Origin of the sequence: Pseudomonas sp. QL9, assembly GCF_041409665.1 — a bacterium.
GTDB classification, from domain to species: Bacteria; Pseudomonadota; Gammaproteobacteria; order Pseudomonadales; family Pseudomonadaceae; genus Pseudomonas; species Pseudomonas knackmussii.
In genome coordinates, this window is the sequence record NZ_CP166971.1 from 5,772,416 (window position 1) to 5,829,353 (window position 56,938).

Genomic DNA, 56,938 nt, shown 5'->3' on the forward strand with positions numbered 1-56,938 from the left:
GTCGGGGGTGTCGTTGTCGCCGATCGGCTGGCGGGCGCCGAAGCCCTGCACGGCGAAGCAGCTGTCGGGGATGTCGCCCATCGCCTGCATCCAGTCGCGCACGGCCGCTGCGCGATCGCGGGACAGCTTCAGGTTGCGCCCGTCGTCGCCGGTGGAGTCGGTGTGCCCGGCGATGACGATCAGCCAGCCCGGCTGGGCCTTGATGTCCACCAGCGCATTGATCAGCACCTTTTCCGAGCCCGGTTTGAGCTGGGCGCTGCCGCTGGCGAACAGGGACAGGCTGTCCAGGCGCACCGGATCGGGAATCTTAGGTTCCGGAGGCAAAGGCGGCTGGCGGTAGCTGGCGATAGTGCTCAGCAGTGGCGTACGCAGGCGCTCGCCGCGATACAGGCCGAGCCCCAGTCGCAGCGGTTCACCCAAGCGGTAGTACTGGTCGAGGCGCGCTGCGTCGGTGCGCAGTACCGCCATCGCCAACTCCTGCTGCTGATACTCGGGCTGCCCCCGGTGTTCGGCCTGCGGGATGGCATGGAACCGGCGCAGGTCGTCGCTGACCTGGCGCAGCAGCAACAGGTTCTGCCAAGCGGAGCTGGCCAATGCGATGGCCGTGGCAAGGGCGAACAGCCAAAGGGCCGCTACCCCGGCTCGACGTCCCGGGATGTGCTCTGTCTGTTTCGGCAGCAGATGCAGCAGCGCATCGGGGAACGGCAGGGAGCCCTGCGCGTATTCAGCAGGCTCGTTGGCCTGCGTATGGAGCCCGGTGCGCTCGCGCAGCCATTGCAGCCAAAGGTTGCCAGGCTGGGCCGCGGGTATCGCTGGGACCATGGCAATGGCATATCCAGCGCTTGCGCATGGTGGATCGCGTTGGTCCTTCGATTGCAGGTGCGGCAGCACGTCACGAGCCAGCCAGGACGCCGCGCTGCTCAGTTGAATGCAGGCTTGCGCGCGGTTCACTCTGCCTGCGAAGTCATGGGCGCCCTTTTGCCAGAGGGCCAGGTCGAGCGGCGTCCCCGACTCGCGAGCGGCGAGACATTTTTGACCGGGTTCCCAGGAGAACCAGGTGCCAGCTGCCGCCGGTGTTGGCAGGTAGCTGACCAGCAGCAAAGGCAGGCGCACGCCACGCCGACGCACCACGGCAAGCTGATGGCGAAAGCTGCGCAGGCGGCCGGCGAGCACGGCGTTATCGCTCTCTTCGCTGGCGTTGACGACATGCAGCACACTGAGCTGCTGCAGCCAGTGCTCCCGGTGCGCCAACAACGCATCGACGAATGCGGGCAGTTGCTCAACGGCTGGCACTCGCAGGTAGCAGCCCTGTTCGGTCTTACGCACATCGCCGTTGGCGCCGAACAACGCCGACAAACCATCGCCACAAACCAGCAGCACCGGCTGGCGATAGCTCGATTCCGGCAATGCCTGGTCGGCGAGCAGGCCCAGCGATTGTTGCTGGCGAGCGGCCTTGCGCCCGGTCAGCACCCAGGCACCGGCCACCAGCAGGACGACCAGCCCGGCGGTCAGGAAGCGAAGGCGAGACTCCAGCGGCAGGAACAAGCAGACCAGAACCAGGGCCAGCGCGCCGGCCCAAATGCACAGACCACGGGTCAGTTTCAGCACCATGCGTCCACTCCTACACGCCCGCCAGCAGGAGCATGCCGATGGTGCTGGTCAGCAGGTGCTCGAGCCCCCACCACAAGCCCGCCACCAGTGAGCCGGCGGCTAGCAGATGCAGCCAGGGCGAATACATCAAGCGCAGCGCGCCAGACTGTTCTTCGCGCAGCAGTACCGGGACATCAGCGGCTGGCGCAAAGGGTGCGACCCGCTCCTCCAATGCCGCCAGCAGTTGCTCTCGGGCAGCGGAACGCTCGCCTTGGTAGCAGCCCTGGAAACCCAGCAGCAGCACGCGGTGATAGCAGGTCAACAGGAGTCGATCGCACGCCGGATCGCCAAGCGCTTCGCGCAGGTCTTCATAGAGCTGAATACCGGCCTCGTGGCGATTGAAGAAGTGCGCTTGCAAGGGCTTGGCCGCCCACGCCGCATGAATGTCGTCCTGGGCGCGGCCAAGGACGGTTTCATCCAGCAGGGCGCATTGCGCATAGCAGATCTGGTCGATGACGCGGTCGCTCACCCCGGCCTCGGCTAGACCACGGCGCGTGCGCTCGACCTGTTCGGTGCAATGCGCCCACAGGTCGAGGTTGTCCTGCAGGGTGCCTTGCTGGCGCAGGGTCACGACCAGCAGGTAGCTGTCCTGCAGCAACGCGTCGATATCCAGGGCGGCGGTCTTGCCGGATGGGTAGGTCATGTTCTGAGCACCGCGAAGAGGTCCAGTTGCACGTCGGCCAGGGTGCCGGGGACATACAGGGCGCACGTGCCGGAGGCCAACATGGCCGTGGCCCTGGCGTGGTCGAGGTCGAGGGCGAAGTACTGGTTACCCAGGCGCAGCGGGATGGCCGCCGGCACCTGTGCGAGCGGCAGCAGCGGAACGCCGTCCAGGGCGGCGTTGACCAGTTGGTCGACGTCGTCAGGCGCCCCCACCTTGCACAGCCGCGGGAACTGGCTTTGCACTTGTGCTGCCGGCAGGCTGGAGCGCACCGAGAGGTAGAAGTCGACGCCGTCCTTGTCGCACAGGCGTGGGTCGTGCAGGGCGACCTGCCAGCGGTTGGCGCTGAGCGACTGCAGTTCCAGCGCAATGACCCGCGACGGCAGGCTGGCCTCCAGCAAGGTGGCGATGAGCCGGAACAGCGGCGGGAAGACCGTTTCCGGCTGCTCGTGGAGATACGCCGGGATCGCGCCTATGTCGTGCTCCAGGGAGAACGTAAGCAGGCTGCCGGCCAGTTTGCTCAGCTCCAGGTAGACCTGCTCCGGGTGCCGCGCCGGATGCGCCACCAGTTCGTTCAGTACCGGCTGGTAGCTGTTCAGCGCATTGAGCAACCAGAACAACGACACATCGGCCACGGCGAAGTCGGCCATGCGCTGGTTGCTTTCGCGGCGCATGCCCATCAGTCGCGCGCGCTTGGCGGAGAGCTGGGTCAGCAGGTTGTCCAGCTGCGCGAGCAGCCCCGAGTGGGCAGAGAAGTCGAGCAGCGGCGGCACGAACGCTTCGTCCAGGCTCCAGGCGCCCTGCCCGTCCCGCACCAGGCGGGCAATCGGGCAAGTCAGGTACTCGGCGTTGTCGTCGCTGTCCAGGCGCAAGGTCAGGACGTGCTGCATCACCGCCATCGACTGGCTGTCCTCGCCATACAGATCAGCGACGTCATGCCATTCCCGTTGGTAGCGAACGGGCCGGGATGGCTGGGACTCGCCGATCAGGCAGTTGCCACCGTTGGCCTGGAGCAACGGCAGGGCCAGCAGCAGGACGACCGAGCGCCCCTGCCCGGACGGCAGCTGGGCCAGGTCCAGCGCCGGCGGCAGCGGGTCGACCTGGCTGGTGTCGATCAGTGTGCCGTCGGGCAGGCGTACACGCAGTTGCGTGGCCTTGACCCGGTTCAGGCGCAAGGCCTCCTGGTCGAATGCCGCGACCTGCACGCCCCAGGGGTGAACCTGGGACAGGCGGGCGATGCATTCGTTGGTCCAGGCCTCCCAGCGTGCCTGCTGCTGGAACTGCTGGGGCGACAGCAGCGCCCCGGCGACCCACAAGGGGCGGTCGATCTTCATGACGACTTCCTTGCGTCGGTTCAGGCTTTCGCCTTGGGCATCTGCGAGACCAGCGAGAGGTTGACGTCCATGCCTTCCACCTGGAAATGCGGCACGGCGTACAGCTTCACGCGGAAGAAGCCGGGGTTGTCGTCGATGTCCTCGACTATCACCTTGGCGTCACGCAGCGGGTGCGAGGCTTGAAGGTCGTCGCTGGGGTCGGTCATTTCCGTGACCAGGCCGCGAATCCAGTTGTTCAGCTCCAGTTCGAGGACGCGGCGGTCCTTGGTGGTGCCTATGTTTTCGCGCTGGATCAGCTTGAGGTAATGGGCGATGCGCGAGAGCAGGAAGATGTACGGCAGGCGCGCGTTGATGCGGCTGTTGGCGGTGGCGTCCGCGGTGTCGTACAGCGCCGGCTTCTGCGCCGAGTTGGCGGAGAAGAAGCAGGCGTAGTCGCGGTTCTTGTAGTACGACAGCGGGATGAACCCCAGGTTGGCGAACTCGAATTCGCGGGTTTCCGGGATCATCACTTCCGACGGAATCTTCACCTGGTTACCGGTGCCCAGGTCGTACAGGTGGATCGGCAGGTCAGTCACCGCGCCGCCGGCCTGCGGGCCGCGAATCTGCACGCACCAACCGTTGTTGATGAAGCTCTTCACCATGTTCGCGGCGAAGGCGAAGGAGGCGTTGGTCCACAGGTACTTGTCGTGGTCTGGGCCCTTCACGCTTTCGACGTAGTTGAAGCTGCGCACCGGGATGGTATCCGGCCCGTACGGCAGGCGCCCCAGCACGCGCGGCATGGTCAGGCCGATGTAGCGCGAGTCGTCGGTGTCGCGGAAGGACTTCCACTTCAGGTATTCGGCGCGATCGAAGTAGTTGCCGATGTCCTTGATCGCCGCGACTTCCTCCATCGACTCCTTGCCGAAGAAGGCCGGGCCTACGGAACCGATGAAGGGCATGTGCGCCGCCGCGGCCACCTTGGAGATGCTGCGCAGCAGGGCGATGTCCTGCGGATTGCGGTCGAACTCGTAGTTGGAGATCGCCGCCGCGATGGGTTCGCCGCCGGGGGTGTCGTATTCCTGGGTGTAGGTGTGGACGTAGAGGCCGCTCTGGGCGATTTCCGGGGCGTCCTCGAAGTCCTGGATCAGGTGCTGCTTGCTGATGTCGAGCAACTCGATGCGTACATTGCGACGGAAGTCGGTCTGGTCGATCAGCGACTTCACGCCTCGCCAGGTGGACTCCACGTGCTGGAAATCCGCGTGGTGCATGACGGCATCCAGCTGGCGGCTGATCTGCCCGTCCAGCGCAGCGATGTGCTCGTCCAGCAAGGTCTTGTCCAGGCGCTCGATCTTCTGCGACGACTGTTTCAGCAGGTCGAGGAACACGCTGACCGCGGCGGTAACGCGCTCGTCAGCAGACGCCTCGGAGAGTGCATCGGTGTTCTGGAAGGCTTCGATATCGGCCAGGGACGACACCGGGCTGAGGTTGATCTTGTCGAACAGCGTTGCGTAGACACTCTGACCTTCGCGGACCTGCGCGCCGGCACCGCTGGTTTGTACGGAAGTTCCTTCTGCGGACATGAGCTTTCCCTCTTCGTATGCGGTTAGTGGTCTTGCGGTGCGAGTGCGGACAGTTCGGCGCGAAGCTCATCGCTCAGCGCGTCGTCACGGAGGATGCGTTCGAGCTCGCGGCGGAAGGTGGCGTTGTCCAGCAGGTTGGATTTGAGGTCGCGCAGCAGATTGCGCATGGCCAGCAGCGCGCGCAGCTGGGGAATCTGGCGCGCCACCCGCTCGGGCTCGAAGTCCTTCATGTGACGGAAGCTCAGCTCTACGCTGGTGTCCGAGCCGTCGTCGGCCAGGGTGTTGGGAACGGCCAGCTTCACCGCCGGCTGGAACTCGGCCAACACGCTGTTGAAGTTGTTCTTGTTGATGTCGACCTTGCCGCGCTCGGACAACGGACGCTGCTCGCGACCGTTGCTGTAGTCGCCCATGATCATCAACTTCAGCGGAAGTTCGACCTTCTTCTGTGCACCGCCTGTGTGCAGATCGAGTTTTATATTGATCCGCGCCTTGGGAACTTCATTCTGGAAACTATCGGAACTCATCAAAACTCCCTCTTGCCGTTTTATTCCATCTTTCAGGACAAGTAATGCCCCACCAATAAGACAGCGCTTAAATTCTCAGAAAGCGCTCCCTCGAACACTTTTAGTTTTCGCTGGCCAGCTGAAATCCTTCGCACTTTATGAAGCGTGAGAAAACGCTGGAAATTGCCTGCACTCAACTAGACCTGGCCGCCCCTTTAACCAGGCGCCATGAACCTCTGCTCGCTGGGGCAGCCCTTGAAGGGCTTCGCCTGCAAGCCCCTATGCTCCCGGGCTCTCCCGTGACCGTGTGAATAAGACCGGAATTAAAAGAGCAAATGCAGCCATCGGAATTTCGCCGCCAGGCCGAACTTCAGATGACATTTCTGACAGGCGAAGGCATTTAAGCGAAGGGCAATCGGAGGCGCCATGCTACATTTGGTCACACTAAAATATCCTTGCGAGAGTTAAGGATTATTCCTACATCCCTTGAAGAGAATTCGCCTTAAGGAGTTCAAATAAACCTTCAATTAACTTGCCAACAGAACACCTAAAGGCTCGACAGGGGCTGCGCGGTCACGCATTCAAGGCGGCATGAATCCTGGAAAAGCTGCACCCGCAGCGTTGTCAATGCGAAATTGACAATGAAAAATGGGCCGATTGGAGACATCGCCGGAAAGTTCTGACATTCAGCGAGGAACAGAGCGTCAACCGCCGTATCTCTTGAAGAAAGCGCCCCGCAACTCGGAGCGCGCCAAAGAACCAGCGGCAATAGTGGTTGTCGCCGTCTTCGCGCATCACGTCGCTGGCATCGCGCGCCCAGGCCTGGTGCTCGCCCCTGTAGGCGTACAGGCCGAGGCCGTGGAAGCGCCACAGGCGCTCCCGCTGGTCGTTCACTGACGCGCTACCGTTCGATTCACCGACTCCAGAAAAACGGATGCCCTCCGAAGAGGGCATCGTCGTCACCTGGAGAACTCAGGCAGCGGGCTGGCGGGCGTAGCGCGCGAGCACACTGTCCTGGCTCATGACCTCCAGGGTGTTCTTGTAGACCTGCTCGCCAGTGGCGTCCTTGCTGGCGAAGATCTGGCCGAAGTGCTGGTGAGTGACCTGGGCGAAATGCTCGCGGTCCTTGGCTTCGACGCCCAGCAGGGTGGCATAGGCGTCGAGCGACTCGCCCTTGCCCTTGGCCATGTCCTCGGCAATGTTGTCGAGCATGCCGTTCATGGCAAAGATCGAGCGGCCGCCGTAGCCGAGCACCACGTTGGAGTCGCAACCGTTGGTGCCGGAAGTCAGGCCGAAGGTGGCGTTACCCGAGGTGCCGTTGGTGGTGGTGGCGAGCAGGTGCGGGAACAGGCCGCGTTGCCCCTCGAACACCATGTTGCCCCAGCCGCAGCCGCCGCCACCGGCCTGGCCCGCTTGCGCCAACAGGCTGGCGGCGCTCAGCACGCCGAAGATCAATGCCTTGCCGATCAGTTTTTTAGCCATTTGCATCATCCCTTTGGTCATTGAAGGTCATGGGCGTGCGATAGCGAGTACGGCATGACTTCTCGGCACGCAGGCCACCTTAGGTTTAGGCAAGGCACCGGACACTTGCAAATCCCAGCCCCCGGGCAGGCGGCGCTAGCCGGCTGTCAACGAACTGAGCACAGCCCTCAGCTTGCCCGGCTTGACCGGCTTGTTCAGCAAGGGCAGGCGCAGCCGCCGCAGCGCGCGTTGGCATTCATCGCTGCGATCGGCAGTGATCATCACGGCGGGAATGTCCATGCCGAAGCGCGAGCGCAATGCGCCTATCACCTGGCAACCGGTCACTCCCTGGTCGAGGTGGTAGTCGGCCAGGATGATCGCCGGCGCCTGCCCGTCCAGCACCGCGATGGCGCTGTCCAGGTCCGTGGCCGTCAGCACTTCGCAGCCCCAATGGCCAAGCAGCGCGGCCATGCTGAAGAGAATTGCCTCTTCGTTGTCGATCACCAGCAGACGCCGTCCGGGCAGCGGGTCGCCGGTACTGGGGCGCGGCGCGGCGCTGACCGCCTCGGGTAGGTGCTGCGCGTCGGCCAGCGGTACTTCGACGGCGAACAGCGAGCCGCGCCCGAGCACCGAGCGCACTTGCACGGCGCAGCCGAGCAGGCCGGCGATGCGATCGACGATGGCCAGCCCGAGCCCCACGCCCTGGCGCTCGGCCGCGCGGCCGACATCGAGCTGGTTGAACTCGAGGAAGATCGCCTGCAGCTGGTCGGCCGGAATGCCGCGACCGGTGTCCCAGACTTCCAGGCGCACCCGGTCGCCGCGCCGTCGCGCCGCCAGCAGCACACCGCCGCGCTGCGTATAGCGGCAGGCATTGCTGAGGAAGTTGCGCAGGATGCGCGACATCAGGCGGACATCGGTGCGCACCCGCAGCTCCGGGATGCGCGCGCGCAGCTGCAGGCCGGAGGATCGCGCCACGCCGTCGAATTCCGAGGCCAACGGGCCGAGCAGTTCGTCAAGGGACAGCGATTCCAGGTCGGGCCGAATCGCGCTCTGATCCAGGCGGGAGATTTCGAGCAGGTCGCTCAGCAGGTTCTCGGCGCCATCCAGGGCCTGGTGGGTGCGTTCCACCAGTTGCCGCTCGGCGGCCGGCAGGGTTCGCTCGCGCAGCGTCGAAACCAGCAGGCGCGCGGCATTCAGCGGCTGCAGCAGGTCATGGCTGGCGGCGGCCAGGTACTTGTCCTTGCCAAGGTTGGCCGCCTCGGCGGCATCGCGCGCCTCGCGCAGTTGCTGGTTGAGCGTTTCCAGTTCGAGCGTGCGGGCGGCGACGCGCTGTTCCAGTTCCTGGTTAAGGACCTGCAGCCGTTGCTGGGCCTGGATGCGCTCGGTGATGTCGGCGACGAAGCCCTCTACCAGGCCCTCCTCGTCCGGCTTGAGCAGCAGGTTCATGAGCACGTCAACGTGGCTGCCGTCCTTGCGCAGCAGGCGCGTCTCATAGCCGAACAGGCCGCCGTGCTCCTGCAGCAGGTCGCGGATGCGCCGCATCTCCGCCTCGCCGCCAACGAACAGCTGGCTGGCCATGTCCTGCAGCGACCAGAGCACTTGTTGTGGATCGCTGTAGCCGAGCATCCGCGCCAGAGCCGGATTGGCCGCACGCAGGCCCTCGGCGAGGCTGGCCTGGAAGATTCCGTGCACGGCGTGCTCGAACAGCCACTTGTAGCGATTGCGCTCGGCTTCGAGCTCTTCCAGGCGCGCCAGCAGCTCCGGGTAGTGGCTCTTGCGGGTGGAATGGCTGCCCAGGCCGAGCAGTGCGGCCAGGGCATCCTGTCGAGGCTCAGAGGGCCTCGCCATAGACCACCTCGACATCGCGCTGGCTCGACTCGCGCGGGTTGGTGAGGATGCAGGGGTCCTGCATGGCGTGCTGCGACAGGAAGGGAATGTCGGAGCTGCCGACACCGTGCGGGCCGAGGGTTTCGTGGAAGCCTACGGCGTGCTTGAAGGCGATCAGGTGTTCGACCAGGCGCTGGCGGATCTGCGCGTGATTGAGGCCGCGGCAGTCGATGCCGAAGGTCTCGGCGATCACCTTGAAGCGCTCCGGCGCCGCGTTGTAGTTAAAGGCCACCACGTGCTCGACCAGCACCGCGTTGCACAGCCCGTGTGGCAGGTCGAGGTAGCCACCGAGGCTGTGCGACATGGCGTGCACCGCGCCGAGGATGGCGTTGGAGAAGGCCAGGCCGGCCTGCATGCTGCCGAGCATGATCTTCTCGCGCAGGGCGATGTCGTTGGGGTTGGCGATCATCTGCACCAGGTTGCCGTTGATCAGGCGCATGGCCTCCAGCGCGTGGCTGTCGGTGAGCGGGCCGTGGCCGGTAGAGACGAAGGCTTCGATGGCATGGACCAGTGCATCGATGCCGGTACACGCGGAAAGGAAGCCATCCATGCTCAGGGTGGTTTCCGGGTCGATCAGCGACACGTCCGGGACCACCGCCTTGCTCACCACCGAGAACTTCATGCGCTCGTCCTGGTTGGAGATGATGACGAACTGCGAGACGTCGGCCGAGGTGCCGGCGGTGGTGGGAATCAGGATCAGCGGCGGGCTGGGCACGCGCAGTTTGTCGACGCCCTCGAACTCGATGATGTTGCGGCCGTGGGCAGCGACGATGCCGATGCCCTTGGCGCAGTCCATGGGACTTCCGCCGCCGACCGCGACTATCACGTTGCAGCCTTCGCTGCGATAGACCTCGGCGCCACGCATCACTTCCTCGACGCGCGGGTTGGGCGAAACATCGGTGTACAGGCAGTAATCAATGCCCTGCTCGCTCAGGCTGGCCTCGACATCGGCGACCCAGCCGGCGGCGCGCACGCCAGGGTCGGACACCAGCAGGACCTTGCGAGCGCCGAAGGTCTTGGCGTAATTGGCGACAGTGTGCCGGCATCCGGCACCGAAAATGATCTCTGGCGAGACGAACTTGCGCAGCAGGCTGAGGTCGTGGCTCATCGTAGGACTTGTTCTTGTTATGAAATATTTCAAGCGAGCCTACTGCATCCGCCGCTGAATGCAATGCGACCTTGGGCAAGGCCTCAGGCGCCGAGCCGGGCGCGATAGAAGCGCCATTCGGCATCCAGCGCGTGGGCCAGGTTGGCGGGCTGGCGGAAGCCGTGGCGCTCGTCGGCGTAGCGATGGCATTCCACCGGCAAGCCGCGCCGGCGCAGGGTGCGGACCATGGCCTCGGTCTGCTCCGGAACCACCACCGCGTCCAGGTCGCCCTGGAAGAAGATCACCGGCGCCTCGATGCGCGCGGCGTGCAGCAGCGGCGTGCGGGCCTGGTAGATGCGCGCGTCGCGTATCGGATCGCCGATCAGCCAGTTCAGGTAGTCCGCCTCGAACTTGTGGGTGACCCGGCCCAGCGCCAGCGGGTCGCTGACGCCGTAGAGGCTGGCGCCGGCGCGGAAGCCGCCGACGAAGGCCAGGGCGCAGAGCGCGCTGTAGCCGCCGGCGCTGGCGCCACGGACGAACACCCGCTGGCGGTCGATCTGGCCCGTGGCCGCCAGATGCGCCACGGCCGCCCAGATGTCCTGCACCTCCACCCTGCCCCACTGGCCGCGCAGTTTGTCGCGATAGGCACGGCCGAAGTTCGCGCTGCCACGGTGGTTCAGGTCGGCGACGGCGAACCCGCGCTGGGTCCAGAACTGGATGCGCGGATCGAACACCGGGTAGCAGGCCGAAGTCGGCCCGCCGTGGAGGAACACCACCAACGGAGGGCGACGTCCCGCCTCGCCCCGGCACTGGGCGTTGCGCGGCGGGTAGAAGAAGCCATGGCCGCGGTCGCTGCCCGCTACCGGGTAGGTGAAGGCCTTGGGACGCGACAGCTCGGCATTTTCCAGCGGTTGCTCGCCGCCGCCGAGCACTTGTACGCGGCCATTGCAACGTTCGATGGCCAACAGCGCCGGCAAGCGGTCCTCGCCGGCGGCGACGCAGTAGAAGCGCTGGGCGTCGGCAGCCAGCGCACGGAACCGGGCGAAGCCACTTGCCAGCCGGCTTTCGCGGCCATTGCCCTGGCGCAGCGCGAGAACACCACGCCCGTCCTCGAAGCGGCTGAGCAGCCATTCACCCTCGGCCAGCGGCAGATAGGTACGCCCACCCAGTTGCCAGGGGGCAGGCGCATGATCGGCGCAAGCGAAGCCCTCGGCGGCGATGCCCTCGCCTTCGGGACGCCACCAGCCGCTGCGGTCGCTCAGCCAGCGCAGGCGGCCCAGGCCATCGAAACGCGGCTGCTGGATCGCCTCGTCGGCCCCCTCTCCTGCCACGCAACGGCGCCGGCCGCCTTGCAGCAGGCACAGGCGCGTGCGGGTCCAGGGCTGGTGCGGACGGTCCCACTCGACCCAGGAAATACACGTGGCGTCCGGTGAGGCCACCGGCGAGGCATAGAAGTCAGCGCCTTCAGCCAGTGCCAGCCGTGTGCCGTCCGCATCCAGGCGGACCAGACGATGGAGCACGCGGGCGTCTTCGTGGCTTTCTTCCACCGCCAGCAAGGCGTTCCAGGCGGCGACGTAATGCAGGTCGCCATAGCGGCAATGCGGACGAGCCGTCAGCACGCGCGGCGCCGCGCCGAAGCGCATCCAGCGCACCTGCTGGTCACCCTCCTCGACCCAGGCCACACCATCGCCGGTGGAACAGCAGGCACCGCCGCCGTATTCGTAGACGCGACTGCGCACCGATCCGTCCGCCGAGGTCAGTTCGCTGCGCTCGCCATCGCGCCAGAAATACAGGCGGCTACGCGCGCTGGCGGGATCGAATTCAACCCACAACAGTCCGCCATGGGCGGCGTGCAGCTCGGCGAAATCGCGTCCGGCAGCCACCGCGCGCTCGGCGCTCCAGCGGCTCGGCCAGTCGCCGTACGGCAGGCTGCGCATCTCAGGCCTTGCAGATCAGTTGCGAGGCGCGGACGTTACGCCAGGTGAGCTGATCCAGCCCCAGCGGGGCCTCCTCGGCCTGGCGGCGCGCGTCGAGGATCAGCCCGTGGTGGGCCGACTTGGCGCAGACCGGGTCGGTGGCATCGGCATCGCCGGTGAGCATGAACGCCTGGCAGCGGCAGCCACCATGATCGCGATCCTTCTCGTCGCAGGTGCGGCAAGGCTCTGGCATCCAGGCGTCGCCGCGATAGCGGTTGAAGCCGAAAGACTCGTACCAGATGTGCTGCAGGCTGTGCTCGCGCACGTTGGGGAATTTCACCGGCAGCTGGCGTGCGCTGTGGCACGGCAGCGCGGTACCGTCGGGCGTGACGTCGAGGAACACGCTGGCCCAGCCGCCCATGCAGGCCTTGGGGCGCTCCTCGTAGTAGTCGGGGGTGACGAAGATCAGCTTGCACGGGTTGCCGGCGGCGGCCAGGCGCTCGCGGTATTCGTTGGTGATGCGCTCGGCGCGCTCCAGCTGCGCGCGGGTCGGCAGGAGCCCGGCGCGGTTGAGCTCGGCCCAGCCGTAGAACTGGCAGGTGGCGAGTTCGACGAAGTCGGCCTCCAGCTCGATGCAGAGTTCGATGATGCGTTCGATGTTGTCGATGTTGTGCCGGTGGGTGACGAAGTTCAGCACCATCGGATAGCCGTGCGCCTTCACCGCGCGGGCCATCGCCAGCTTCTGGGCGAACGCCTTGCGTGAGCCGGCGAGCAGGTTGTTCACCTCCTCGTCGGCGGCCTGGAAGCTGATCTGGATATGGTCCAGCCCGGCGTCGGCGAACTGCGCCAGGCGCGCCTCGTCCAGGCCGATGCCGGAGGTGATCAGGTTGGTGTAGAAGCCCAGCCCGCGCGCCGCGCCTATCAGCTCGGCGAGGTCCTGGCGCAGCAAGGGTTCGCCACCGGAAAAGCCCAGCTGCGCGGCGCCAAGCTCACGCGCCTGGCGGAACACTTCGATCCACTCGGCGGTGGAAAGCTCGCCGCCCTGCCGCGCGAAGTCCAGCGGGTTGGAGCAGTACGGGCACTGCAGCGGGCAGCGGTAGGTCAGCTCCGCCAGCAGCCAGAGCGGCGGGCCGGCGGTGTCAGTGCAGCTCGATCCAGAATTGCGCATGGGCCACCTCGATGAACGCCAGGATGTCTTCGTCGATGCCCGGCACGCCGGGGAAGCTCGCGCGCAGCTCCTCGATGATCGAGGCCAGGTCGCGGCGGCCGTCGATGCGCTGGAGGATTTCCCCGGCGCTGTCATTGAGCTTGACCATGCCCTCCGGGTACAGCAGCACGTGGCAGCCCTGGGCGGGTTCGAACTGCAGGCGGAAGCCGCGACGAATCGACGGCACGCGGTCCAGCGATGTCTGGCTCATCACAGCAGCCCCCTGTGCCAGACGCGCTCGCGGGTCACCGTGTGGTACGGCGGGCGGTCCAGCTCGTAGGCCATGCTCATGGCGTCGAGCATGCTCCAGAGCACGTCGAGCTTGAATTGCAGGATTTCCAGCATGCGTTCCTGGGCCTCGCGGGTGCGGTAGTGCTCGAGGGTGATGCGCAGGCCGTGCTCGACATCGCGCCGGGCCTGGGACAGGCGGCTGCGGAAGTAGTCGTAGCCGGCCGCGTCGATCCACGGGTAGTGCTGCGGCCAGCTGTCCAGCCGCGACTGGTGGATCTGCGGGGCGAAGAGTTCGGTCAGCGAGCTGCTCGCCGCTTCCTGCCAGCTGGCGCGGCGGGCGAAGTTGACGTAGGCGTCCACGGCGAAGCGCACACCGGGCAGCACCAGCTCCTGCGACAGCACCTGCTCGCGGTCCAGGCCAACGGCTTCGGCCAGGCGCAGCCAGGCCTCGATGCCGCCGGGTTCGCCGGGGCGGCCGTCGTGGTCGAGGATGCGTTGTATCCACTCGCGGCGGGTCTCGCGGTCCGGGCAGTTGGCGAGGATGGCCGCATCCTTCAGCGGGATGTTCAGCTGGTAGTAGAAGCGGTTGGCCACCCAGCCCTGGATCTGCTCGCGGGTCGAGCGGCCTTCGTACATGGCCACATGGAACGGGTGGTGGATGTGGTAGCAGGCGCCCCTGGCGCGCAGCGCCTGCTCGAATTCGGCGGGGCTCATGGCGTCGCGGTTCATCGCGCAGTCCCTCTACAGGTGAATGGCCATGCCATCGAAGGCCACCTCGATGCCGCGCGTGTCCAATTCGGCGCGTTCGGGCGAGGTCGAGTCGAGGATGGGATTGGTGTTGTTGATGTGGATGAGCACCTTGCGCGGACCGGGCACCTGCTCGAATACCTCGAGCATGCCGCCCGGCCCGCTCTGGGCCAGGTGACCCATCTCGCTGCCGAGCTTGTCGCCCACTTCGCAGCGGCGCATCTCGTCGTCGTGCCACAGGGTGCCGTCCACCAGCAGGCAGTCGGCCCGGCGCATCCACTCGAGCAGGCCCTCGTCCACCTGGCCCAGGCCGGGGGCGTAGAAGAGCGCCCCGCCGCTGTGCAGGTCCTCGACGAACAGGCCGATGTTGTCGCCCGGATGCGGGTCGTTGCGGTGCGGCGAGTACGGCGGCGCGGCGCTGCGCAGCGGGATGGCGGTGAAGCGCAGGCGCGGGCAGGCGGGAATCTGGAAAGGCACGCAATCCAGTTCGATCAGCTGGTGGCGCAGGCCGCCGTTCCAGTGCTGCAGCATGTTGAACAGCGGGAAGCCGGTCGACAGGTCCTGGTGGACCATCTCCGTGCACCAGACCTCATGCGGGCAGCCTTCGCGCAGGCTCAGCAGCCCGGTGCAATGGTCGATCTGGCTGTCCAGCAGGAGGATCGCGCCGATGGCCGTATCGCGTGGCTTGCGGCCGGGTTGCAGGGATGGGAAGGCGGCGAGCTGCGCACGGATGTCCGGCGAGGCGTTGCAGAGAATCCAGCTTTCGCCGTCGTCGGACAGCGCGATGGACGACTGGGTGCGCGGTTGCGCCCTGATGCTGCCATTGCGCACGCCGCTGCAATTGCGGCAGTTGCAGTTCCACTGGGGGAAGCCGCCACCGGCGGCCGATCCGAGAATCCTGATGTGCATGGTCGTGCCCCGTGGGCTGGAGGCCCCGCTGGAACGGGGCCGGGTGGATCAGCGGTTGGCGAAGTACAGGGTGACTTCGAAGCCAAGGCGCAGGTCGGTGAAGCTAGGCTTGGTCCACATGGAGTTGTCCTCTTCTTGTGCGCCGGTGTATTCCGGCAATTCGAGTTAACCACCGGCGCCCAGGGGCCCGAATGATACTTTCGAAGGAGTTTTGCCCCTGATTTGGTAGGGGTCCGCTGGTGCCGGCGGAAAACAAAAAACGCGACCGGAGTCGCGTTCGACAGCCCCGCCGCGCCCGGAGGTGGGAGTGGCGCATGCGGGTCGCCCGATCGGGCGTCTCGAAAGAAAACGGCACAAGCGCCCGAGCGAAGGAACCGGCCCGCGGACAGATGGGGGATATCCGCCGGCCGCTTCGTTCGAGCAACGATGGAATGACGCGCGGGTGCCTACCCCCCGCGCCCTTCCCGCCTCAGCGCCGGCCTCAGAAGAAGCCCAGCGGATTGACGTCGTAGCTCACCAGCAGGTTCTTGGTCTGCTGGTAGTGGTCGAGCATCATCTTGTGGGTCTCGCGACCCACGCCGGACTTCTTGTAGCCACCGAAGGCGGCGTGCGCCGGGTACAGGTGGTAGCAGTTGGTCCATACGCGACCAGCCTTGATGCCGCGGCCCATGCGCCAGGCGCGGTTGATGTCGCGGGTCCAAACGCCGGCGCCCAGGCCGAACTCGGTGTCGTTGGCAATGGCCAGGGCCTCGGCTTCGTCCTTGAAGGTGGTGACGCCGACCACCGGGCCAAAGATTTCTTCCTGGAACACCCGCATGCCGTTGTGGCCCTTGAGCAGGGTCGGCTGGATGTAGTAACCGCTGGCGAGGTCGCCCTCCAGGCGCTCGACCTGGCCGCCTGCCAGCAGCTGCGCGCCCTCGTTCTGGGCGATATCGAGATAGGAGAGGATCTTCTCGAACTGCTGCTGCGACGCCTGGGCGCCGACCATGACATCGGTATCCAGCGGGTTGCCGCGCTTGATCTGGGCGATCTTCTTCATCACCTCGGCCATGAACGGCTCGAAGATCGATTCCTGCACCAGTGCACGGGATGGGCAGGTGCACACCTCGCCCTGGTTGAAGTACGCCAGCACCAGGCCTTCGGCGGCCTTCTCGATGAAGGCGGGCTCGGCCTTCATGATGTCTTCGAAGAAGATGTTCGGGCTCTTGCCGCCCAGCTCCACGGTGCTCGGGATGATGTTCTCGGCGGCGCAGTGGAGGATGTGCGAGCCCACCGGGGTCGAGCCGGTGAAGGCGATCTTGGCGATGCGCTTGCTGGTGGCCAGCGCCTGGCCGGCTTCGCGGCCGAAGCCCTGGACGATGTTGAGCACGCCCGGCGGCAGCAGGTCGCCGATGATCTCGGCCAGCAGCATGATCGACAGCGGGGTCTGCTCGGCCGGCTTGAGCACGATGCAGTTGCCGGCGGCCAGTGCCGGGGCGAGTTTCCAGGCGGCCATCAGCAGCGGGAAGTTCCACGGGATGATCTGCCCGACCACGCCCAGCGGCTCGTGGATGTGATAGGCGACGGTGGTGTCGTTGATCTCGGCGGCGCCGCCTTCCTGGGCGCGGATGCAGCCGGCGAAGTAGCGGAAGTGGTCGGCCGCCAGGGGCACGTCGGCGTTCAGCGTTTCGCGCACGGCCTTGCCGTTGTCCCAGGTTTCGGCCACGGCCAGTTGCTCGAGGTTCTGCTCGATGCGGTCGGCGATCTTCAGCAGGATGTTGGAGCGCTCCTGCACCGGGGTGCGGCCCCAGGCGTCGGCGGCGGCGTGCGCGGCATCGAGGGCGCGCTCGACGTCCTCGGCGGTGGAGCGCGGGAACTCGGCGATCGCCTGGCCATTCACCGGCGAGGTGTTGGTGAAGTACTGGCCGAGCACCGGCGCGACGAACTCGCCACCGATGAAGTTGCCGTAGCGCGGTTTGAGGGTGACGACGGAGCCAATGGTTCCTGGGGGGGCGTAGATCATCGCGAAACTCTCCTGTGGCATCCCGGCGCACCAAGGCCGGGCCATGCCGCGATCTTAGGCAGCGCCCTGCCCTGTCCGACATTCGCCCATGGGAGCGAGGGCCTACTCATTTGGTAGTAGATGCCGGGCCCCTACGAAGATAGAAAAGCAAAGGCCGGCACTCTGGCCGGCCTTTGCTTGGCTCACACGTCGATCAGCGCTTGGCCACCTGGTCCTTCGGCAGCTTGAAGGTCCAGATCATGCCGCCCTGGTCGAGGTCCTTGATGCGCTTGGCCACCTCGCCGCCCCACAGCGGCACCGCGCCGCCCCAGCCGGAGAGCACGCTGACGTACTGCTCGCCGTCCATCTCCCAGGTAATCGGCGAGCCGATCACGCCCGAGCCGGTGTTGAACTCGTAGAGTTTCTTGCCGGTCTTGGCGTCGAAGGCCATCAGGTAGCCCTCCGGGTTGCCGGTGAACACCAGGTTGCCGTGGGTCGCCAGCACGCCGCCCCACAGCGGCGCGTAGTTCTCGTAGCGCCAGACCTGCTTGCCGGTCTTCGGATCGATGGCGCGCAGCACGCCGATGTACTTCTCGTTCAGCGGCTTGATGGTGAAGCCGGCGCCCAGGTAGGCGGCGCCCTTCTTGTAGGTGACGTTCTCGTTCCACATGTCCATGCCCCACTCGTTGGACGGCACGTAGAACAGCCCGGTGTCCTGGCTGTAGGCCATGGGCATCCAGTTCTTGCCGCCGAGGAAGGACGGCGCGACGAACACCGAGGTGCCCTTGGCGTCGGCGCCCGGCGCGCCCGGACGGTGGGCGTCGTCGTAGATCGGCCGGCCGTCCTTGTCCAGGCCCTTGGCCCAGGTGACCTTGTCGACGAAGGGGAAGCCGCGCAGGAACTTGCCGTTGGTGCGGTCGAGCACGTAGAAGAAGCCGTTGCGGTCGGCGGTGGCCGCCGCCTTGATGGTCTTGCCGCCGTCCTTGTAGTCGAAGGACACCAGCTCGTTGACGCCGTCGAAGTCCCAGCCGTCGTGCGGGGTGGTCTGGAAGTGCCACTTGATCGAGCCGTCTTCCGGGTTCAGCGCCAGGCGCGAGGAAGAGAACAGGTTGTCGCCCGGACGCAGGTGCGAGTTCCACGGCGAGGGGTTGCCGGTGCCGATGAACAGCGAATCGGTGCTCGGATCGTAGTAGCCGCCCAGCCAGGGCGCGGCGCCGCCGGTCTTCCACAGGTCGCCCGGCCAGGTTTTGCCCGCCTCGCCGCCGGAGATGCCGTTCTCCACGGCCTTGCCGTCCTTGTAGACGTAGCCCATGTGGCCTTCGACGGTCGGACGCGACCAGAGCAGGTTGCCGTTGGTGGGGTCGTAGGCCTCGATCTTGCCGACCACGCCGAACTCGCCGCCGGCCACGCCGGTGATCAGCTTGCCCTTGGCGATCAGCGGCGCCGCGGAGATCGAGTAGCCTTCCTTGTAGTCGGCCACGGTCTTCTTCCACACCACCTTGCCGGTGTCCTTGTTCAGCGCCACCAGCTTGGCGTCGAGGGTGCCGAAGATCACCAGATCGCCGTACAGGGCCACGCCCCGGTTGATCACGTCACAGCAGGGCATGATCGCGTCGGGCAGGCGCGCGTCGTACTCCCAGAGCTTGCGGCCGGTGTGCGCGTCGGCGGCGAACACCCGCGAGTAGGAAGCGCTGACGTACATCACCCCGTCCTTGACCAGCGGCTGCGCCTGTTGGCCGCGCTGCTTCTCGCCGCCGAAGGACAGCGCCCACACCGGGCGCAGTTCCTTGACGTTTTCGCTGTTGAGCACCTTCAGCGGGCTGAAGCGCTGGCCCTGCTGGTTCATGCCGTTGACCACGACCTGGTCGGTGCGCTTGGCGCTGTCGGAAATGTCCTGGTCGGTGACCCCGGCGCGGGCCCCCAGGCTGGCCAGGGCCAGTGCGGCGAAGAGCGCGGTGCGCGCGAAGGATGGGGTGGGACCTGCTTGTCTCATGGCGGCGACCTCTGCGGGTTTGTTGTTGTACCCGGGACGTTTTCCCGGTCTGCCGCAAATTCTTCGCCGCCCCGCCGGGGCCGCCTATTGACCGCTTTATCGAATTCTCTAGTTCCTTGGTAGCAATACCGAGCTGCTCTCTTCCGTGATTCGCGGGCAGGCGGCGGATAACCCCCTTGGGGTTATTCGCCCTACAGGGCTTGGTAGCAACACTGTATGGATACCCGAGGGGGATTGATGAGATCGAATCGAGCGCTCGCCCCTCATCCGTCATCCCCGCGAACGCGGGGACCCAGGGATTTGGGGCGTCATTGCCCATCGATGCGCGGCAGCGCCTGCCGTTCGTAGCGCGGGTAGAGGTGACTGATGCTGCGGATCAGTTCATAGCGGGTCAGGCTGATACCGGCGAAGCGCTCGGGAATCGGGGTGCGCAGCAGGTCGTTCATGTCCGCGCCTTGGCGGGTGCCCCCGCGCATCACCGTGTCGAGCCAGCCCAGGTAGTCACGCATCTGGGCGAAGGGCGCGGCGTCGCTGGCAACCGGACCATGACCAGGCACGATGAGCTTCCACGGCAGCGCCTGCAGGGTGTCGAGATCGGCCAGCCATACGTCCAGGCCGGGACTGTTCGGTGTGGTCAGGGCGCGCTGGTAGAACACCAGGTCGCCGGCGAACAGCACGCCCGTGGTCTCGTCGAGGATCGCCAGGTCGGCGCCGGTATGGCCGCGCAGGCCAAGCAGACGCAGGCGGTGCGTGCCCAGCTGTAGGGTGCCCGGCTCCACCACCTGGTCCGGCAGCCGCACTTCGGTGCCGCGCATCCAGTCGCCGACCAGGCGGTACATGTTCTCCGCCATGGCGTTGCCCTGCTCCTTCAGCAGTTTGGCGGTGCCGGCCAGCGCGCCTATGGGCACGTCGGCGAAGGCCTGGTTGCCGAGTACGTGATCCGGGTGATGGTGGGTCAGCAGCACTCGCTTCACCGGCTTGCCGGTGGTTTGCGCGATCACCCGACGCAATGCTTCGCCGTAGCGTTTCGACGGGCCGGTATCGATCACCAGCACGCCGTCGCCGGTGTCGATGAAGGCGACGTTGACGATATTGCCGCCGTTTTCCTTGGCGAAGTTGCCGGTGGAGCCCTCCACCAGCCAGGTGTCGGCGGCGATGAGCCGGGGCTGCAGCCGGTATTCCAGGTCGGCGAATACCTGCGTGCAAAGCAGCAGGAGAAAGATCAGCAGGTAACGCATGGACACCTCGCCAGCGCAACGGCCGCGCTACAGCCCGGCCTCGAACTCATTGCCGTTGTTGTCGTGCAGGAACAACCGCGCGTGCGGATGGCCGCGCAGGAGGAAGCTGAAGCTGGGGTTCTCGCTGAGCGCCGGGAACAGTTCCAGGCGCGCCAGGACCTCGCCTTCTGGCGTACGCAGCTCGGCGTGGTCGAGGTAGAACGGCGGGATGCCGGCGACCAGGCCGTTGTCCATCGGGTGCTCGACGGTCAAGCGCAGCCGCGTATCCGGGCCACGGGAGAACTGCCCGCCGCGCACCTGGCCGAGGCGGTCTTCCCAGCCCGGTTGCGCGCGCACCACGCTGGGCGCCGTGCAGCCGCCGCCGGCGGCATCGACCCAGGCCGAACCGACGTGCCATACACCGTCTTCACCCCGCAGCGCGGCGCGGATCGGCGTGGCCTGCTCGATGCGGATGCGCACGGCCAGCCAGGCTTCCAGGTTCTGGCCCGGATAGAGGGTCAGCACATGGGGGATGGGATTGAGCTCGGCCCACAGCAGCAGGCGCTCGAACCGCCCCGGCAGCTGCCGCGCGTCCACCTCCACTGGCACCTGCCGCGAATCCTCGGCGAACGGCGGCACGCCCAGCTTCACCCGCTCGTCGAAGACGAAGGGCTCGCCGCCGAGCAGGCGCTTGTGGTGGTAATCCCACATCACCGAGGGCATCGGATCGCCCTCTGCCGCTACCGCCAGCAGCGGCAGGCCCCACAGGCCGAACAGCAGCGTTCGTCGGTGCATCGCGCCTCCCTGGGCTTCATTGCGTGTCCTGGTAGAACTCCGGCAGTTCGTAGCGCAAGCCGTAGCCGGCATAGAGCTTCTCCAACTCGCCGCTATGGACCAGGTCCTCCAACTCGCCGTCGATGGCGTTGGACAACTGGCGGTTGCTCTCGTGGACCGCCATGCCGATGTCCCAGGCCGGCTCGCCGAGGTTCGGATAGGTGTTCTCGGCGTTCTTCAACTGCTCGTCATGGGCCTGGGCGCGCATCCAGTCCAGCTCGCCGCGCAGGGCCATGACCGCGTCCACCTTGCCGGCGCGCATGGCGTCGAAGGCTTCCTGGGTACTGGGGAAGTGCACGGTCATGGCGCTGAGCTGCCCGCCCAGCACCGAGCCGAGGTAGAACGACGGCACGCTGTCCAGCTCGACGCCGATGCGGTGCTCGCGAAACGCCGCGATGCTGCTCACCTGCGGCAAGCGCCGGGCGTCATGGACCACCTGCCAGCGCTCGCACTGGTAAGGACCGAACATCACCACCTGAGCGTTCGCCAGCTCGCCGACGTCGTTGCGCTTATTGGAGTAGTTGCGGTCGTAAGGCACCCGCAGCATCAGGTCGGCGACCACACCCGGACGCAGGTAGTGCCCCTTCCAGATGAAGTTGCGCAGGTCGTCGTCCAGGCTTTCGCCGGGCACCATCCAGAGGAACTCGGCGCGCAGGCCGAGCCCCTCGGCCAGGCGCTTCGCCAGGTCGACGTCGACCCCGCGCGGCTGCCCGTCCTGCTGGAAGCTGTAGGGTGGGAACTTGTCGTACACGGCGACCCGGAGCACACCCGAGGCGACCATGTCGTCGTAGGGCCGGACCTTGGCCTGGGCCTGCCCCAGCCACAGGAGCGGCAGCAGGAGCAGGCAGCACAGCAGACGGGGCAGGCGCATGGCGGCATCACTCGTCGACGTGGACGCTTTCCAGGTAGCTGCGGATGGCCCACAGACCTTCCTGGCTGATGTAGTCGGCCATCTTCGGCATGTACACGGCGCCGTCGCGTACCGCGCCGTTGATCACCCGCTCCTTGAACCACTCGTCGCCATCGGCGCCCAGGTCCAGCTTGCGCAGGTCGGGGGCGATGCCGCCGGACTTGGCTTCCAGGCCGTGGCAGCGGGCGCAGTTCTGGGTGTAGGCCGAGGCGCCGATCTCCACCGCCAGCTTGTGGTTGGCGTAGGGCTCGCGGTAGGGGTTGGTGTCGCGCCATTGCGTGCCCAGCGGTTCGAGTCCCTTGGTGTCGACCGCTTGCGGGGTCACGTTGCCATGCGCCAGGACCAGCGCCGAGGCGCCCAGGCCAGCCAGGAGCATCAGACCGCGAAAGGAGTTCTTGTTGTTCATTACTTCATTCCTCTGAGGGGAAAGGACAAGGCACGCGCACTGCTCGGCGCTCGTCGACCATGTTAGGAACGGCGGCCCGGGCCTCGAATGCTGCTTTGGGTGTTGCCGCCTACTCCCTTGGTACTAGGGCGGCGGTAGCCCCGCGCGGAATACGCCCAGGCATGGCGAGCGCGGCGCGCCCGCCCGGGGCGCGACAAGGGAGGGATACGCAGGCGATGGACTCAGGGCGCGACGCGGCAGGGCTGGCCCGGGGCGCAGGCGACCGGCGGGTTTGCCCGGCCGTTCAATTCGTAGAAGAAATCGAAGCCGAGCAGGCTGAGGATCAGCAGCAGGGGAAGAGCCAGGGTGACGACGATACGCATGGCGGCGGTTCCTGTTTTCCTTGTTGTTGTGCCGCCATCCTAGGACGCGCGCTCGCCCGGCCAACTACTACCTTGGTAGCGCCTCAACGGTACTTTCTGCATATTTCCCGCGCCTTGGCGGCGTTCCTATGCTGGCGACACAAGAACAACGGAGTCGCCCATGCGCCAGTTCGCCCTGCACGGCGTGGCCTACCTGCTGGCCGTAGCCTGCGCCGCCCTGCTCAGCCTCGACGCCCGCGCCGACGACACCCCGGTGGCCCTCGAAGTGCGCGTCGGCTACCTCGGCTACACGCCCGACCCTGGCCCGCTGCTGTCGAACATCATCCCCGAGCCGAGCGACGCCGGCCTGCGCGGCGCAGAGCTTGCGATCGACGACAGCAACACCACCGGACGCTTCCTCAAGCACCACTACAGCCTGGTTTCGGCCGTCGCCAAGGACCCGCAGGCGCTGCTGGACGAAGCGCGCAAGCAGCACGACCAGGGCCTGCGCCTGTTCGTGGTCAACGCCCCGGCCGACAACCTGCGCCAGCTCGCCGCCGCGCTGCCGGACAGCCTGCTGTTCAATGCCGGCGCCGCCGACGACGAGCTGCGCGCCGACAAGTGCCCGCTCAACGTGCTGCAGACCCTGCCCAGCCGCCTGATGCTGACCGACGCCCTGACCCAGTTCCTGGTGCTGCGCAAGTGGACGCGCTGGCTGCTGGTGGTCGGCCAGCGCCCCGAAGACAAGGCTTACGCCGCCGCGCTGCGCCAGTCGGCCAAGCGTTTCGGCGCGAAGATCGTCGAGGAAAAGGCCTTCACCTTCGCCAACGACCAGCGCCGCAGCGCCCAGGCGGACATGCCGCTGTTCACCCAGAGCGGCGACGACTACGACGTCGTGCTGGTGGCCGACGAGCACGGTGACTTCGGCGAGTACGTGCCCTTCAACACCTGGCTCCCGCGCCCGGTGGCCGGCACCCAGGGGCTGGTCGCCACGGGCTGGCACAAGACCGTCGAGACCTTCGGCGCGGCACAGTTGCAGAAGCGCTTCGAGGAACACGCCAAGCGCTGGATGAACGACCGCGACTTCGCCGCCTGGGTCGCCGTGCGCAGCGTGGCCAGTGCGGTGACGCGCCTGCGCAACGCCGAGCCGATGGCGATCCGCGCCCTGGCGCTGTCGCCCGACCTGCCGCTGGACGGTTTCAAGGGCTATCGGCTCAGCTACCGCCCCTGGGACGGCCAGCTGCGCCAGCCCATCGAACTGGTGCAGCCGCGCGCGCTGGTCAGCACCTCGCCGCAGGAAGGCTTCCTGCACCCCGACAGCGAACTCGACAGCCTCGGACTGGATGCGCCGGAAAGCCAGTGCCACCTCGCCGACGCCAAGCCCTGACCGCCCATGAGGACCCCGCCCATGCTCCCTTCCGCCCTGCCCCGCCTGCTGGCTGTTTCCTTGCTTGGCGCCGCGCTCTGTCAGACACCGCCGGCGTTCGCTGCCAAGGCCTATGTGTCCAACGAGAAGGACAACAACCTCAGCGTCATCGACCTCGACAGCATGACCGTCACCGGCACCCTGCCCACCGGCAAGCGCCCGCGCGGCCTGGTGCAGTCCCATGACGGCAAGCTGCTGTACATCTGCGCCAGCGACTCCGACACCGTGCAGGTGATGGACCTGGCGAGCGGCAAGATCGTCAAGCAGTTGCCCTCCGGCGCCGACCCCGAGCAGTTCGCGCTGCACCCCAACGACCGCTGGCTGTACATCTCCAACGAAGACGACGCGCTGGTCACCGTGGTGGATACGCAGACCGCCAAGGTGCTCGGCCAGATCAACGTCGGCGTCGAGCCCGAAGGCATGGCAGTGAGCCCCGACGGCAAGTGGGCGGTGAACACCAGCGAGACCACCAACATGCTGCACTGGATCGACACCGCCACGCAGACGCTGGTGGACAGCACCCTGGTCGACCAGCGCCCGCGCCATGTCGAATTCAACAAGGACGGCAGCCAGGTCTGGGCCTCCGCGGAAATCGGCGGCACGGTGAGCGTGGTCGACGTGGCCAGCCGCAAGATCCTCAAGACCCTGCGCTTCGCCATCAAGGGCGTGCACCCGGACAAGATCCAGCCGGTCGGGGTCGCGCTGAGCCGCGACGGCAAGTACGCGTTCGTCGCGCTCGGCCCGGCCAACCACGTGGCGGTCGTGAATGCGAAGACCTTCGAGGTGCTCGACTACCTCCTGGTCGGCCGGCGCGTCTGGCACCTGGCGTTCACCCCGGATGAAAAGCAGCTGCTGGCCACCAACGGCGTGAGCGGTGACGTTTCGGTGATCGACGTCGACTCGCTGAAGGTCACCCGCTCGATCAAGGTCGGACGCTACCCCTGGGGCGTGGTGGTGACGCCATGAACGCGCTGAACGTAAGTGGCCTGGGATTCGCCTACGGCGCGCGGCAAGCGCTGGACGCCATCGACTTCAGCTTGCCGGCCGGGCGCTTCGCCGCCCTGCTCGGCCCCAACGGCGCCGGCAAGTCGACCCTGATCGCCCTGCTCACCCGCCTGTATGACCTGCAGCAGGGCGAGATCGAGGTCGGCGGCTGCAGCCTGCAGCGGCAGCCGCGCCTGGCGTTGCGCCAGCTCGGCGTGGTGTTCCAGCAGAGCACCCTGGACCTGGACCTGAGCATCGAGCAGAACCTGCGCTACCACGCCGCCCTGCACGGCATCCCGCGCAGCGTGGCGAACGAACGGATCGACAGCGAACTGGCGCGCCAGCACCTCCAGGAGCGCCGCCGCGACAAGGTGCGCACGCTCAACGGCGGGCATCGCCGGCGTGTCGAGATCGCACGCGCGTTGTTGCATCGTCCGCGCCTGCTGCTGCTCGACGAGGCCAGTGTCGGCCTCGACCCTGCGGCACGCATGGCGCTCAACGTACACGTGCGCCAGCTCTGCCGCGACGAAGGCCTGGCGGTGCTCTGGACCACCCACCTGCTCGACGAGGTGCACAGCGAGGACCAGTTGCTGGTGCTCGACCGTGGCCGCCTGGTCGCCCAGGGCGAAGCGGCGGCCATCAGCGCCCAGGACGGCGGCGACCTGCCCCGCGCCTTCGCCCGCCTGACCCGAATGGAGGCCTGCGCATGAACGCCAAGGCTCCCGCCTTCGGCCCCGGCGCCTACTGGCAATGCCTGCGCGGCATCGTGGTGCGCGAGTGGTTGCGCTTCGTGCTGCAGCGCTCGCGCTTCCTCAGTGCGCTGGTGCGCCCGCTGCTCTGGCTGCTGGTATTCGCCGCCGGTTTCCGCGCCGCGCTGGGCATCTCGATCATCGAGCCATACGACACTTACGTGACCTACGAGACCTACATAGTCCCCGGCCTGTGCTGCATGATCCTGCTGTTCAATGGCATGCAGGGCTCGCTGTCGATGGTCTACGACCGCGAGATGGGCAGCATGCGCGTGCTGCTGACCAGCCCGCTGCCGCGCGCCTACCTGCTTGCCAGCAAGTTGCTGGCGACCGCGCTGGTGTCGCTGCTGCAGGTCTACGCGTTCCTCGCCATCGCCTGGCTCTACGGCGTGCAGCCACCGCCCTGGGGCCTGCTCACGGCGTTGCCGGCGTTGCTGCTGGCGGCCCTGCTGCTCAGCGCCCTCGGCCTGTTGCTGTCCAACGGCATCCGCCAGCTGGAGAACTTCGCCGGGGTGATGAATTTCGTGATCTTCCCGCTGTTCTTCCTGTCCTCGGCGCTCTATCCGCTGTGGAAGATGCGCGAGGCGAGCCAGGGCCTGTACTGGCTGTGCGCGCTCAACCCGTTCAGCCACGCGGTGGAACTGGTCCGCTTCGCGCTATACGAGCGGTTGAACCCACTGGCCCTGGGCGTCTGCCTGGGCCTCACGCTGCTTTTCGCGAGCCTGGCGGTGGCCACTTTCAATCCGCAGCACGCCGCGCTACGCAAGGGGTGAAATCTCCTACTTTGGTACTGGTTCCCCCCTCTCAACGTCGAATTTCCAAAGCAGCGCGCCTGCCTTGTAATGGCAGCTACAAGAATAAATATCGAGATGCCACCATGCCTCGCCTTGCCACTGCCCTGCTATGCGCGCTGCTGGGCCTGTACCTGCTCGGCACCTCCGCCGCGCATGCCGACGACCCGCTGTTCTCCAGCGACGGCTACCGCCTGAGCCGTTACCGCAGCCCGACCCCGGCCAACGCCGACCACGCAACCACCCTCGACACCGCCGCCCTGCGCGCGCTGCTCGCGCGAGAACCACGCACCCGGCTGGTGGACGTCTACCGGCGCACCTGGCTCAACGGCCGCTTCGTCGCCAACGAGGAGCACCGCAACCTCCCCGGCAGCCTGTGGCTGTCGAACACCGGTGACGGACAGCTCAGCCCGCCCTGGCAGGCCTATTTCCGCGACAACCTGCAGCGCCTGACCGAAGACGACCCGACCCGTCCCCTGGTGTTCTACTGCCGCTCCGACTGCTGGGCGAGCTGGAACGCAGTTCGCCGTGCCCACGCGCTGGGCTATTCAAATCTCTACTGGTACCGTGACGGTATCGATGCCTGGGAACAGGCCGGACTACCCTTGCAGGAAGCCCAGCCGCACCCGTTCCCCTGACTCCCCCCCACGTGCCGCCCATAACGACAACAACGAGGTGAAGGCCATGTACAAGATCCTGATCGCCGACGATCACCCGCTGTTCCGCGAGGCGATCCACAACGTCATCTCCGACGGCTTCCCCGGCAGCGAAGTGATGGAGACTGCCGACCTCGACAGCGCCCTGGGCCTGACCCAGGAGCACGACGACCTCGACCTGATCCTGCTCGACCTGAACATGCCCGGCATGCACGGTCTGAGCGGCCTGATGAACCTGCGCAACGAGGCGCCGACCATTCCGGTGGTGATCGTTTCCGCCGAGCAGGACAAGCAAGTGGTGCTGCAAGCCATCACCTACGGCGCCGTCGGCTTCATCACCAAGTCTTCGCCGCGCGCGCAGATGACCGAGGCCATCGAGCAGATCCTCAACGGCAACGTCTACCTGCCCTCGGACATCATCCGCACGCAGAAGAGCTCGCCCCGCCGCAGCCAGCACGAAGAGCACGGCATCCCGCCGGAGCTGCTGCAGGCGCTGACGCGCAAGCAACTGCTGGTGCTGGAACGCATGACCAAGGGCGAGTCGAACAAACAGATCGCCTACAACCTCGAGATCGCCGAAACCACCGTGAAGGCCCACGTCTCGGCGATCCTGCGCAAACTCAATGTGCACAACCGCGTGCAGGCGATCCTGAGCGCGAGCGACATCGACTTCACCGCCTACCTGCGTCGCTGAGGAGCGCCCATGCCCGCCAAGCGGACCCTGTTGCTGACGGCGCTGGCGATGCTCGCCTTCGCCGGTAATTCGCTGCTCTGCCGCCTGGCCCTGAAGGCTACCCAGCTCGACGCGGTGAGTTTCACCGGCATCCGCATCCTCTCCGGCGCGCTCATGCTCGGCCTGCTGCTGCGCCTGCGCGGACATGCCGCCCAGGCTGGCGGCAATTGGCGCGCGGCGGCGGCGCTGTTCGTCTACGCCGCCGCTTTCTCGTATGCCTATGTGCAACTGGATGCCGGCACCGGCGCGTTGCTGCTGTTCGGTGCCGTGCAGGTGACCATGCTGGTGGTCGGCCTGCTGCGCGGCGAGCGCCTGGCCAACCAGGCCCTGCTCGGCTTTGGCCTGGCCCTGGGCGGCCTGCTGGTGCAGCTGCTGCCCAGTGCCGGTGCGCCGCCGTTGCTGGGCGCCCTGTTGATGCTGCTGGCGGGCGTCGCCTGGGGGTTCTATTCGCTGCTGGGGCGCAACGCGGGCGATCCACTGGCGGCCACCACCGGCAACTTCCTGCGGGCCATCGCCTTCGCCGCCCTGCTCGCCCTGATCTTCCATGACCGCCTGCAGGCCGACCTGCCGGGGCTGGCCTACGCGGTGCTTTCCGGCGCCGTCACCTCGGGCATCGGCTACGCCATCTGGTACGCCGCGTTGCCAGGGCTTTCAGCGATCCAGGCCGCCTCGGTGCAACTCAGCGTGCCTGTGCTGGCAGCGCTGTCCGGCGCCCTGCTGCTCGGCGAGCACATCAGCCTGCGCCTGCTGCTGGTATCGCTCGCCGTGCTCGGCGGCATCGCCTTGATCCTCCGCGCCAAGGTCCGCGCCCCCGCTCCCCAGCGCGCCTGATGGCGTAGGCCGCAAGCCGCGAACGGCCTACACCCTACCCTTCGGCGCGCTCCAGAAGATGACACAGCGCAGTCTTCAGCTTCATCGGCCGCACCGGCTTGTGCATCAGCGTGTGGCCCAGGTCGCGGACCTGTTGCTTGAGTTCGTTGCTGTAGTTGGCGGTGATCATCAGCGCCGGCAGCGGCGTACCGCGCCGGGCGTTGATCGAGGCCACTGCATCGACGCCGTTGCAGCCGTCGTCCAGGTGGTAGTCGACGATCAGCAGGTCGGACTCGGCGTGGAAGTTGTCCACCTGGCGCGCCAGGTCTTCCTCCGACCGCGCCGTCACCACCCGGCAGCCCCAGGCCTCCAGCAGCGTGCGCATGCCGGCGCAGATGGCCGCGTCATTGTCCAGCACCCACACCCGCGAGCCCTGCAGGCGCTCCACCAGGCGCTCGGCCTGCGGCACCGGCTCCGGTCGCGCGCGCGGCATCCTTCGCGCCAGCGGCACTTCGATGGCAAAGCGTGAGCCCTTGCCCGGCACCGACGCGACCTGGATGCGGTGGCCGAGCATGCGCGCGATCTTTTCGACGATGGCCAGGCCCAGCCCCAGCCCGCGGTCCTGGTGCGAACGCTGGCTGTCGCCGCGCTTGAACTCCTGGAAGATCTCGCCGAGCTTCTCGGCGGCGATCCCGGTGCCGGTGTCCCAGACTTCCAGGGACAGCGTATGGCGGCGCCGCCGGCAGCCCAGCAGGACGCGCCCCTCGGGGGTGTAGCGGATGGCGTTCGACAGCAGGTTGCGCAGTATCCGCGCGAGCAACTGCGGGTCGCTGCGCACCTGCGCGTCGCAAGCCACGAAGTCCAGGCGCAGGCCCTCGCTGGCGGCCACCTGGCGGTACTCGGCGGCGAGGTTGTCCAGCAGGTCGCTGATCGCGAAGGACGTGATGTCCGGCTTGATCACCCCGGCGTCGAGCTTGGAGATGTCCACCAGGGTGCCCAGCAGGTTCTCCACGTCTTCCAGCGAATGGCTGATATTGCGCACCAGCCCGCCACTGCCGATGGCGTCGCGTTCCTGCAGGGCGCTGGTGAACAGCCGCGCGGCGTTCAGCGGCTGCAGCAGGTCGTGGCTGACCGCGGCGAGGAACTTGGTCTTCGACAGGTTCGCCTGCTCGGCCTCGCGCTTGGCCTCGCGCAGGCGCGCCTCGACCTGGCTGCGCTCGTCGATCTCGCGCTTGAGCTGGTCGTTCAGGCTGGTCAGCTCGGCGGTGCGCTCGCGCACGCGCTGCTCGAGGTTCTGGTAGGCCTGGTGGAGCGCCTCGGCGGTACGCCGGCGCTCGGTGATGTCGCGGATCAGTACGAACAGACCCACGACCTGGCCGTCGGCCTGGCGATTGGGCACGTAGGAGCGCTGCATGTAGCGCTCCTGGCCGGACAGGTTGGTTTCGGCGATCTCGAAGGTGACGCTCTCGCCGGACAGCGCCCGCTCGAAGTACGGCTCCAGGCGCTGGCAGTGCTCGGCGCTGTGCACGTCGCGCAGATTGCGGCCGAGCATCGAGCCGCTGGGCCAGCGGTACCACTGTTCGTAGACCTTGTTGGTGAACTCGTAGACCAGTTCGGCGTTCAGGTAGGCGATCAGCGCCGGCACCTGGTCGGTGATCAGGCGGATCCAGCGCTCGCTCTCGCGCAACGCCTCGGCGTGGCGATAGCCCTCGGTGATGTCGGTGAAGGTGTTGACGAAGCCGCCGGTGGGCAGCGCGTGGGTGCGGATCTCCAGCATGCGGCCATCGAACAGGCGCTGCTCCAGGACACCCAGCGGCGCGCCATCGGCGCCACGGCTGCGCGGGGTGAGCAACGGCAGGCCGCTCTCGACCATCACGTCGGCGAAGGGCCGGTGCGCACCTATCGGCGCCAGTCCGCAGAGTTCCAGGAAACGCCGGTTCCACAGCTCCAGCGTACCCTCGGCGCCGACCATGGCCACGCCCTGGGACAGGTTGTCCACGGCGCGCTGCAGCAGGTGCGACTTCTGCGCCACCGCCTGCTCGCGGCGCGCGGTCTCGCTCTGCTTGATCTCGGTGATGTCGGTGTAGAGCACTACCAGGCCGCCATCGCGCGTCGGCCGTTCGCTCATGCGCAGCCAGCGCTCGTCGCGCAGGCGATAGAGCGTGTGCTGCTCGTCGGCGCTGTGCTGCTCCTCGACGAACAGCCCGCTGCTCTGCGCCAGGCGCCGCACCTCCGCCAGCCGGGTCCCCGAGCAAAGGCGCGCGCGGGTCGGCGCCCAGAGCGCGCGGAAGCGTTCGTTGAACAGCAGGATGCGTTGCTGCGGATCGAACAGCACGAAGGCGTCGGAAATGCTCTCGATGGCGTCGAGCAGGTGCTGGTGCGCGGTTTCCGCGCGTTGCCGAGCGTCGCTGAGCAACTGGTTGCTGGACTTCAGCTCGACCATCGCCTGGCTCAGCGCATCGGTACGCTCGCGTACCTGCTCGGCGAGCACCACCGAATGCTGAAAGAAGCCGTAGGCGCCATCGCCGCCGGAGGGGTTGGATTCGACTCGCTCGATCAGCGCGGCGTTGATGCGCTGCAGCTTGCGCTTGTCGCGCTCCAGCTCGTCGATGCGCGCCTGCAGCTCAGCGAGCGATTCCACCGTGGGGGCGTCCAATGGCGACCCCGGTAAAGGTCTGGTTGATGTGCATGCCATTGAATTGTTCCCCGTAGGTGTTGAAGCCGATGACCTGCTGGCTGCGAAGGAACTCGGAAGTCGCCGCGGTATCGCCGGCGACCTCGAGCTCCAGCCGACGCAGGAAGCAGTCGCAGCCTATGGTCAGCAAGGGCGGGCCCAGGCGTTCATGCAGGCGGCGGAACTGCGCCTGCAGATTCGGCAGCAGCGGTCCGGTGCTCATGGCAGTGAGGACGATTCCCGTCTCCACCGCGCAGTAGAAGGTCAGGCTGAGGTCGTCGTGGACCTGCTGGATCGAGCGCACGTAGTACTGGTCCTTGATGCGCACGGCCAGCGGATGCGCGGAGAACAGCTCGAAGCTCAGCTCCTGAGGCGGCACGCCGATCAACCGCGCGTACTCCAGCGCCGCGGGTTCGGCATTGAGCTCCAGCACGCGGCGGCTGGCGCTGTCGGCGTGGGTCACCACCAGCTTCTCGCCGCGCGGCACCACGTGGTGGGTGGTGAACACCTCGAAGTCGAGCCAGGTGTTGAACAGCAGCACCACCGCCGCGCCTGTATGGAACTGGCCCCGGTAATAGACGTGCGTGTGGGTCAGGTGGTTGTCGTCACCGGCCGACCCACCAAAATGCGGGATGGCGCCCAGAGCGGCGCCTAGCGCTGCGAGCACCACTTCCTCGCGGCTGGAGAGGCCGTCGAGCAGGGTCAGGGCGAAGCTGTGGTCCTTGATCGGCGCCAGTTCGGCGCTGCGGCAGCCGGCTACCAGCGACTCGACCATCTGTTGCGCGTCGATCAGGCTGAAGCGCTCCATCTCGTCGATCAGCGCGCTGGACACGACGAAACTGCGCACGTCGAAGCCCACGGCGCTGACACAGCCGCGCCCGTAGCCTTGCGGCGTGATCTCCCCGGCCGTGGTGCAGCCGACCAGTTCGATGCCGCCGAAATACTGTTCCAGGGCGGCCGCCAGCGCCGTCAGGTCGTATTCGGCCGAACAGAAGAACAGGACGAACCCCAGGTGCGGATGGATCAGCTGGCGCGCCAGGTCCTGGGCCACCGCCTCCGCCTCGCGGGCGCTGGACATGCCCCTGACGACACCTTCTCCCTGCCCTTGCTGCATAAACTTGCCCCGACCGCGGATTCGTCACGCCTGAATCATACGAAGGCGCCAGGCGTGGCCCCATGCTACTTGGGTCGTGCCGGGCTCCTCCGAAGGTAGGAGGTGCCGCGCCTGCGCCTCCCGGCCGCAGCACGGCCAAAAAAAACGGCGGGAGCCATGCAGGCCTTCCCGCCGAAAATGGAGCCAAAGGAGTCGGGAGTTACCAGTTGAGCACCGCGCCCAGGGCCAGGGTGTCGGTGTCCTCGCTCAGGGTCGAGCCGTCGCGGCCGTCGATCTGGTAGAGGTTGTACTCGGCGACCAGCTTGAGGTTGTCGTTGATGGTGCGGAAATAGGCGATGCCCTTGGTCGAGTAGTCGGCCGGCGTGCCCAGGCCATTGCCGTCGTCCTCGGTCTTGCCGGCGGACAGCGCCAGGCGGTTCTTGCCCCAGCTGTACGAGCCCTGCAGCAGCACGCCGCGGCTGTCGACATTGCGCAGCGCGGCTTCGCCGGCATTGTTGGTGAAGAACGGGTTGATGCCCTTGGCGGCGAACCCCGAACCGGTCAGCGAGAAACCGCCGAACTTCGCCTGCACCCCATAGCCGAGCCCCTTCGAGGTGACGTCCTCGACCTGGTCGTTGGTGTTCTTCGAGGTCTGGTAGGCACCGTTGACCCAGCTGTAGATCTGCGCGCCGGACAGGTCGAACTGGTAGCTCACCTCGCTCTCGTAGCGCGGATTGTCCTGGTAGGCCTTGTCGTCCAGGCCGTTGCTGGCGTCCTTGTCGATCTGGTTGGTGTCGATGGGGTCCATCAGGCCCACGGCGATGCGCAGGCCATCCACCAGGTTGTTGTTGCGGTAGGTGATCTGCGAGGTCGGGAACGGGTACGGGTAGCCGGTGCCGATGTTGCCGAAGGACACGCCCTTGCCATCCACCAGGCCCAGGGTGTCGCTGGCGTTGCCGAAGCCGGCGAGCAGTTCGTCGAGGAAGATGTTGGAGCGCGCGAACAGGCCGAAGTCCTTGCCGATCAGCACCTCGCCCCAGTCGCTGGCCACGGTGCCGTAGAACTGCCGCACGTCGATGGCGGTGCTGGTGCCGTCCTGCTCGCCGTCGTTGATGGTGACCCAGAACGAGGAGCGGCCGCCGAGGGTGAGGTCATCGACCTTCTTGCCGAAGTTGAAGCCGATGTAGTTGGGCAGGAAACCCATCTTCACCCGCGACTGGCGGCGGTCCAGGGTCTCGCCCTCGCGGTTCACGTCGCTGTTGACGTAGAAGGTGTTGAAGTAGCCGTCCGTGGAGAAGGTCGTGTCGTCCTTGTCGTACAGCTTGATGTCGGCGAAGGCCGGCTGCAGGCAACCCAGCATGCCCAGGGACAGGGGCAGGAAAAGGCGAACGGCGGTGTTGTTCTTGTTCATGGCGCACTCCGCAGGGATGAATGACCGGTGGGCCGGTCGAGGCGGAGGCGATTATCGAAACGCGGCGGCGGCGACCATACGCTGCCTTGGGCGCGATTCTGCGCTGCTTGCGCCGGGGGCCCCGGCGCGCTGCGGCAGTCCATGACACTCCCGCGACCAGGGGCTCGGCGCCTTGGTCGCGGCGGTAGCGGCACCTTGGCAGCATGGCCGGCGGGGCCGAACGAAAGTCGCAGGCATGCCGACCGGAGCACGAGGCCCCGGGTAGCGGTACGAACGCAGGGAAAGGAGGGTCAGGCGTCGCTGGCGAGCAGGCACCAGCCGCCCTGCTCGCTCAGCAGTTCGGCATGGGCGGCGAGCAGATCGGCGCGGCTCAGGCGGCCCGCGACCTCGGAGAGTGCCTGGGCGTGGCCGTCATCGACGCCGGCGAGTTGATCAGCCCAGGTCGGGCCACTTGGCGCCAAGGAGCTGGCCAGCGCTTCGGCGAGCACTTGCACGGTGCTGTCGGCGAGCTCGTGCAAGGTTTTCGCAGCGCCCTGGAGAAAGGCTTCAAGGTGACCGAGCAATTCGTCGGGGGCGCAATGGGGCGATTGCACGGCGAAGAGGATGCCGCGCCAGCCAGCCACTTGGCGAAAACCGCAGAACAGCGCATAGCCCAGATTCAGTTCGCTGCGCAGCCGGCGGTAGAAGTCTGTCTCGAGCGTCCGCGCGAGCAACCGCCAGGCCGCCTCGCAGGTCACGCTCCGGTCCGGTAGCGGGCAGAACAGCAGCAAGGCCGCCTCCCCTTCGCCCGCCCCCCTGTGCCAGTGCCGGCCTGCATCGAGCGGCGGCGGCAACAGCGGGCAGGTCGCAGGCTCGCCAAGGCCGGCTGCCGACTCGGGCGGCGCCACGCCCAGCGCAAGCGCATCCCAGCGTGCGGCCGCCCAGTCGGGCTCCACCTGGCCCGGCCCGGCCAGGATCGACGGCAACGCCCCGAGCAAACGGCGAATGGGAAGCTCCGAGGCCGACCGCTCCCGCGCCAGCAGGCGCAATCCCTGATTGGCGAAGGCAGCGCCCGGCTGACGCAGGATCGGCAGCGCCTGTCCCAGGATGTCGCTCAGGCGATCGCCTGCCCCCTCGACGGTCAGCGTCCAGTCGCTGCCCTCGTCATCGATGCGCAGGCTAATGCCGCGCAAGCGCGCCAATCCCGCCAGTGCGCGCAAGGCGCGGCGCCGGACGAGGAAGTGGCTGCGACAGGGACGCTCGGCGAAGCGCCAGCGCATGTGCAGACGCCCGTTGGCCTGCTCGCTCGCCGGCTCGGGCATGACGAAGCGCCACGCCCCGTCTACCGGTGGCGGCTCCACGACCGGCAGGCGACCGATTACCAGGGCGAAACCGGACGCCTGGGTGGAGACACCTTCGGCATCCGGTGAGACCAGCAGGCGAATGCGCGGAGCGACGAGCATCGCGGGCAGCAACGGCGATGAAAGCGGCGCCGGCAAACCACGGACTCGCTCACGCAATTGCTCCATGGGCTCCAGGCGGTCGAGGCCGACGAGCGGCAGGCGCGCAGCGAGAACCGGCTCGGGGCACGCCTGAAGCGCCGCCAGCCAGTCGTTGAAGGCCGCTTCGACGGCCGCTTCGCAGCCCTCCTCCGCCAACTCGAAAGTCACGGCCAAGAGCGCGTCCGTTGCCCCGCGAAAAACCACGCGGAGCGTCGCGCAGTCGCACAACCCACGCTCACCCAAATCCGCCATCAGGCCGCCGGGCGCCTCGTCGGCGAGAAGATCGCCCAGCACGTCGAGGGTCTGCTCGGCGGCAGGATTCAGCGCGTCGACGACGAGCCCCAGCACCAGGCGGGGTGCGCCCGGCAGGCGAAGGCTCAGGTTCTCGTCGGTCAGCGGCACTAGCGATGGCGGCAGTTCCTGCATGGACGCCGGGCGCTGCGGCCATCCGCCGAAGTGCGCTTCGGCCATCGCCTGCAACTCGTCCAGGTCCTGCGGCCCCTGCAGCCAGAGCGTCAGGTTGGCGGGTTGGTAGTAGCGCTTGTGGAATTGCCATAACGCCTGCTGGAAGGCAGCTTCCTCCACCGGCAGGCTGGAGCGGCGGCCGGCGACGAAGCGCCGAATCGGATGGTCACTGGCCACCGCCGTGGCCAGGGCGGCGTCGATCAGGGTCGTGCTGTCCGTCGAGCGGGCGTGGTACTCCGCATCGAGCACCTCGCGCTCGCTGCGCTGGGCGGCGGGATCGAGCAGCGGCTTGGCCAGCATGTCGAACAACCGGGCCAGGCCGTCGCCCAGGCAAGCGCCGGGCACTTCGAAGTGGTAGTCCGTATGGCGCGCCTGGGTGCTGGCATTCACCCGGCCGCCCCGCGCCTGCAGCCAGGGCATCAGGCGCTCGCCATCGAGGTACTCGCGACCGCCGAGGAACGCCAGGTGCTCGAGGAAGTGCGCAAGCCCCGGATACGCCGGCGGTTCGTCGTGGCTGCCGGCGGCGACCCGCACCAGGGTCGCCGCGCGGTCGCTGCGCGGGTCCTCGACAAGGGTGACGGGCATGCCATTGGCCAGTCTGGCATGGCGTGTCCGCGTGGGCGTTTCGGCAGGGCTGCTCATGACGTTCTCGCAGTTCTCAGCAGCCACGTTACCCAGTCGGCCAGGGAAGGAAATACTTCTTTAGACCCCCTTTTGCCCCACGGCCACGGACCTTTAGGCGCAGAAGCGTCAGCAACGCTTCACCAACGCTCGCAGCCGGGCCCGACGAGCCACTCAGTAGCTCATCGTCCCATGGCGGCGGCTGCTACCAATGGGAGCAGCCGCCTCGGCCACAGCGGATCCATCCGAGCGGACGCCAACCCCTCGGATGCCAGAGTGTTCATGCACCACTACTCGCGCCTTGGCGACCCGCTGCCGCCACTGACTGGCTATTCGCAGAAGCGCCCCTGTTTGGCCTCGGGCATCAGGTCGAGGTACTGGCGGCCGCTCATGTGCACCAGGGCGGCGTGGTCGCCGGCTTCGAAGTAGATGTCCGGCTGCTCGCCCAGCGACTGGTCGATCAGGGTTTCCAGGCCGAAGACATTGCCCACCGGTGGAATCGCGCCCGGCGCACAGTCGTCGAAGCGCGCGGCGAAATCGCCTTCGCGGGCCAGGCGCCAGTTGCGCCGGGTCAGCTTGTGCACCTTTTGCAGATCGACTTGCCGGGTGGCCGGGATCACCGCCATCAGCCAATGGCCCTGGAAGTCATCGAGGATCACCGGCTTGGCCATCTGCTGCGGCGGAACGCCGGCGCGGCGCGCGGCTTCGCGCGTGGTCATGGTCAGGCTGTGGGGAAGCAGTTCGTAGCGGGATGCATGCTGCGTCAGGCAGCTTTGCAGGCGGTTGGCCATGCTCATGGGACACCTCCGGCGGCTGGGCGCCGACCGCAGATCCCCTGGGTACCGGCGCCGCCGGCATGCGGGAAGGGAGCCTCGTGCTCCCCTGCCTGGCATCGGCGCGAGGCCGTTGCCGTGTCCTTGCAGTCTAGCCCCGCGCCCGGTCGCCTCGACGGCGAGCCGACCGCCTGCCGCCCGCTGCGCAGCGAGTGGCGGCTAGCCAGGACTAGACTTCCAGGCGACGGACACATCCGCCGCCGTCCGCCCCGCGCGGAGCATGCCAACAGGAGAACAGCATGCCGAACGAAGGCCATTGCCTGTACGACACCACGGAACTCGAAGGCATCCTCGACCGCATGGCGCTGGAAGCGCGGGCACTGCTGCCGGTCGGGCGCAGCGCGCTGGTGGGTATCCTGCGCCGCGGCGAACCGCTAGCCCGACACCTGCAACAACGCCTGCTGGAGCACGACCCCGCGCTGCAGGTCCATGCACTGAAGGTCAAGCGCTACGCCGACGACCTCAGCCTGCTGCACCCGCAGGTGCATCTGGAAGACAACCCGCAGCTTGCCAGCCTGGTGCAGGCCGGCATGACGCTGCTGGTGGTGGACGATGTGCTGTACGAAGGCCATTCGCTGTTGCGCACCTGCGCCTACCTGGCAAGCCTGGGCGCGCAGGATGTTCGCTGCGCGGTGCTGGTGGACCGCCATGCCGCGCACCAGCCGATTCGCGCCGACATCGTCGGCATCCATTTGCAGGTGGCGCCGCGGGATATCGTCGAGTGCCGGGTACCGCCCTACGAGACGACATTCGCCGTGCATGTGCTGCGCCAGGCTGCCGCTCAGCCGGCCAGGTAGCGCACGAACCAGGCGCCGGCCAGGCGGGCCACCTGCTCGAGCGCGCCCGGTTCCTCGAACAGGTGGGTTGCGCCCGGCACCGTCTGCAGGTCGCATTCGCTCCCCAGGCGGCGCAGGCTCTCGCGGTTGGCCTGGACGATGAACGGATCGGCGCCGCCCGCGATCATCAACACTGCCGCGCGCACCTCGCCCAGGACCGCATCGGCCAGGTCGGTTCGCCCTCCTCGGCTAACCACCGCGCGTACCTGGCTCGGCCGTTCCGCCGCAGCGCGCAATGCGGTCGCCGCACCGGTGCTGGCGCCGAACAGCCCGAGCGGCAGGTCGCGCAGCTCGGGCTCGGCCGCAAGCCAGTCGAGCAACGCGAGCAGGCGCCGGGTGAGCAGCTCGATATCGAAGCGCAGTTCGCAGGTCCGATTGTCCAGGCGCTGCTCGGCGACACTGAGCAGGTCGAACAGCAAGGTCGCCAGCCCCAGGCCATTGAACTGCGCAGCTACCTGGCAATTGCGCGGGCTCTGTCGGCCACTGCCGCTGCCATGCACGAACACCACCAGGCCCCGGGCCTGCTCCGGCAGCGTCAGGCGCGCCTCCAGCCACTCGCCGTCGAGGGCCAGGCGCAGGTCGCGGTTCATGTTCATCGCTGTACTCCAGGGTTGCGTCGGGCTTCCTCCTCCCAGGCCGTACGCAGCAGCTCCCGCACCTCGTCATCCTCGGTCTGGGCGAAATCCAGGTACCAGCGGCCGATGGAGGACAACATGCCGGGCACCAGCGGACAGACCACCTCGTCGGCCAGCGCTTCCAGGTCGGCGACGGCCTCCGCAGAGCCCACCGGCGCCGCCACCAGGATGCGAGCCGGCGCCTCCCGGCGCACCGCCTCGACGGCCGCACGCATGGTCGCGCCGGTGGCCAGGCCATCATCCACGAGCAGGACCTGGCGGCCACGGATTGTCGGGCGCGGCCGCTCGCCACGGTAAAGGCCTTCGCGCCGCAGCAGCTCACGCCCTTCGCGCTGGGCGATGCGCTCGAGTTCTTCGTCGCTCACGCCTTCGTAGCGCAGCAGGTCGGGGTTGAGCACCCGCACGCCGCCGCTGGCGATAGCCCCGATGGCCAGCTCCGGTTGCGCCGGCGCACCCAGCTTGCGCACCACCAGCAGGTCCAGCGGCGCCTGCAGGGCGTGGGCGATCTCATAGGCTACCGGTACGCCGCCTCGCGGCAGGGCCAGCACCAGCAGGTCCGTGCGCCCACGCAAGTGGGACAGCGCCTGGGCCAGCCTCAGTCCCGCATCACGCCGGTTGCGCAGGTGGGAATTGAAGTCGCGTGTAGTCATGCGCCGTTCCTCTCCACTCCGATACCGTCAAAGTGCGCCAAGCTATCTGAGGTTTTTTTGATCCTGATTAACCCGTCGCGCAATTGGCCAGTATCAAGTGCCATTATTCAGGTCTATCGCACCGTGGAGCGACGGCCGCCTGACCGCCGGAGGAAGCGAGCGCATGGAAATCGAAAAGCACCACCAGTGGAACATCTGGTACTTCATCGCGGCGTTCAGCGCGCTGCTGCTGATCCAGGACTGGATGGCCACCCGCGCCACCCAGGAGACGATTCCCTACAGCCAGTTCCTGCAACTGGTGGCTGACGGCAAGGTCAGCGACCTGCGCGTCGACCAGCAGCAGATCAGCGGTGCGCTCAAGGAGCCGATCAACGGCCACAAGCGTTTCGTCACCATCCGCGTCGAGCCGGAGCTGGCCGGCGAGCTGGCCAAGACCAACGTGGCCTTCACTGGCGTCGGCGAGAATCCGGCCGGCAAGTGGCTCGGCTGGCTGCTGCCGTTCATCCTGATCTTCGCCCTGTGGACCTTCTTCTTCCGCGGCCTGGCAGAGAAACAGGGCCTGGGCGGGATGATGTCGGTGGGCCGTTCGCGGGCGAAGGTGTTCGTCGAGAAGGACACCGGCGTCACCTTCGATGACGTCGCCGGCATCGACGAGGCCAAGGCCGAACTGCAGGAGGTGGTGTCCTTCCTCAAGGACCGCCCGACCTACGGCCGCCTGGGCGCGCGCATTCCCAAGGGCATCCTGCTGGTTGGCCCGCCGGGCACCGGCAAGACCCTGGTGGCCAAGGCGGTGGCCGGCGAGGCCGGGGTGCCGTTCTTCTCCATTTCCGGCTCGGAGTTCGTCGAGCTGTTCGTCGGTGTCGGCGCCGCCCGCGTGCGCGATCTCTTCGAGCAGGCGCGCAAGGCCGCGCCCTGCATCATCTTCATCGACGAGCTGGACGCCCTCGGCAAGATGCGTGGCCTCGGCTCCTTCGGCGGCAATGACGAGAAGGAGCAGACGCTGAACCAGTTGCTCGCCGAACTCGACGGCTTCGACCCGCGCGAAGGCGTGGTTCTGCTGGCCGCCACCAACCGTCCCGAGGTGCTCGACCCGGCGCTGCTGCGCGCCGGCCGCTTCGACCGGCAGATCCTCATCGACCGCCCGGACCGCCGGGGCCGCTCTGCCATCCTCAAGGTGCATATGAAGCGCATCACCGCCGCGCCGGACGTGGATGTCGAGCAGATCGCCGGGATCACCACCGGCTTCACCGGCGCCGACCTGGCCAACCTGGTCAACGAAGCCGCCATTGGCGCCACCCGGCGCTCGGCCGATGCGGTCGGCATGGTGGATTTCACCGCCGCGGTCGAGCGCATAGTGGCGGGTGCCGAACGCAAGAGCCGCCTGCTGCAACCCCATGAGCGCGAGGTGGTGGCCTACCACGAGATGGGCCACGCGCTGACGGCGGTGTCATTGCCGCGCATGGACCCGGTGCACAAGGTGTCGATCATCCCCCACTCCATCGGCGCGCTCGGCTTCACACTGCAACGGCCCACCGAGGACCGCTTCCTCATCGGCCGCCAGGAACTGAAGGACCGCATGGCCGTGCTGCTCGGCGGACGCGCCGCCGAGTCGCTGGTGTTCGGCGAGATCTCCACCGGCGCCGCCGACGACCTGGCCAAGGTCACCGATATCGCCCGCCAGTTGGTGACCCGCTTCGGCATGAGCGAGGAGCTCGGCCAGGCAGTGCTTGAACGGCAAATGACGCCCTACCTGGGTGATGGCAACAACCACCCCGGCCTGCGCGAGAAGGACTACTCCGAGGCCACCGCGCGGGAAGTGGACCTGTGCATCCGCGCGCTGGTCGAAGAGGCCTACCAGCGTGCCAAGGCCTTGCTGGCGCAGCGTCGCACCGACCTCGACGCCGGCGCGAAACTGCTGCTGGAGCACGAGACGCTGACGCCGGACCAGTTCGCACCCCTGGCCGGCACTGCTTCGCCCTCCCCCGGCGCTCCAGCGTCCTGATACCCGATGCCGGGCGGCGGTTGCGCTGCCCGGTGCTCTCCCTTCACGCGCATGCCGTTCGCGACCTCAGAACGTGCTGGGCTATCGCCTCCAAATAGTATGTAATACGTAGTACGTAATTAATTACATAAAGGACCAAAGCGTCGATGGCCAGAAGCGGAGTCAGCAAGGAAGAAGTACGTATCGCACGTCAATCCATACTGGCGCGCGGCGAACATCCGAGCATCGACGCCCTGCGCGTGGAGCTGGGCAACACCGGCTCCAAATCGACCATCCACCGCCTCCTGAAGGAGCTGGATGCCGAGCAGACCGGCCATTCCCCCTCCTCCCTCAGCGAGGAGCTCGGCGAACTGGTAGGCCAGCTGGCCAACCGCCTGCAGCAGGAAGCGCGCGCGGCCCTGGCTGAAGAACGCGGCGAACTCTCCCGCCAGCGACAGGACCAGCAGCAGGAACTGCGCCTCGCCCGCCAGCGCATCGATGAACTGCAGGCACAGAACCAGGCACTGGCCGAGGAAACGCGCGAGACCCGGGAGCAGGCCCGCCAACTGCAGCAGCAGAAGCACCAGGTCGAACTGACCAACGCCCGCTTGCGCCAGGCCGCAGGCGACCTGGAAGCCCGCCTGCGCGAACGCGACGCGCAGATCACCGCGCTGGAGGAAAGGCTCGACCAGCTGCGCCTCGCCGCAGCCGAGCAACGCGAACAGGACCTGCGCCAGCACGAGGAGGTCAGCGGCCAGCTTCGCAGCGAACTGCGCCGCCACCAGGACGAATTGACTCGCCTGAACCGCGACAACGAGCGCCTGCTCACCGAAGCCCGCCTGCTGCGCGAGCGCTGAGCGTCATCGCGCAAGGCGAGGCCCGCTGCGGTGGCGCGGTGGCGGCTGCCAGCTAGGCTATAGCCTCTACCCGAGCTTCCGCGCCCGCCGCGCGCCCCAACCTGGCTGTCGAGGGTACTTGGACTGGCGGTATTCCGGCCGTTTGCCGCCGGGATCGCCCGGGGCGGCGAACCAGCGTGGGCCTGTCGCAACCCAGCAAGGTACCCGCCATGCACGATATCGACCCCGTAGAAACCCAGGAGTGGCTGGACGCCCTGGAGTCCGTCCTCGACCGCGAAGGCGAAGACCGCGCGCACTACCTGATGACCCGCATGGGCGAGCTGGCCAGCCGCACCGGCACCCAGCTGCCCTACGCGATCACCACGCCGTACCGCAACACCATCCCGGTGACGCACGAGGCGCGCATGCCCGGCGACCTGTTCATGGAACGCCGCATCCGCTCGCTGGTGCGCTGGAACGCCCTGGCCATGGTGATGCGGGCGAACCACAAGGACCCTTCGCTGGGCGGGCACATCTCCACCTTCGCCTCCTCGGCGACCCTCTACGACATCGGCTTCAACTATTTCTTCCGCGCCCCGGACGCCACCCACGGCGGCGACCTCATCTATTTCCAGGGCCACGCCTCCCCCGGCATCTACGCCCGCGCCTTCCTCGAGGGGCGGCTGAGCGAGGACCAGCTGGAGAACTTCCGCCAGGAGGTCGGCGGCAAGGGCATTTCCTCCTACCCGCACCCCTGGCTGATGCCGGACTTCTGGCAGTTCCCCACGGTGTCCATGGGCCTGGGCCCGATCCAGGCGATCTACCAGGCGCGCTTCATGAAATACCTGGAGAGCCGCGGCTTCATCGAACCCGGCCAGCAGAAGGTCTGGTGCTTCCTCGGCGACGGCGAGACCGATGAGCCGGAGTCCCTGGGCGCCATCGCCCTGGCCGGGCGCGAGAAGCTCGACAACCTGATCTTCGTGGTCAACTGCAACCTGCAGCGCCTGGACGGCCCGGTGCGCGGCAACGGCAAGATCATCCAGGAACTCGAAGGCGTGTTCCGCGGCGCCAACTGGAACGTGATCAAGGTCATCTGGGGCCGCTTCTGGGACCCGCTGTTCGCCAAGGACACCGCCGGCCTCATGCAGGCGCGCATGGACGAGGCGGTGGACGGCGAATACCAGAACTACAAGGCGAAGGACGGCGCCTACGTGCGCGAATACTTCTTCGGCACGCGCCCGGAGCTGCTGGAGATGGTCAAGGACCTCTCCGACGACGAAATCTGGAAGCTCAACCGCGGCGGTCACGATCCCTACAAGGTCTATGCCGCCTACCACGCGGCGGTGAACCACCAGGGCCAGCCCAGCGTGGTCCTGGCCAAGACCATCAAGGGCTACGGCACCGGCACGGGCGAAGCGAAGAACATCGCGCACAACATTCACGAGATCGACGTCGAGAGCCTGCGTGCCTTCCGCGACCGCTTCGACATCCCGGTCAGCGACGCGGACCTGGCGAAAGTGCCCTTCTACAAGCCCGACCCCGGCAGCGCCGAAGCCAAGTACCTGGCTGAACGCCGCGCCAGCCTCGGCGGCTCGGTGCCGCATCGCCAGGGCAACGCCTTCAGCGTGCCGGTGCCGCCGCTGGACACCCTCAAGGCCCTGCTCGACGGCACCGGCGACCGCGAGATCTCCACCACCATGGCCTTCGTGCGCATCCTCACGCAGCTGGTCAAGGACAAGGAGATGGGGCCGCGCATCGTCCCGATCATCCCCGACGAGGCCCGCACCTTCGGCATGGAAGGCATGTTCCGCCAGCTCGGCATCTACTCCTCGGTGGGCCAGCTCTACGAGCCGGTCGACAAGGAACAACTGATGTTCTACCGCGAGGACAAGAAGGGTCAGATCCTCGAGGAAGGCATCACCGAGGCCGGCGCCATGTCCTCTTTCGTCGCGGCCGGCAGCGCCTACAGCAACTACCGTCAGCCGATGCTGCCCTTCTACATCTTCTATTCGATGTTCGGCTTCCAGCGCATCGGCGACCTCGCCTGGGCCGCCGGCGACGCCATGAGCCGCGGCTTCCTGCTCGGCGGCACCGCCGGGCGCACCACCCTGAACGGCGAAGGCCTGCAGCACGAGGACGGCCAGAGCCACATCCTCGCCTCGGTCGTGCCCAACTGCCGCACCTACGACCCCACCTACGCCTACGAGCTGGCCGTGATCATCCATGACGGCGCGCGGCGCATGCTGCAGGAGCAGGAGAACGTCTTCTACTACATCACCGTGATGAACGAGAACTACCCGCAGCCCGCCATGCCGGCCGGCATCGAGGAAGGCATCATCAAGGGCATGTACCTGTTCGAGGAAGACAAGCGTGACGCCGCGCACCACGTGCAGTTGCTCGGCTCCGGCACCATCCTGCGCGAGGTGGAAGCGGCAGCGAAGATCCTCCGCGAGGACTTCGGCATCGGCGCCGACGTCTGGTCCGTGCCGAGCTTCAACGAGTTGCGCCGCGACGGCCTGGCCGCCGAACGCTGGAACCGCCTGCACCCGCAGCAGAAACCGCGCCTGAGCTACGTCGAGGAATGCCTGAACGGCCGCAAGGGCCCGGTGATCGCCTCCACCGACTACATGAAGCTGTACGCCGAGCAGATCCGCCAATGGGTGCCGGGCAAGGAATACAAGGTGCTAGGCACCGACGGCTACGGACGCAGCGACAGCCGCGGCAACCTGCGCGACTTCTTCGAGGTGGACCGGCGCTGGGTCGTCCTGGCCGCCCTGGAGGCCCTGGCCGATCGCGGCGACATCGAGCCGAAGACGGTGGCCGAAGCCATCGCCAAGTTCGGCATCGACCCGGACAAACGCAACCCCCTGGACTGCTGAGGAGAGGCATCGTGAGCGAGTTGATCCGCGTACCCGACATCGGCAACGGCCAGGGCGAAGTCATCGAACTGCTGGTCAAGGTCGGCGACAAGGTCGAGGCCGACCAGAACCTGCTGACCCTCGAATCGGACAAGGCCAGCATGGAAATCCCCTCGCCGAAGGCCGGCGTGGTGAAGAGCCTGAAGGTCAAGGTGGGCGACACCCTGAAGGAAGGCGACGAGATACTCGAACTGGAGGTCGAAGGCGCTGCGCAGACTGTCGCCAGCGCACCCGCCGAGGCGCCCAAGCCGGCACCTGCTCCGGCGGCTCCGGCGGCAGCACCACCGCCCACCACTGGCGGCGGCATGCAGACGGTGAAGGTGCCGGACATCGGCAATGGCCAGGGCGAGATCATCGAACTGATGGTCAAGGTCGGCGACCGCATCACAGCCGACCAGAGCCTGCTCACCCTGGAGTCGGACAAGGCGAGCATGGAAATCCCCTCCCCGGCTGCCGGTGTCGTGAAAGCGCTCAAGGTGAAGATTGGCGACACCCTCAAGGAAGGCGACGAAATCCTCGAACTGGAGGTTGAAGGCGGCGCACAACCAGCGGCAGCGCCTCCAGCAGCCACTGCCGAGCCTGCGAAACCAGCCCCCGCCGCCGCACCGGCCGCCGCGCCCGCACAGGCCGGTGGTGTGCAAACGGTGCGAGTTCCCGATATCGGCAATGGCCAAGGCGCGATCATCGAGCTGATGGTCAAGGTCGGCGACCGCGTCGAGGCCGACCAGAGCCTGCTGACCCTGGAGTCGGACAAGGCCAGCATGGAGATCCCCTCCCCGGCTGCCGGCGTCGTGAAAGCGCTCAAGGTGAAGATCGGCGACACGCTCAAGGAAGGCGATGAAATCCTCGAACTGGAGGTCGCCGGCGCAGCCGCAGCACAAGCACCCGCAGCTGCCGCACCAGCCGCGGCACAGCCGGCGCCTGCCGAAGCGCCGGCGAAAGCCGAGGCACCCGCCCCGGTCGGCGCCCCCAGCCGTGACGGTGCCAAGGTGCACGCCGGCCCTGCCGTGCGCATGCTCGCTCGTGAGTTCGGCGTCGATCTGGCCGAGGTGAAGGCGACCGGTCCGAAAGGCCGAATCCTCAAGGAAGACGTGCAGCTGTTCGTCAAAGAACAACTGCAGCGCGCCAAGTCAGCTCCGGCCGGCGCCGCGGTCAGCGGTGGCGCGGGCATCCCGCCGATCCCGGAAGTCGACTTCAGCAAGTTCGGCGAAGTGGAAGAAGTGGCCATGACCCGCTTGATGCAGGTCGGCGCCGCCAACCTGCACCGCAGCTGGCTGAACGTGCCGCACGTGACCCAGTTCGAATCGGCGGACATCACCGAGGTGGAAGCCTTCCGCATCGCGCAGAAAGCAGTGGCTGAAAAAGCCGGGACCAAGCTGACGATCCTGCCGATCCTGCTGAAAGCCTGCGCACACCTGCTCAAGGAACTGCCGGACTTCAACAGCTCCCTCGCCCCCAGCGGCAAGGCGCTGATCCGCAAGAAGTACGTGCACATCGGCTTCGCCGTGGACACCCCGGACGGCCTGCTGGTGCCGGTGATCCGCAACGTCGACCAGAAGAGCCTGCTGCAACTGGCCGCCGAAGCCGCGGAACTTGCGGAAAAGGCGCGCACCAAGAAGCTCTCGGCCGACGCCATGCAGGGCGCCTGCTTCACCATCTCCAGCCTCGGCCACATTGGCGGCACCGGCTTCACGCCGATCGTCAATGCGCCGGAAGTGGCGATCCTCGGCGTGTCCAAGGCAACCATGCAGCCGGTCTGGGACGGCAAGGCCTTCCAACCGCGCCTGATGCTGCCGCTGTCGCTGTCCTACGACCACCGGGTGATCAACGGCGCCGCCGCCGCACGCTTCACCAAGCGCCTGGGCGAGCTGCTCGGCGATATCCGAACGTTGCTGCTGTAAACGAAGAAGGCGCCGCAAGGCGCCTTCTTTTCTCGTGGAGCGCCACGCCAACTGGAAACGTACGGATCTTATCCGCGAACCTCCCGGCGCCTGTGCCCTTGGCCAACTCAGCACCCTCTCCCGCAAGCGGGAGAGGGTGCTGATCGGCGTGATCCTGTAGCAGCGGATTCATCCGCGAAAATCCCCGCGCCAATTCCAACCGTGCGACGCATAACCGCGAACGCGGTTATGCGTCGCAGCCCGGCACGAGAACGGCGGATAACCCCTTCGGGGTTATTCGCCATACAGGTTCGGCATTTGTGCCGTGCGGTTCGCGAGCAAGGACTAGGCGTCCCCCTCGATCCTACGAAGAGCAGGAGTATCCGCGCGCGCCGGAGCGCCCCTTACAGAAGGCCGAGCAAAGCCCACGCAGAGGAGGTTGCGCGACATGGATGTCGCAAAAGCCCCGACCAGTACAGGGACGTACTGTCGGGGCGGGCCTCCGGGTGCGTGGGGATGTGCGAGGGAAGTCCGGCTTGCCGGACCCGTATGTCGGGGCAAGCCTTTTTGGTTCCTTTTGTGGCGTTTGACAAAAGGGACTCGCCGAGAGGCGAAACAAGAAGCCTCCGAACATGCCAAAGCGGCGCGGAAACGCCCAAGCCAGAAGCGTCTCTGGGTTCCAGCGTTCGCGGGGATGACGGAATGGTGTAGGAGCGGACCTTGTCCTCGAAAAGCATCGCGGATGAATCCGCTCCTACAGGGACATGCTCTGCCATGCGGTTCGCGAGCAAGCTCGCGCCGACGAAGACCCGGAAACCTCAGGCCCGCCGCAACCTCAACCCATAAGGCCCACAGCCACTGCTGGCGAAGCTGCGGAAGCGCCCGAACAAACGGAACAGGTAGATCGAGCCGGCGTCCACGTAGCCCAGGCGGTAGCAGGACTTCAACGAATCGAAGTTACCCGACTCGACATAGGACACCAGCCCCTTGGCGCCTTCCTCCAGGAAGTGCTGCAGCGCCCGGTTCATGCCGATGGCATGCAGGCGCTGACCACGATAGTCGTAATGGGTGAAGCCCTTGTACATGTACACGTAGGTTGGGTCGAAGTGCAGGTTCAGCGGCGTCGAGTCGATGCCCGTGGGCTTGCGCGAGTACCAGCCGTAAGCCGCCAGGCGCTCGCCCTCGAAGATGCCGTAGCACTGGTCGTTCTTGGCCAGGGCGTGATCGAGGAAGTCGGTGGAAATCTCGTTGCGCGGATCGGTCGCGTAGTGCCGCAGTATCGCCTCGCTGAGGAACAGCCCGCGATAGTGCGGCGGCAATTCGAGAAAGCGCGGATCGACCTTCTGCAGCGTGATACCGCGCAGGATCTTGAACGGCAGCACCGCGTTGACCAATTTCAGCAGCGCCTTGTGCAGCGTGTGCGCCAGACCGTGCTGACGCAGCGTCGTCTGGCCCTTGAGGATGAGTTGCTGTACGGCCATGAAGCTTCCCCCTGGACGAGGTGAATGTCTTGCGATGGATTCGAGCGAGCGGGCAATAGCCGCCGGAAGCGGCCACTAAAAGGCCATCAGGCCGATTTGTTTCGGAATGTTAGCAAAGAAACCTGCGGCCCAAGGTGTCGGAATTGTCAAAAGAACGTCGCTTCAAGATTTCCGGTCATTCATGACAGCTTATATTTGGCGGATATCCCCTTGAATCACAGGGATTTCAATGGGCCATCACAACGAGGGCTTGGGTGCTTTCGTTCCCATGACCGTTCGTCGGAGTCCAGAGCTTGCTTCCGCGCACGGCCCTGAATGATCAAACGCTATTAATATTCGTTACTTAGGCTCAAAACAGAGGGATTTCGCTGTTCTGCCGATGAGCCATGCAACCTCTACCGGTCGTCCGTTTTTTTTACAGATCGGCGGGTAACTGTATCTCCGATGCAACTTCCACACCCCTCGATAAGGCATTGAATAGCCAGCATATGGCCACTTTTTTGCGGACCTGCGTCACAGCATCCTGCCTCATTCGCGATACAGACGCGCCAAAAAAACGTCCACCAACACCCTAGAAGTCAATTTATTCACGCTTATACTGTCGCCTAGCCATCACCGTCAAAGGCATGACGGGATTACCCAGCAACCAAGAAGTGAGGGCGCACCGATGGACGCGTGCGATGCAGTAAAGAAGTGCTGCGGCCTGACCCAGGCCGATCCCTTCAACGCCGGCCCTGAGTCGACGCCGCGCCGCCTCCCGTTCCGGGACGCCCCGCTCCTGCCGCCTGGCCACTGTGCCGAATCCCTCCCGTTGCAGTTTCCGGAGGAGTCCGTCCGCACCCCGGCCTGACCCCACGCCCCACTTCACCGACCTTCGACGGTAACGCCGCCAACGGAGCCCTGGTATGGAGATGGAAAAGACGCTGCCTTCGCCCCAAGTGGGCCATGCAGCCACCGCGCGTTCGCTCAATCGCCGCGATGAGCAGATGCGCGAAAAGATCGCCCAGGCGATAGCCAGCCAACGCCGTGGCTGGATACTGGGCCGCCCAGGCGGTCGCCCGTGGACGCTGTCGCGGACCAAGCGCAGCAGCTCGGCCGTGCTTGCCGTGCTGCTGCTGATTGCGCTCTCGCCGCTGCTGCTGGCCGTTGCCATTGCCATCAAGCTGAGCAGCCCCGGACCGGTATTCTTCGTGCAACAGCGCACCGGCCTGTATGGCCGCCGCTTCGGCATGGTCAAGTTCCGCACCATGGTGGTCAACGCCGAAGCGCTGAAGGATTCGCTGCGCCACCTGAACAAGCACGGCCCAGACTCCGTCGACTTCAAGATCGACCGCGACCCGCGCGTCACTGGCATCGGCCGCTGGCTGCGGCGCACCAGCCTGGACGAGCTGCCCAACCTGTTCAACGTGGTGCGCGGCGAGATGCGCCTGGTGGGCCCTCGCCCTACCTCCTTCCGCGCCAATACCTATCGCGACCACCACCTGCGCCGCCTGGGCGTCTACCCCGGGATCACCGGGCTGTGGCAGGTGTCTGGGCGCAGCGATGTGGACTTCGACGCCCGCGTCGAGCTGGACGTCGCCTACATCGCCCAGCAGAGCCCCTGGCTCGACCTGAAGATCATGCTCAAGACCCCCCTGAAAGTTCTCACCGGCCATGGAGCGAGTTGAGATGGATGGTTCCTCGTCGTCGAAAAGCCTGGCAGTCCAGCGCCCGAGCGAAAACAACCTGGCGGCCATCGTGCTCGACCAGAATCTCAAGACTCTGCTGCTGACCGCCGCCAACAGCGGCAGCGGCACCACCACCAGTGCATTGATGCTGGCCGGCGAACTGTCCCGCAGCAGCCGCGGCGAAGTGCTGCTGATCGACGCCAGCCTGTCCAAGACCAACCTCACCCAGCACTTCGGCCTGGGCCAGGAACGCGGTTTCCTCGACCTGGTGCTGGCCGAGTCGCCGCCGGCGCTGGAGCGCTGCATCGAGGCCAGCGACGGCCTGCCCTTCCACTTCATGCCGCTGGGGCACTACTGGCAGCACAAGGCGCACCTCGCACCGCAGGCGTTGGAGGCGCTGTTCGCACGCCTGGGCGAGCGCTACCGCTTCGTGGTCATCGACGGCGAGGCCGTCTACGCCAACGCCGACACCCTGGCCCTCGCCGCCCTGGCCGATGGCGTGGTGCTGGTGGTGCGCGGCGAGGAAACCCGTTGGGAGGTGGCGCAAGCCGCGATCCAGCGCCTGACCCAGGCCAACGCCCGGATACTCGGCAGCGTATTCAATGCGCGCCGCTACTACATGCCGAAGTGGGTCTACGACAATCTCTGAGCGAGGGAAGGCCATGCGTAATCCATCCATTGTTCTTGCCTGCCTGGTGCTCGCCCTGAGCGGATGCGGCAGCAATCCGCATGACAAGACCACCCCGGTGAGCATTCTCAGCGCCGAACAAGGCAAGGCTCCGCTCAGCGAAGTCGTGCCGGTCAAGCAGGTGCTGCGCCCGCAGGACGTGCTCGATGTCATCTTCCGCCTCGACACCACCCGCCAGCAGGCCTACACCCTGCAGCCGGGCGACCAGCTGGAGCTGACCTTCTACAACGCCACCCAGCTCAGCGGCAGCCGCCTGGTGATGCCCGACGGCACCGTCGACCTGCCCTACGTGCCGCCGTTGAAGGTCGCCGGGATGACGGTCGCGCAAGCCCAGCAAGTGGTCGCGCGGCACTACGCCAAGGTCCTCAAGGACAGCGAGAAGGACGTGTTCCTCTCGGTCTCCAAGCCCCTGGCGCAGACCGACAACCTGCGTAACACCCTGCTGCACCCGGTAACGGGCCTGAGCCGCGAGATCACCGTGAACTCCGACGGCCGCGCCAGCTTCCCGCTGCTCGGCACCCTGCCGCTGCAGGGCATGTCGGTGGACGAGGTGCAGAAGACCCTGGAAGACGGTTACGCCCGAGAGGCATCGAAGGTCGGCGCGGTCGTGCATGTGGACGTGCTGCTCAAGAGCACCGCGGCCAACGAGGTGTACGTGCTCGGCGAAGTCGCCCAGCCCGGCGCCTACCCGATCCGTCGCCCGGTCTCGGTCCTCGAGGCGCTGGCCCTGGCGCGCGGCAGCAACGTCGGCGCACGCCTGGACCAGGTGGTGGTCATGCACCGCCGCGGCAGCAACGTCGAGGCCCGCGTCTACGACGCCAGCAAGGCCGCCGACGGCGACGCCATGCAGTTCGCCTACCTGCAGCCGGACGACTTGCTCTACGTGCCCAAGTCGCGACTGGTCGAGGCGGGCCAGCTGAGCAAGCAGATCGCCGACGTGATCCTCTTCCAGGGCATCAGCTTCGGCTTCAACTATCGCGTCGACAACAAGAACAACAACAACTGAGGAGGATGCCGGGATGATCAGAATGGAAAACTATCTGCATGAATTCCTCCGGGTGTTCTTCGCCAACGGGCGGCTGATCAAGCGCGTCTTCCTGATCTTCGCCGTGCTCACCTTGCTGGTGCCGGTGGTGTTCAAGCAGAACTTCGACATCAATGCCGAAGTCATCGTGCAGTCCAAGAAGCTCTCGCAAAGCGACGCCAACACCGCGCTGACCACCGACAGCGACAAGTTCGTGCCGCCGTCCCTGGCCGACATGGAGACCGAAAGCAACATCCTGCGCTCGCCGACGCTGATCCGCGGGACCATCGACGAGCTGCGCCAGGCCGGCCAGTTCAGCTACGCCTCCGGGCTGCTCGACACCCTGCTGTTCGAGCCGCTGCAGCGCTACCTGTTCGGGCCCCTGCACGAGCACGTGATCAACCCGCTGCGTCGCGCCGTCGGCCTGGAAGTCGACCCGCCGCGCGACACCACCCTGGACGCCTGGACCGCGCGCGCCGCCAAGGACCTCAAGGTCGACACCCTGCCCGGCTCCAACGTCATCTCGGTGGTCTACCGCAGCAGCGACCCGGCGCAGGGCACGCGCTTCGTCCAGCACCTGCTGAACAACTACCTGAAGAGTCGCCAGGAGCTGCAGTCCACCGACCTGCCGCAATCCTTCTACGAGCAGAAGAAGGTGCAATACCAGACCCGTCTCGACTACCTCGAGGCACAGCGCCAGAAATTGCTCGACCAGGCCGGCGCCGCGGCGCCCAAGGAAGAGATCACCTTCCGCCTGAACGCCATCAACACCGAGGAGCAGGCGCTCAACCAGTACCGCGACCGCGCCCTCGAAGCGCAGAACTGGCTGACCTACCTGAACGCCAGCTTGGAACTGGCGAAGAAGGCCGGGCTGACCGACTACACCTTCCCCTTCAGCTTCGCCAACACGGTCGACAACGTTGCCTACGAGGACCGCGAGATCAAGCAACTGGGTGAACGCCTGAGCGACCAGGTGAGCCGCTACGGCGACACCGCCCAGGCCTTCCAGTCCGGCAGCCAGCCAATGCAGCAGCAACGCGAAGCCATTGCGCGTACCCGTAACCAGTTCCTGCGCGTGGTGTCCAACCGCATCCGCGAGCGCAGCAACGACCTCGCCGTGCTCAACTCGGTGATCGCGCAGAAGACCGCACGCATCGACGAGTACAAGGCCCGCGTGCGCCAGTTGCAGGAAACCGACAGCAAGCTGAGCCAGGTCGACACCGAGGTCGACGCCCTGCACAAGGCCTTCTTCACCTACACCCAGCGTTTCGAGGAAAGCCGCGGCGAACGCCTGATCGACGGCGCGCTGTCCAACGCGCGCATTCTCAGCGAGCCGGTCGAACCCACCGAGGCGGCCTTCCCCCGGCCCGGCGTGGTCATCCCCCTCGGCCTGCTGACCGGCCTGCTGCTGGCCATCGCCCTGGGCTACGTGCGCGAGTTCTTCGACCATCGCTTCAAGACCCCGGCGCAGATCCCGCAACACCTGGGCATCCCGGTGCTGATGATCATCAACGCGGTGGAAGAGAAGGAGGTCAACCCGTACAAGCGCTGGAGTTGGCCGTGGATGTTGCGCTGGGTCCGCGAGTGAGGCCGACGCCGTGAACGACATCGTCCACCTAATCCACAGCGGCGGCTTCTATGGCGCCGAGCGGATGCTGCTCGACCACTGCCGGGTCACCCCTGGCAGGCATCGGGTGGTGTTCCTCGACGCCCCGGCCGAGCTGCTCGCGCGCTTTCGCGCCGCGGGGGTGGATTGCCGCAGCTGCGCCGGCCTGGGCGAGCTGCTCGACGATCTGCGTGCGCGGCCCGGGCTGCTCAACGCCCACAACTTCCGCGCGCAGGTTTTCGCCTGGCTGTGCGCCTCGCGCCTGGACCTGCCGCTGGTGCTGACCCAGCACGGCTTCACTCCGCGCAGCCTCAAGCAGCGCATCTATACCCGTGTCAGCCTGCTGCTGTGCCGCAGTCCACGGGTGCGCCGGGTTGTCTGCGTGGCGCAGAGCATCGCCCGTCTGCATGAAAGTGCCGGGGTCCGCGCGCGCAAGGTGCTGGTGATCCCCAACGGCTTGCCGGACGAACCGGCACTGCCGGCCGGCAGCGTCAGCGAGCCGCTGCTCGGCTTCGTCGGCCGGCTGAGCGCGGAAAAAGGCCCGGACCTCTTCCTCGACGCGGTCATCCCCCTCTGCCAGGACCGTCCGCAGCTGCACGCGGTGCTGTTGGGCGACGGCCCCGAACGCGACGCCCTGGCCGCCCGCATCGCCGCCGCCGGCCTGCAGGAGCGCATCCACCTGGCCGGCTACCAGCAGGACATGCCGGCCTGGCTCGCGCGGCTGAGCGTGCTGGTGCTCAGCTCGCGCACCGAAGGCACGCCGATGATCCTCCTCGAAGCCATGCGCGCCGGCGTGCCGGTGGCAGCCTTCGGCGTCGGTGGCGTGCCCGACATGCTCGAACACGAGCGTTCTGCCTTGCTCGCCAGACCCGGCGACGTCGCAGCCCTCGGCGCCCAGGTCGCGCGGCTGCTGGACGACCGCCACTTGGCCCTGCGCCTGACCGCCGAAGCGCGGCGCCGTCAGCTCGACCAGTACCACCTCCCCACCCTGGCCCAGCGCTGGGACCAGCTTTACCTTGCCGCCGCCGGAGGCCAGCCGTCATGACCCTGCTGCCAGTGTCCTTTGGCCTCTTGCTGGGCCTGGCCTGCCTGCTCCTGCTGGCCAGCCCGTGGCCCTACCTCGCGCCCTTCGTGCTCGCCGGCCTCGTCGGCATGGCCGTGCTCTACCGGCGCCCGGTCTGGGGCCTGCTCGGCCTGGTGGTGCTGGTGCCCTTCGAGGGCCTGTTCCGCGACTACGAGCTATCCGGCGCCAAGCTGGTCGGCGCCGGGCTGATCCTGGTGCTGGTCCTGCAGCTGCTGCAACGGCGCCTGCCCGAGACCCGCCTGGGCAGCAACCTCTGGCGCGCCCTGCTGCCTTTCCTGCTCTGCGTGCTGCTGAGCCTGGCGTTCAGCGAAAACCTCGAGGTGTCGCTGGACAACCTGCGCGAGCTGGCGATCGGCATGACGCTGTTCGGCATCACCCTGCTGATCGGCCGCGAGCTGAACCTGTTGCTGCTCTGCCGCCTGCTCGCGCTGAGCGTGGCAGCCACCAGCGCCATCGCCCTCTATTCGGTGAAATACCAGGTCGGCGGCCGCGCCATCGGCCTGCTGCAGGACGCCAACTACTTCGCCCTGCTGATCGCCGTGGCCGTGCCGCCGGCCCTGCTCCTGCTTCTGCGCGCCAAGGGTCTGGCCGAGCGCCTGCTGTGGCTCGCGGTGCTGGTCGTGCTGTTCGCCGGCATGACCAAGACCGATTCGCGCTCCGGCCTGCTCGTGGTGCTGTTGACCTGCGCGATCTGCGCCTGGCACCACCGCTCGCGGCTTCGCCTGATCCGGCCGCGGCATCTGGGCTTCGTCATGCTCGGCGCGGCCATCGTGGTGCCGCTGACCGTGGCCACCCTGCCCGATGCCTACATCGAACGCATCAAGCTGCTCGGCGCGCTCAGCTCCGGGGTGAACGCCCACCAGGACGCCTCCCTCGGCCGGCGCGCCAGCTACGTGGTGGTCGGCACGCGGATGATCGGCGACGACCCGCTGCTCGGCTCCGGCCCCGGCACCTTCCCGCTGCACTATGCCAAGACCGGCTACGCCAAGGCTTTCAACGAGGGCTTCAGCGTGCCCGACCTTTACCGCCGGGCGCACAACACCTATCTCGAACTGTTCGCCGAGGTCGGCATCCCCGGCGGGCTGGCGTTCGTCGCCCTGATCCTGATGGGCCTGCGCAACTTCCAGTGCGCCCGTCGCGCCTGGCTGGCCGCCGGCGACCAGTCGCGCGCCGACCTCGCCACGCACCTGGGCCTGTGCCTGCTGAGCATCGCGCTGTTCCTGCTGTTCCTCAGCATCCCCAACCACAAGTACCTCTGGATGTTCCTCGCCCTGTCGAGTGTCCTGCGCCTGCAGGCCGAGGGCCGTGAACTGCCCTGGAAGGCATCATGAAACGCATCAGCATCGTCATCCCGATGTACAACGAGGCGCGGCACATCGGCCACACCCTCGATTGCGCGCGCCGTGCGGCGGAACGCGCCGGCCTGGAGTGCGAACTGCTGGTGGTCGACAACGGTTCCGACGACGACGGCCCACGCATTGCCAGCGAGCATGGTGCGCAGGTGCTGCGCCATCCCGGGCTGGCAATCGGCGCCCTGCGCAATCGCGGCGCGGAAGCTGCCCGTGGCGACTGCCTGGCCTTCATCGATGCCGACATCGAAGTGCCCGGCGACTGGCTGAAACGGTGGCGGCAGGTACACGAGGATCGTCGCGCCGACGTGCTCGCACTGGACTGCGACACCCCCGCCCAAGCCCCCTGGTTCGCCCGCGCCTGGCAGCGCCGCAGCCTCTGCGGCAGCCGCCACGGCAGCCTGCGCGAGTGGCTACCGACGCCCAATCTGTGCCTGGAGCGACGCTGGTTCGAGGCCGTGGGCGGCTTCGACGAGCACCTGCGTAGCGGCGAAGACAAGGACTTCGGCCTGCGCCTGAACCGCGCCGGCGCCCGGCAGATGTGCCTGTCACAGCCACGCGCGCTGCACTGGGGCTATGAGGCCAGCTGGCGCGAATGGCTGGGCAAGGAGCTCTGGCGACAGGGCAGCCACCTGCAACTGCTGCGCAGCCAGGGTGCGAGCGCGCGCCTGCTGCGCTTCCCGCTGCTGTGCCTGGGCGTGCTGCTGCTCAGCCTGGGCACGCTGATCGAGCTGGTCGCGAT

General features: G+C 66.9%; 49 protein-coding genes (2 of these 49 cut by a window edge). 19 read left to right on the top strand and 30 right to left on the bottom strand.

All coding sequences use genetic code 11. The features are described from left to right. The 22 genes from ACA097_RS26825 to ACA097_RS26930 all read right to left on the bottom strand — a co-directional run. On the bottom strand, positions 1-1,611 hold the 5' portion of the coding sequence (locus ACA097_RS26825) for an OmpA family protein (protein WP_371367260.1). The gene continues 126 nt to the left of window position 1, outside the view; only the first 1,611 of its 1,737 coding nucleotides appear in the window; its start codon is at positions 1,609-1,611; its stop codon lies beyond the left edge, outside the window. Positions 1,612-1,621: 10 nt separating this feature from the next. Continuing rightward, positions 1,622-2,293 carry a type VI secretion system protein TssL, short form gene (gene tssL, locus ACA097_RS26830; RefSeq protein ID WP_160287191.1) on the bottom strand — a complete coding sequence of 224 codons (672 nt, stop codon included), beginning with the start codon at positions 2,291-2,293 and terminating at the stop codon, positions 1,622-1,624. Further along, positions 2,290-3,645: a type VI secretion system baseplate subunit TssK gene (tssK, locus tag ACA097_RS26835; RefSeq protein ID WP_371367263.1), complete on the bottom strand. Its 1,356-nt coding sequence runs from the start codon at positions 3,643-3,645 to the stop codon at positions 2,290-2,292. The genes tssL and tssK overlap by 4 nt, the downstream gene beginning before the upstream one ends. Positions 3,646-3,665: 20 nt before the next feature. After that, positions 3,666-5,204 (bottom strand): type VI secretion system contractile sheath large subunit, encoded by a 1,539-nt coding sequence (tssC, locus tag ACA097_RS26840; protein WP_371367265.1) that lies wholly within the window; start codon positions 5,202-5,204, stop codon positions 3,666-3,668. 23 nt (positions 5,205-5,227) lie between these two features. After that, positions 5,228-5,728 carry a type VI secretion system contractile sheath small subunit gene (gene tssB, locus ACA097_RS26845; RefSeq protein ID WP_371367267.1) on the bottom strand — a complete coding sequence of 167 codons (501 nt, stop codon included), beginning with the start codon at positions 5,726-5,728 and terminating at the stop codon, positions 5,228-5,230. Positions 5,729-6,331: 603 nt separating this feature from the next. Further along, positions 6,332-6,661 (bottom strand): hypothetical protein, encoded by a 330-nt coding sequence (locus tag ACA097_RS26850; RefSeq protein WP_371367269.1) that lies wholly within the window; start codon positions 6,659-6,661, stop codon positions 6,332-6,334. Positions 6,662-6,679: 18 nt separating this feature from the next. Beyond that, the gene (locus ACA097_RS26855; RefSeq protein WP_371367271.1) at positions 6,680-7,189 is read right to left on the bottom strand and encodes a DUF3015 domain-containing protein; all 510 of its coding nucleotides are present in this window, start codon (positions 7,187-7,189) and stop codon (positions 6,680-6,682) included. Positions 7,190-7,324: 135 nt separating this feature from the next. Then, a complete protein-coding gene (locus ACA097_RS26860) occupies positions 7,325-9,016 on the bottom strand; it encodes a NahK/ErcS family hybrid sensor histidine kinase/response regulator (protein ID WP_371367273.1) in 1,692 nt (563 codons plus the stop codon). Then, on the bottom strand, positions 9,000-10,163 hold the full coding sequence (gene ercA / locus ACA097_RS26865; RefSeq protein WP_371367275.1) for an alcohol dehydrogenase-like regulatory protein ErcA: 1,164 nt from the start codon (positions 10,161-10,163) through the stop codon (positions 9,000-9,002). The genes ACA097_RS26860 and ercA overlap by 17 nt, the downstream gene beginning before the upstream one ends. Before the next feature lie 83 nt (positions 10,164-10,246). Then, positions 10,247-12,079, bottom strand: a complete 1,833-nt coding sequence (locus ACA097_RS26870) for a prolyl oligopeptidase family serine peptidase (RefSeq protein WP_371367277.1) — start codon at positions 12,077-12,079, stop codon at positions 10,247-10,249. A gap of 1 nt (position 12,080) precedes the next feature. Further along, complete coding sequence (gene pqqE, locus ACA097_RS26875; RefSeq protein WP_371367279.1) at positions 12,081-13,226, bottom strand: pyrroloquinoline quinone biosynthesis protein PqqE; 1,146 nt, start codon at positions 13,224-13,226, stop codon at positions 12,081-12,083. Next, positions 13,198-13,476 carry a pyrroloquinoline quinone biosynthesis peptide chaperone PqqD gene (gene pqqD / locus ACA097_RS26880; protein ID WP_371367281.1) on the bottom strand — a complete coding sequence of 93 codons (279 nt, stop codon included), beginning with the start codon at positions 13,474-13,476 and terminating at the stop codon, positions 13,198-13,200. The genes pqqE and pqqD overlap by 29 nt, the downstream gene beginning before the upstream one ends. Next, the gene (gene pqqC / locus ACA097_RS26885; RefSeq protein WP_371367283.1) at positions 13,476-14,225 is read right to left on the bottom strand and encodes a pyrroloquinoline-quinone synthase PqqC; all 750 of its coding nucleotides are present in this window, start codon (positions 14,223-14,225) and stop codon (positions 13,476-13,478) included. Before pqqC ends, pqqD begins: the two co-directional genes overlap by 1 nt. A gap of 12 nt (positions 14,226-14,237) precedes the next feature. Beyond that, entirely contained in the window at positions 14,238-15,152 is a 915-nt protein-coding gene (gene pqqB, locus ACA097_RS26890) for a pyrroloquinoline quinone biosynthesis protein PqqB (protein WP_371367285.1), read from the bottom strand. 48 nt (positions 15,153-15,200) lie between these two features. Then, entirely contained in the window at positions 15,201-15,272 is a 72-nt protein-coding gene (gene pqqA / locus ACA097_RS26895; RefSeq protein ID WP_003106462.1) for a pyrroloquinoline quinone precursor peptide PqqA, read from the bottom strand. A 361-nt stretch (positions 15,273-15,633) separates the two neighbouring features. After that, positions 15,634-17,154: an aldehyde dehydrogenase family protein gene (locus ACA097_RS26900; protein WP_371367287.1), complete on the bottom strand. Its 1,521-nt coding sequence runs from the start codon at positions 17,152-17,154 to the stop codon at positions 15,634-15,636. Positions 17,155-17,347: 193 nt separating this feature from the next. Further along, a complete protein-coding gene (locus ACA097_RS26905) occupies positions 17,348-19,126 on the bottom strand; it encodes a methanol/ethanol family PQQ-dependent dehydrogenase (RefSeq protein ID WP_371367289.1) in 1,779 nt (592 codons plus the stop codon). A gap of 308 nt (positions 19,127-19,434) precedes the next feature. Then, positions 19,435-20,364: a quinoprotein relay system zinc metallohydrolase 1 gene (locus ACA097_RS26910; protein WP_371367291.1), complete on the bottom strand. Its 930-nt coding sequence runs from the start codon at positions 20,362-20,364 to the stop codon at positions 19,435-19,437. 27 nt (positions 20,365-20,391) lie between these two features. Then, positions 20,392-21,138, bottom strand: coding sequence for a quinoprotein dehydrogenase-associated SoxYZ-like carrier (locus tag ACA097_RS26915; RefSeq protein ID WP_371367293.1), 747 nt, complete (start codon positions 21,136-21,138; stop codon positions 20,392-20,394). A 16-nt stretch (positions 21,139-21,154) separates the two neighbouring features. Continuing rightward, entirely contained in the window at positions 21,155-22,048 is an 894-nt protein-coding gene (locus ACA097_RS26920; RefSeq protein WP_371367295.1) for a substrate-binding periplasmic protein, read from the bottom strand. A gap of 7 nt (positions 22,049-22,055) precedes the next feature. Further along, a complete protein-coding gene (gene pedF / locus ACA097_RS26925) occupies positions 22,056-22,493 on the bottom strand; it encodes a cytochrome c-550 PedF (protein ID WP_043252507.1) in 438 nt (145 codons plus the stop codon). Positions 22,494-22,714: 221 nt separating this feature from the next. After that, positions 22,715-22,855, bottom strand: a complete 141-nt coding sequence (locus ACA097_RS26930; protein ID WP_167333367.1) for a hypothetical protein — start codon at positions 22,853-22,855, stop codon at positions 22,715-22,717. Between the two features lie 160 nt (positions 22,856-23,015). Here ACA097_RS26930 and ACA097_RS26935 point away from each other — a divergent pair, with 160 nt between their 5' ends. From ACA097_RS26935 to ACA097_RS26965, 7 genes are all read left to right on the top strand, one after another. Next, complete coding sequence (locus ACA097_RS26935) at positions 23,016-24,221, top strand: ABC transporter substrate-binding protein (RefSeq protein ID WP_371367298.1); 1,206 nt, start codon at positions 23,016-23,018, stop codon at positions 24,219-24,221. 21 nt (positions 24,222-24,242) lie between these two features. Next, the gene (locus ACA097_RS26940; RefSeq protein ID WP_371367300.1) at positions 24,243-25,226 is read left to right on the top strand and encodes a YVTN family beta-propeller repeat protein; all 984 of its coding nucleotides are present in this window, start codon (positions 24,243-24,245) and stop codon (positions 25,224-25,226) included. After that, positions 25,223-25,954 carry an ABC transporter ATP-binding protein gene (locus ACA097_RS26945; protein ID WP_371367302.1) on the top strand — a complete coding sequence of 244 codons (732 nt, stop codon included), beginning with the start codon at positions 25,223-25,225 and terminating at the stop codon, positions 25,952-25,954. Before ACA097_RS26940 ends, ACA097_RS26945 begins: the two co-directional genes overlap by 4 nt. Further along, positions 25,951-26,766 carry an ABC transporter permease gene (locus ACA097_RS26950; RefSeq protein WP_371367304.1) on the top strand — a complete coding sequence of 272 codons (816 nt, stop codon included), beginning with the start codon at positions 25,951-25,953 and terminating at the stop codon, positions 26,764-26,766. The genes ACA097_RS26945 and ACA097_RS26950 overlap by 4 nt, the downstream gene beginning before the upstream one ends. 104 nt (positions 26,767-26,870) lie before the next feature. Further along, positions 26,871-27,422: a PQQ-dependent catabolism-associated CXXCW motif protein gene (locus ACA097_RS26955; protein ID WP_371367306.1), complete on the top strand. Its 552-nt coding sequence runs from the start codon at positions 26,871-26,873 to the stop codon at positions 27,420-27,422. A gap of 46 nt (positions 27,423-27,468) precedes the next feature. Continuing rightward, positions 27,469-28,134, top strand: coding sequence for a response regulator AgmR (gene agmR / locus ACA097_RS26960; RefSeq protein ID WP_043252498.1), 666 nt, complete (start codon positions 27,469-27,471; stop codon positions 28,132-28,134). Between the two features lie 9 nt (positions 28,135-28,143). Beyond that, positions 28,144-29,004 (top strand): EamA family transporter, encoded by an 861-nt coding sequence (locus tag ACA097_RS26965; protein ID WP_371367308.1) that lies wholly within the window; start codon positions 28,144-28,146, stop codon positions 29,002-29,004. A gap of 34 nt (positions 29,005-29,038) precedes the next feature. Here the strand turns inward: ACA097_RS26965 and nahK are convergent, their stop codons facing one another. The 5 genes from nahK to ACA097_RS26990 form a co-directional block, all read right to left on the bottom strand. Further along, complete coding sequence (nahK, locus tag ACA097_RS26970) at positions 29,039-31,678, bottom strand: hybrid sensor histidine kinase/response regulator NahK/ErcS' (RefSeq protein ID WP_371367311.1); 2,640 nt, start codon at positions 31,676-31,678, stop codon at positions 29,039-29,041. Then, a complete protein-coding gene (gene nosP / locus ACA097_RS26975) occupies positions 31,608-32,771 on the bottom strand; it encodes a nitric oxide-sensing protein NosP (RefSeq protein WP_371367313.1) in 1,164 nt (387 codons plus the stop codon). Before nosP ends, nahK begins: the two co-directional genes overlap by 71 nt. Positions 32,772-32,970: 199 nt before the next feature. After that, complete coding sequence (locus tag ACA097_RS26980; RefSeq protein ID WP_043252491.1) at positions 32,971-34,161, bottom strand: porin; 1,191 nt, start codon at positions 34,159-34,161, stop codon at positions 32,971-32,973. 290 nt (positions 34,162-34,451) lie between these two features. Beyond that, positions 34,452-36,749, bottom strand: a complete 2,298-nt coding sequence (gene pqqF, locus ACA097_RS26985; RefSeq protein ID WP_371367315.1) for a pyrroloquinoline quinone biosynthesis protein PqqF — start codon at positions 36,747-36,749, stop codon at positions 34,452-34,454. Positions 36,750-37,057: 308 nt separating this feature from the next. After that, on the bottom strand, positions 37,058-37,525 hold the full coding sequence (locus ACA097_RS26990; protein WP_371367317.1) for an aminoacyl-tRNA deacylase: 468 nt from the start codon (positions 37,523-37,525) through the stop codon (positions 37,058-37,060). A gap of 275 nt (positions 37,526-37,800) precedes the next feature. On the opposite strand from ACA097_RS26990, the gene ACA097_RS26995 reads away from it, so the two are divergent. Further along, on the top strand, positions 37,801-38,358 hold the full coding sequence (locus ACA097_RS26995) for a phosphoribosyltransferase family protein (protein ID WP_160287170.1): 558 nt from the start codon (positions 37,801-37,803) through the stop codon (positions 38,356-38,358). Here ACA097_RS26995 and ACA097_RS27000 read toward each other — a convergent pair. Both ACA097_RS27000 and ACA097_RS27005 read right to left on the bottom strand, forming a co-directional pair. After that, complete coding sequence (locus ACA097_RS27000) at positions 38,343-38,993, bottom strand: dienelactone hydrolase family protein (protein WP_371367320.1); 651 nt, start codon at positions 38,991-38,993, stop codon at positions 38,343-38,345. The genes ACA097_RS26995 and ACA097_RS27000 overlap by 16 nt on opposite strands. After that, positions 38,990-39,682, bottom strand: coding sequence for a phosphoribosyltransferase (locus ACA097_RS27005; protein WP_371367322.1), 693 nt, complete (start codon positions 39,680-39,682; stop codon positions 38,990-38,992). Before ACA097_RS27005 ends, ACA097_RS27000 begins: the two co-directional genes overlap by 4 nt. A gap of 169 nt (positions 39,683-39,851) precedes the next feature. Between ACA097_RS27005 and ftsH the strand changes: the two genes are divergently transcribed. The 4 genes from ftsH to aceF all read left to right on the top strand — a co-directional run bounded on the left by ftsH (position 39,852) and on the right by aceF (position 47,318). Continuing rightward, positions 39,852-41,684: an ATP-dependent zinc metalloprotease FtsH gene (gene ftsH / locus ACA097_RS27010; protein WP_371370579.1), complete on the top strand. Its 1,833-nt coding sequence runs from the start codon at positions 39,852-39,854 to the stop codon at positions 41,682-41,684. Positions 41,685-41,830: 146 nt separating this feature from the next. Next, positions 41,831-42,520 (top strand): DNA-binding protein, encoded by a 690-nt coding sequence (locus ACA097_RS27015; RefSeq protein WP_371367324.1) that lies wholly within the window; start codon positions 41,831-41,833, stop codon positions 42,518-42,520. A 209-nt stretch (positions 42,521-42,729) separates the two neighbouring features. Continuing rightward, positions 42,730-45,378 (top strand): pyruvate dehydrogenase (acetyl-transferring), homodimeric type, encoded by a 2,649-nt coding sequence (aceE, locus tag ACA097_RS27020; RefSeq protein WP_371367326.1) that lies wholly within the window; start codon positions 42,730-42,732, stop codon positions 45,376-45,378. Between the two features lie 11 nt (positions 45,379-45,389). Then, positions 45,390-47,318 (top strand): dihydrolipoyllysine-residue acetyltransferase, encoded by a 1,929-nt coding sequence (aceF, locus tag ACA097_RS27025; protein WP_371367328.1) that lies wholly within the window; start codon positions 45,390-45,392, stop codon positions 47,316-47,318. Between the two features lie 797 nt (positions 47,319-48,115). Here the strand turns inward: aceF and ACA097_RS27030 are convergent. After that, on the bottom strand, positions 48,116-48,778 hold the full coding sequence (locus ACA097_RS27030) for a GNAT family N-acetyltransferase (protein WP_371367331.1): 663 nt from the start codon (positions 48,776-48,778) through the stop codon (positions 48,116-48,118). 911 nt (positions 48,779-49,689) lie between these two features. Here ACA097_RS27030 and ACA097_RS27035 point away from each other — a divergent pair. From ACA097_RS27035 to ACA097_RS27065, 7 genes are all read left to right on the top strand, one after another. Further along, complete coding sequence (locus ACA097_RS27035) at positions 49,690-50,445, top strand: sugar transferase (protein WP_371370580.1); 756 nt, start codon at positions 49,690-49,692, stop codon at positions 50,443-50,445. Between the two features lies 1 nt (position 50,446). Beyond that, entirely contained in the window at positions 50,447-51,094 is a 648-nt protein-coding gene (locus tag ACA097_RS27040; RefSeq protein WP_043252475.1) for a tyrosine-protein kinase family protein, read from the top strand. A gap of 13 nt (positions 51,095-51,107) precedes the next feature. Next, positions 51,108-52,139, top strand: a complete 1,032-nt coding sequence (locus ACA097_RS27045; RefSeq protein ID WP_043252474.1) for a polysaccharide biosynthesis/export family protein — start codon at positions 51,108-51,110, stop codon at positions 52,137-52,139. Positions 52,140-52,152: 13 nt separating this feature from the next. Then, a complete protein-coding gene (locus tag ACA097_RS27050) occupies positions 52,153-53,745 on the top strand; it encodes a GumC family protein (RefSeq protein ID WP_371367334.1) in 1,593 nt (530 codons plus the stop codon). Positions 53,746-53,809: 64 nt separating this feature from the next. Beyond that, positions 53,810-54,808, top strand: a complete 999-nt coding sequence (locus ACA097_RS27055) for a glycosyltransferase family 4 protein (RefSeq protein WP_371370581.1) — start codon at positions 53,810-53,812, stop codon at positions 54,806-54,808. Continuing rightward, complete coding sequence (locus tag ACA097_RS27060) at positions 54,805-56,178, top strand: O-antigen ligase family protein (protein ID WP_371367336.1); 1,374 nt, start codon at positions 54,805-54,807, stop codon at positions 56,176-56,178. The genes ACA097_RS27055 and ACA097_RS27060 overlap by 4 nt, the downstream gene beginning before the upstream one ends. Next, positions 56,175-56,938, top strand: partial view of a glycosyltransferase gene (locus tag ACA097_RS27065; protein ID WP_371367338.1) — the 5' portion only. The gene runs 202 nt beyond the window's last position; only the first 764 of its 966 coding nucleotides appear in the window; the start codon lies at positions 56,175-56,177; the stop codon falls past the right edge of the window. Before ACA097_RS27060 ends, ACA097_RS27065 begins: the two co-directional genes overlap by 4 nt.

Excerpts from the sequence above, each read along its gene's own strand:
- ACA097_RS26860 (WP_371367273.1), bottom strand. The coding sequence starts at position 9,016 with ATGGCGAGGCCCTCTGAGCCTCGACAGGATGCCCTGGCCGCACTGCTC.
- ACA097_RS27060 (WP_371367336.1), top strand. The coding sequence starts at position 54,805 with ATGACCCTGCTGCCAGTGTCCTTTGGCCTCTTGCTGGGCCTGGCCTGC.
- ACA097_RS26995 (WP_160287170.1), top strand. The coding sequence starts at position 37,801 with ATGCCGAACGAAGGCCATTGCCTGTACGACACCACGGAACTCGAAGGC.
- ACA097_RS26900 (WP_371367287.1), bottom strand. The coding sequence starts at position 17,154 with ATGATCTACGCCCCCCCAGGAACCATTGGCTCCGTCGTCACCCTCAAA.
- ACA097_RS26990 (WP_371367317.1), bottom strand. The coding sequence starts at position 37,525 with ATGAGCATGGCCAACCGCCTGCAAAGCTGCCTGACGCAGCATGCATCC.
- pqqE (WP_371367279.1), bottom strand. The coding sequence starts at position 13,226 with ATGCGCAATTCTGGATCGAGCTGCACTGACACCGCCGGCCCGCCGCTC.
- ACA097_RS26855 (WP_371367271.1), bottom strand. The coding sequence starts at position 7,189 with ATGGCTAAAAAACTGATCGGCAAGGCATTGATCTTCGGCGTGCTGAGC.
- ACA097_RS26955 (WP_371367306.1), top strand. The coding sequence starts at position 26,871 with ATGCCTCGCCTTGCCACTGCCCTGCTATGCGCGCTGCTGGGCCTGTAC.
- ACA097_RS26905 (WP_371367289.1), bottom strand. The coding sequence starts at position 19,126 with ATGAGACAAGCAGGTCCCACCCCATCCTTCGCGCGCACCGCGCTCTTC.
- ACA097_RS26870 (WP_371367277.1), bottom strand. The coding sequence starts at position 12,079 with ATGCGCAGCCTGCCGTACGGCGACTGGCCGAGCCGCTGGAGCGCCGAG.
- ACA097_RS26850 (WP_371367269.1), bottom strand. The coding sequence starts at position 6,661 with ATGCCCTCTTCGGAGGGCATCCGTTTTTCTGGAGTCGGTGAATCGAAC.
- pqqD (WP_371367281.1), bottom strand. The coding sequence starts at position 13,476 with ATGAGCCAGACATCGCTGGACCGCGTGCCGTCGATTCGTCGCGGCTTC.
- pqqF (WP_371367315.1), bottom strand. The coding sequence starts at position 36,749 with ATGAGCAGCCCTGCCGAAACGCCCACGCGGACACGCCATGCCAGACTG.
- ACA097_RS27035 (WP_371370580.1), top strand. The coding sequence starts at position 49,690 with ATGGAAAAGACGCTGCCTTCGCCCCAAGTGGGCCATGCAGCCACCGCG.
- ACA097_RS26980 (WP_043252491.1), bottom strand. The coding sequence starts at position 34,161 with ATGAACAAGAACAACACCGCCGTTCGCCTTTTCCTGCCCCTGTCCCTG.
- nosP (WP_371367313.1), bottom strand. The coding sequence starts at position 32,771 with ATGCAGCAAGGGCAGGGAGAAGGTGTCGTCAGGGGCATGTCCAGCGCC.
- ACA097_RS27045 (WP_043252474.1), top strand. The coding sequence starts at position 51,108 with ATGCGTAATCCATCCATTGTTCTTGCCTGCCTGGTGCTCGCCCTGAGC.
- ACA097_RS27015 (WP_371367324.1), top strand. The coding sequence starts at position 41,831 with ATGGCCAGAAGCGGAGTCAGCAAGGAAGAAGTACGTATCGCACGTCAA.
- ACA097_RS26935 (WP_371367298.1), top strand. The coding sequence starts at position 23,016 with ATGCGCCAGTTCGCCCTGCACGGCGTGGCCTACCTGCTGGCCGTAGCC.
- ACA097_RS27030 (WP_371367331.1), bottom strand. The coding sequence starts at position 48,778 with ATGGCCGTACAGCAACTCATCCTCAAGGGCCAGACGACGCTGCGTCAG.
- ACA097_RS26930 (WP_167333367.1), bottom strand. The coding sequence starts at position 22,855 with ATGCGTATCGTCGTCACCCTGGCTCTTCCCCTGCTGCTGATCCTCAGC.
- ACA097_RS27050 (WP_371367334.1), top strand. The coding sequence starts at position 52,153 with ATGATCAGAATGGAAAACTATCTGCATGAATTCCTCCGGGTGTTCTTC.
- tssB (WP_371367267.1), bottom strand. The coding sequence starts at position 5,728 with ATGAGTTCCGATAGTTTCCAGAATGAAGTTCCCAAGGCGCGGATCAAT.
- tssL (WP_160287191.1), bottom strand. The coding sequence starts at position 2,293 with ATGACCTACCCATCCGGCAAGACCGCCGCCCTGGATATCGACGCGTTG.
- ACA097_RS26945 (WP_371367302.1), top strand. The coding sequence starts at position 25,223 with ATGAACGCGCTGAACGTAAGTGGCCTGGGATTCGCCTACGGCGCGCGG.
- ACA097_RS26950 (WP_371367304.1), top strand. The coding sequence starts at position 25,951 with ATGAACGCCAAGGCTCCCGCCTTCGGCCCCGGCGCCTACTGGCAATGC.
- tssC (WP_371367265.1), bottom strand. The coding sequence starts at position 5,204 with ATGTCCGCAGAAGGAACTTCCGTACAAACCAGCGGTGCCGGCGCGCAG.
- pqqC (WP_371367283.1), bottom strand. The coding sequence starts at position 14,225 with ATGAACCGCGACGCCATGAGCCCCGCCGAATTCGAGCAGGCGCTGCGC.
- nahK (WP_371367311.1), bottom strand. The coding sequence starts at position 31,678 with ATGGCATGCACATCAACCAGACCTTTACCGGGGTCGCCATTGGACGCC.
- ACA097_RS26910 (WP_371367291.1), bottom strand. The coding sequence starts at position 20,364 with ATGCGTTACCTGCTGATCTTTCTCCTGCTGCTTTGCACGCAGGTATTC.
- pedF (WP_043252507.1), bottom strand. The coding sequence starts at position 22,493 with ATGAACAACAAGAACTCCTTTCGCGGTCTGATGCTCCTGGCTGGCCTG.
- ercA (WP_371367275.1), bottom strand. The coding sequence starts at position 10,163 with ATGAGCCACGACCTCAGCCTGCTGCGCAAGTTCGTCTCGCCAGAGATC.
- tssK (WP_371367263.1), bottom strand. The coding sequence starts at position 3,645 with ATGAAGATCGACCGCCCCTTGTGGGTCGCCGGGGCGCTGCTGTCGCCC.
- ACA097_RS27000 (WP_371367320.1), bottom strand. The coding sequence starts at position 38,993 with ATGAACATGAACCGCGACCTGCGCCTGGCCCTCGACGGCGAGTGGCTG.
- ACA097_RS26920 (WP_371367295.1), bottom strand. The coding sequence starts at position 22,048 with ATGCGCCTGCCCCGTCTGCTGTGCTGCCTGCTCCTGCTGCCGCTCCTG.
- ACA097_RS27005 (WP_371367322.1), bottom strand. The coding sequence starts at position 39,682 with ATGACTACACGCGACTTCAATTCCCACCTGCGCAACCGGCGTGATGCG.
- aceE (WP_371367326.1), top strand. The coding sequence starts at position 42,730 with ATGCACGATATCGACCCCGTAGAAACCCAGGAGTGGCTGGACGCCCTG.
- pqqB (WP_371367285.1), bottom strand. The coding sequence starts at position 15,152 with ATGCACATCAGGATTCTCGGATCGGCCGCCGGTGGCGGCTTCCCCCAG.
- ACA097_RS27055 (WP_371370581.1), top strand. The coding sequence starts at position 53,810 with ATGCTGCTCGACCACTGCCGGGTCACCCCTGGCAGGCATCGGGTGGTG.
- ACA097_RS26940 (WP_371367300.1), top strand. The coding sequence starts at position 24,243 with ATGCTCCCTTCCGCCCTGCCCCGCCTGCTGGCTGTTTCCTTGCTTGGC.
- ACA097_RS26915 (WP_371367293.1), bottom strand. The coding sequence starts at position 21,138 with ATGCACCGACGAACGCTGCTGTTCGGCCTGTGGGGCCTGCCGCTGCTG.
- agmR (WP_043252498.1), top strand. The coding sequence starts at position 27,469 with ATGTACAAGATCCTGATCGCCGACGATCACCCGCTGTTCCGCGAGGCG.
- ACA097_RS26965 (WP_371367308.1), top strand. The coding sequence starts at position 28,144 with ATGCCCGCCAAGCGGACCCTGTTGCTGACGGCGCTGGCGATGCTCGCC.
- ACA097_RS27040 (WP_043252475.1), top strand. The coding sequence starts at position 50,447 with ATGGATGGTTCCTCGTCGTCGAAAAGCCTGGCAGTCCAGCGCCCGAGC.